Annotated in this window: 44 protein-coding genes, 25 tRNA genes, 3 rRNA genes, 1 riboswitch and 1 other annotated feature (2 of these 74 cut by a window edge); of the genes, 60 read left to right on the top strand and 12 right to left on the bottom strand. The window is 39.7% G+C overall.

From position 1 onward, the window contains the following. The 38 genes from hpt to AC6R0T_RS01630 all read left to right on the top strand — a co-directional run. Positions 1–403, top strand: the 3' portion of a protein-coding gene (gene hpt, locus AC6R0T_RS01445) for a hypoxanthine phosphoribosyltransferase (protein WP_206902535.1). 143 nt of this gene lie to the left of the window's left edge; the window shows 403 of its 546 coding nt (coding positions 144–546); its start codon lies off the left edge, out of view; the stop codon is at positions 401–403. Positions 404–558: 155 nt separating this feature from the next. After that, positions 559–2,694, top strand: coding sequence for an ATP-dependent zinc metalloprotease FtsH (ftsH, locus tag AC6R0T_RS01450; protein WP_206902534.1), 2,136 nt, complete (start codon positions 559–561; stop codon positions 2,692–2,694). Between the two features lie 95 nt (positions 2,695–2,789). After that, positions 2,790–3,287: an LURP-one-related/scramblase family protein gene (locus tag AC6R0T_RS01455; protein ID WP_206902533.1), complete on the top strand. Its 498-nt coding sequence runs from the start codon at positions 2,790–2,792 to the stop codon at positions 3,285–3,287. 427 nt (positions 3,288–3,714) lie between these two features. After that, on the top strand, positions 3,715–4,602 hold the full coding sequence (gene hslO / locus AC6R0T_RS01460) for an Hsp33 family molecular chaperone HslO (protein WP_230709533.1): 888 nt from the start codon (positions 3,715–3,717) through the stop codon (positions 4,600–4,602). Next, positions 4,595–5,605, top strand: a complete 1,011-nt coding sequence (gene dusB / locus AC6R0T_RS01465; RefSeq protein WP_303753544.1) for a tRNA dihydrouridine synthase DusB — start codon at positions 4,595–4,597, stop codon at positions 5,603–5,605. Before hslO ends, dusB begins: the two co-directional genes overlap by 8 nt. A 175-nt stretch (positions 5,606–5,780) precedes the next feature. Beyond that, complete coding sequence (gene lysS / locus AC6R0T_RS01470) at positions 5,781–7,280, top strand: lysine--tRNA ligase (protein ID WP_282461732.1); 1,500 nt, start codon at positions 5,781–5,783, stop codon at positions 7,278–7,280. Positions 7,281–7,907: 627 nt separating this feature from the next. Next, positions 7,908–9,467 (top strand): 16S ribosomal RNA (locus AC6R0T_RS01475). Positions 9,468–9,551: 84 nt separating this feature from the next. Then, positions 9,552–9,624: transfer RNA gene (locus tag AC6R0T_RS01480), tRNA-Ala, on the top strand. A gap of 178 nt (positions 9,625–9,802) precedes the next feature. Then, positions 9,803–12,716 (top strand): 23S ribosomal RNA (locus AC6R0T_RS01485). Positions 12,717–12,794: 78 nt separating this feature from the next. Next, positions 12,795–12,910 (top strand): 5S ribosomal RNA (rrf, locus tag AC6R0T_RS01490). The 16S, 23S and 5S rRNA genes sit together here with 25 tRNA genes alongside, the layout of an rRNA operon. An 8-nt stretch (positions 12,911–12,918) precedes the next feature. Then, a tRNA-Val gene (locus AC6R0T_RS01495) sits at positions 12,919–12,991 on the top strand. A gap of 3 nt (positions 12,992–12,994) precedes the next feature. Then, positions 12,995–13,067, top strand: a tRNA-Lys gene (locus AC6R0T_RS01500). Positions 13,068–13,077: 10 nt separating this feature from the next. Further along, positions 13,078–13,159: transfer RNA gene (locus AC6R0T_RS01505), tRNA-Leu, on the top strand. A 6-nt stretch (positions 13,160–13,165) separates the two neighbouring features. Beyond that, positions 13,166–13,238: transfer RNA gene (locus AC6R0T_RS01510), tRNA-Thr, on the top strand. Positions 13,239–13,248: 10 nt separating this feature from the next. Next, positions 13,249–13,320: transfer RNA gene (locus AC6R0T_RS01515), tRNA-Gly, on the top strand. A 20-nt stretch (positions 13,321–13,340) separates the two neighbouring features. Then, positions 13,341–13,426, top strand: a tRNA-Leu gene (locus tag AC6R0T_RS01520). Between the two features lie 10 nt (positions 13,427–13,436). Beyond that, a tRNA-Arg gene (locus AC6R0T_RS01525) sits at positions 13,437–13,510 on the top strand. A 14-nt stretch (positions 13,511–13,524) separates the two neighbouring features. Next, positions 13,525–13,598, top strand: a tRNA-Pro gene (locus AC6R0T_RS01530). A gap of 14 nt (positions 13,599–13,612) precedes the next feature. Beyond that, a tRNA-Ala gene (locus AC6R0T_RS01535) sits at positions 13,613–13,685 on the top strand. A 33-nt stretch (positions 13,686–13,718) separates the two neighbouring features. After that, positions 13,719–13,792 (top strand) — tRNA-Met (locus AC6R0T_RS01540). A gap of 13 nt (positions 13,793–13,805) precedes the next feature. Continuing rightward, positions 13,806–13,879, top strand: a tRNA-Ile gene (locus tag AC6R0T_RS01545). 28 nt (positions 13,880–13,907) lie between these two features. Further along, positions 13,908–13,997 (top strand) — tRNA-Ser (locus AC6R0T_RS01550). Positions 13,998–14,045: 48 nt separating this feature from the next. Further along, positions 14,046–14,119, top strand: a tRNA-Met gene (locus tag AC6R0T_RS01555). An 18-nt stretch (positions 14,120–14,137) separates the two neighbouring features. Beyond that, positions 14,138–14,213, top strand: a tRNA-Asp gene (locus tag AC6R0T_RS01560). 1 nt (position 14,214) lies between these two features. Beyond that, positions 14,215–14,285, top strand: a tRNA-Gly gene (locus AC6R0T_RS01565). A 16-nt stretch (positions 14,286–14,301) separates the two neighbouring features. Beyond that, positions 14,302–14,375: transfer RNA gene (locus AC6R0T_RS01570), tRNA-Ile, on the top strand. A gap of 28 nt (positions 14,376–14,403) precedes the next feature. Continuing rightward, a tRNA-Ser gene (locus tag AC6R0T_RS01575) sits at positions 14,404–14,491 on the top strand. A gap of 8 nt (positions 14,492–14,499) precedes the next feature. After that, positions 14,500–14,571 (top strand) — tRNA-Glu (locus tag AC6R0T_RS01580). Positions 14,572–14,587: 16 nt separating this feature from the next. Then, positions 14,588–14,677: transfer RNA gene (locus AC6R0T_RS01585), tRNA-Ser, on the top strand. A 48-nt stretch (positions 14,678–14,725) separates the two neighbouring features. Then, positions 14,726–14,799 (top strand) — tRNA-Met (locus AC6R0T_RS01590). A gap of 17 nt (positions 14,800–14,816) precedes the next feature. Further along, positions 14,817–14,889: transfer RNA gene (locus AC6R0T_RS01595), tRNA-Asp, on the top strand. Between the two features lie 4 nt (positions 14,890–14,893). Beyond that, a tRNA-Phe gene (locus tag AC6R0T_RS01600) sits at positions 14,894–14,966 on the top strand. A 46-nt stretch (positions 14,967–15,012) separates the two neighbouring features. Beyond that, positions 15,013–15,086 (top strand) — tRNA-Ile (locus tag AC6R0T_RS01605). 9 nt (positions 15,087–15,095) lie between these two features. Beyond that, positions 15,096–15,167: transfer RNA gene (locus tag AC6R0T_RS01610), tRNA-Glu, on the top strand. Positions 15,168–15,259: 92 nt separating this feature from the next. Continuing rightward, positions 15,260–15,336: riboswitch (SMK box riboswitch) on the top strand. Beyond that, positions 15,334–16,524 (top strand): methionine adenosyltransferase, encoded by a 1,191-nt coding sequence (gene metK / locus AC6R0T_RS01615; protein WP_206903964.1) that lies wholly within the window; start codon positions 15,334–15,336, stop codon positions 16,522–16,524. (Overlaps the previous riboswitch by 3 nt.) A 159-nt stretch (positions 16,525–16,683) precedes the next feature. Then, complete coding sequence (locus AC6R0T_RS01620; RefSeq protein ID WP_303753235.1) at positions 16,684–18,150, top strand: MDR family MFS transporter; 1,467 nt, start codon at positions 16,684–16,686, stop codon at positions 18,148–18,150. Between the two features lie 147 nt (positions 18,151–18,297). Further along, the gene (locus AC6R0T_RS01625) at positions 18,298–19,068 is read left to right on the top strand and encodes an alpha/beta hydrolase (protein WP_303753234.1); all 771 of its coding nucleotides are present in this window, start codon (positions 18,298–18,300) and stop codon (positions 19,066–19,068) included. A 37-nt stretch (positions 19,069–19,105) separates the two neighbouring features. Beyond that, positions 19,106–19,582: an NUDIX hydrolase gene (locus tag AC6R0T_RS01630; protein ID WP_303753233.1), complete on the top strand. Its 477-nt coding sequence runs from the start codon at positions 19,106–19,108 to the stop codon at positions 19,580–19,582. A gap of 98 nt (positions 19,583–19,680) precedes the next feature. On the opposite strand, the gene mnmM is transcribed toward AC6R0T_RS01630, so the two are convergent. Genes mnmM through AC6R0T_RS01645 form a run of 3 tightly spaced genes read right to left on the bottom strand, consistent with a single transcriptional unit; the run spans position 19,681 to position 21,864 of the window. After that, the gene (gene mnmM, locus AC6R0T_RS01635; protein WP_206903960.1) at positions 19,681–20,241 is read right to left on the bottom strand and encodes a tRNA 5-(aminomethyl)-2-thiouridylate-methyltransferase MnmM; all 561 of its coding nucleotides are present in this window, start codon (positions 20,239–20,241) and stop codon (positions 19,681–19,683) included. Then, positions 20,234–21,199 (bottom strand): tRNA modification radical SAM protein MnmL/YtqA, encoded by a 966-nt coding sequence (gene mnmL, locus AC6R0T_RS01640; protein WP_303753232.1) that lies wholly within the window; start codon positions 21,197–21,199, stop codon positions 20,234–20,236. Before mnmL ends, mnmM begins: the two co-directional genes overlap by 8 nt. 14 nt (positions 21,200–21,213) lie before the next feature. Continuing rightward, positions 21,214–21,864, bottom strand: a complete 651-nt coding sequence (locus AC6R0T_RS01645) for a phosphatase PAP2 family protein (RefSeq protein WP_303753231.1) — start codon at positions 21,862–21,864, stop codon at positions 21,214–21,216. Between the two features lie 411 nt (positions 21,865–22,275). On the opposite strand from AC6R0T_RS01645, the gene AC6R0T_RS01650 reads away from it, so the two are divergent. The 10 genes from AC6R0T_RS01650 (at position 22,276) to AC6R0T_RS01695 (ending at position 35,575) form a co-directional block, all read left to right on the top strand. After that, the gene (locus tag AC6R0T_RS01650) at positions 22,276–24,087 is read left to right on the top strand and encodes a LysM peptidoglycan-binding domain-containing protein (protein WP_303753230.1); all 1,812 of its coding nucleotides are present in this window, start codon (positions 22,276–22,278) and stop codon (positions 24,085–24,087) included. Between the two features lie 47 nt (positions 24,088–24,134). Next, positions 24,135–24,341: a binding site (T-box leader), on the top strand. Between the two features lie 73 nt (positions 24,342–24,414). Beyond that, a complete protein-coding gene (gene leuS, locus AC6R0T_RS01655) occupies positions 24,415–26,826 on the top strand; it encodes a leucine--tRNA ligase (protein ID WP_303753229.1) in 2,412 nt (803 codons plus the stop codon). A gap of 791 nt (positions 26,827–27,617) precedes the next feature. Continuing rightward, positions 27,618–28,391, top strand: a complete 774-nt coding sequence (locus AC6R0T_RS01660) for an ABC transporter ATP-binding protein (RefSeq protein ID WP_303753721.1) — start codon at positions 27,618–27,620, stop codon at positions 28,389–28,391. Next, positions 28,388–30,082 carry an ABC transporter permease subunit gene (locus AC6R0T_RS01665; RefSeq protein WP_303753722.1) on the top strand — a complete coding sequence of 565 codons (1,695 nt, stop codon included), beginning with the start codon at positions 28,388–28,390 and terminating at the stop codon, positions 30,080–30,082. Before AC6R0T_RS01660 ends, AC6R0T_RS01665 begins: the two co-directional genes overlap by 4 nt. 103 nt (positions 30,083–30,185) lie before the next feature. Further along, a complete protein-coding gene (locus tag AC6R0T_RS01670; RefSeq protein WP_303753723.1) occupies positions 30,186–31,181 on the top strand; it encodes an extracellular solute-binding protein in 996 nt (331 codons plus the stop codon). A 1-nt stretch (position 31,182) separates the two neighbouring features. Further along, positions 31,183–32,292, top strand: a complete 1,110-nt coding sequence (phnW, locus tag AC6R0T_RS01675) for a 2-aminoethylphosphonate--pyruvate transaminase (RefSeq protein WP_303753724.1) — start codon at positions 31,183–31,185, stop codon at positions 32,290–32,292. Continuing rightward, positions 32,289–33,086 carry a phosphonoacetaldehyde hydrolase gene (phnX, locus tag AC6R0T_RS01680; RefSeq protein ID WP_303753725.1) on the top strand — a complete coding sequence of 266 codons (798 nt, stop codon included), beginning with the start codon at positions 32,289–32,291 and terminating at the stop codon, positions 33,084–33,086. The genes phnW and phnX overlap by 4 nt, the downstream gene beginning before the upstream one ends. A gap of 124 nt (positions 33,087–33,210) precedes the next feature. Beyond that, positions 33,211–33,423: a helix-turn-helix transcriptional regulator gene (locus AC6R0T_RS01685; protein ID WP_303753726.1), complete on the top strand. Its 213-nt coding sequence runs from the start codon at positions 33,211–33,213 to the stop codon at positions 33,421–33,423. A 12-nt stretch (positions 33,424–33,435) separates the two neighbouring features. Continuing rightward, positions 33,436–33,867, top strand: coding sequence for a hypothetical protein (locus AC6R0T_RS01690; RefSeq protein WP_303753727.1), 432 nt, complete (start codon positions 33,436–33,438; stop codon positions 33,865–33,867). A gap of 169 nt (positions 33,868–34,036) precedes the next feature. Further along, positions 34,037–35,575: a WD40/YVTN/BNR-like repeat-containing protein gene (locus AC6R0T_RS01695; RefSeq protein WP_303753728.1), complete on the top strand. Its 1,539-nt coding sequence runs from the start codon at positions 34,037–34,039 to the stop codon at positions 35,573–35,575. Between the two features lie 139 nt (positions 35,576–35,714). On the opposite strand, the gene AC6R0T_RS01700 is transcribed toward AC6R0T_RS01695, so the two are convergent. The 3 genes from AC6R0T_RS01700 to AC6R0T_RS01710 all read right to left on the bottom strand — a co-directional run bounded on the left by AC6R0T_RS01700 (position 35,715) and on the right by AC6R0T_RS01710 (position 38,507). Continuing rightward, complete coding sequence (locus AC6R0T_RS01700; protein ID WP_303753729.1) at positions 35,715–35,954, bottom strand: hypothetical protein; 240 nt, start codon at positions 35,952–35,954, stop codon at positions 35,715–35,717. A 14-nt stretch (positions 35,955–35,968) separates the two neighbouring features. Then, the gene (locus AC6R0T_RS01705; protein WP_526159597.1) at positions 35,969–36,874 is read right to left on the bottom strand and encodes a sialate O-acetylesterase; all 906 of its coding nucleotides are present in this window, start codon (positions 36,872–36,874) and stop codon (positions 35,969–35,971) included. A 121-nt stretch (positions 36,875–36,995) separates the two neighbouring features. Next, positions 36,996–38,507 (bottom strand): UDP-N-acetylmuramoyl-L-alanyl-D-glutamate--L-lysine ligase, encoded by a 1,512-nt coding sequence (locus AC6R0T_RS01710; protein ID WP_303753731.1) that lies wholly within the window; start codon positions 38,505–38,507, stop codon positions 36,996–36,998. Positions 38,508–38,716: 209 nt separating this feature from the next. On the opposite strand from AC6R0T_RS01710, the gene AC6R0T_RS01715 reads away from it, so the two are divergent. Then, positions 38,717–40,357 carry a putative polysaccharide biosynthesis protein gene (locus AC6R0T_RS01715; protein WP_206903945.1) on the top strand — a complete coding sequence of 547 codons (1,641 nt, stop codon included), beginning with the start codon at positions 38,717–38,719 and terminating at the stop codon, positions 40,355–40,357. A gap of 127 nt (positions 40,358–40,484) precedes the next feature. Here the strand turns inward: AC6R0T_RS01715 and AC6R0T_RS01720 are convergent, their stop codons facing one another. Both AC6R0T_RS01720 and AC6R0T_RS01725 read right to left on the bottom strand, forming a co-directional pair. Next, positions 40,485–41,672 carry an amidohydrolase gene (locus AC6R0T_RS01720; protein ID WP_303753732.1) on the bottom strand — a complete coding sequence of 396 codons (1,188 nt, stop codon included), beginning with the start codon at positions 41,670–41,672 and terminating at the stop codon, positions 40,485–40,487. A 19-nt stretch (positions 41,673–41,691) separates the two neighbouring features. Then, the gene (locus tag AC6R0T_RS01725; RefSeq protein ID WP_303753733.1) at positions 41,692–43,173 is read right to left on the bottom strand and encodes a YfcC family protein; all 1,482 of its coding nucleotides are present in this window, start codon (positions 43,171–43,173) and stop codon (positions 41,692–41,694) included. A gap of 260 nt (positions 43,174–43,433) precedes the next feature. Here AC6R0T_RS01725 and AC6R0T_RS01730 point away from each other — a divergent pair, with 260 nt between their 5' ends. The 4 genes from AC6R0T_RS01730 to AC6R0T_RS01745 all read left to right on the top strand — a co-directional run bounded on the left by AC6R0T_RS01730 (position 43,434) and on the right by AC6R0T_RS01745 (position 46,519). After that, positions 43,434–44,303, top strand: coding sequence for a LysR family transcriptional regulator (locus tag AC6R0T_RS01730; protein WP_303753734.1), 870 nt, complete (start codon positions 43,434–43,436; stop codon positions 44,301–44,303). A 263-nt stretch (positions 44,304–44,566) separates the two neighbouring features. After that, positions 44,567–44,935 (top strand): GntR family transcriptional regulator, encoded by a 369-nt coding sequence (locus AC6R0T_RS01735; protein WP_282461715.1) that lies wholly within the window; start codon positions 44,567–44,569, stop codon positions 44,933–44,935. After that, entirely contained in the window at positions 44,932–45,786 is an 855-nt protein-coding gene (locus AC6R0T_RS01740; protein ID WP_303753735.1) for an ATP-binding cassette domain-containing protein, read from the top strand. Before AC6R0T_RS01735 ends, AC6R0T_RS01740 begins: the two co-directional genes overlap by 4 nt. Before the next feature lies 1 nt (position 45,787). Further along, positions 45,788–46,519, top strand: a complete 732-nt coding sequence (locus AC6R0T_RS01745) for a hypothetical protein (RefSeq protein ID WP_282461713.1) — start codon at positions 45,788–45,790, stop codon at positions 46,517–46,519. Positions 46,520–46,610: 91 nt separating this feature from the next. On the opposite strand, the gene AC6R0T_RS01750 is transcribed toward AC6R0T_RS01745, so the two are convergent. After that, on the bottom strand, positions 46,611–47,042 hold the full coding sequence (locus AC6R0T_RS01750; protein WP_206903938.1) for an 8-oxo-dGTP diphosphatase: 432 nt from the start codon (positions 47,040–47,042) through the stop codon (positions 46,611–46,613). 145 nt (positions 47,043–47,187) lie between these two features. Here AC6R0T_RS01750 and AC6R0T_RS01755 point away from each other — a divergent pair, with 145 nt between their 5' ends. After that, the gene (locus AC6R0T_RS01755) at positions 47,188–47,907 is read left to right on the top strand and encodes a pseudouridine synthase (protein WP_303753736.1); all 720 of its coding nucleotides are present in this window, start codon (positions 47,188–47,190) and stop codon (positions 47,905–47,907) included. Between the two features lie 269 nt (positions 47,908–48,176). Next, positions 48,177–49,166, top strand: coding sequence for a M23 family metallopeptidase (locus AC6R0T_RS01760; protein WP_303753737.1), 990 nt, complete (start codon positions 48,177–48,179; stop codon positions 49,164–49,166). Between the two features lie 107 nt (positions 49,167–49,273). On the opposite strand, the gene AC6R0T_RS01765 is transcribed toward AC6R0T_RS01760, so the two are convergent. Continuing rightward, entirely contained in the window at positions 49,274–50,128 is an 855-nt protein-coding gene (locus AC6R0T_RS01765) for an RluA family pseudouridine synthase (RefSeq protein WP_206903935.1), read from the bottom strand. Between the two features lie 193 nt (positions 50,129–50,321). Here AC6R0T_RS01765 and AC6R0T_RS01770 point away from each other — a divergent pair, with 193 nt between their 5' ends. Together AC6R0T_RS01770 and AC6R0T_RS01775 are read left to right on the top strand one after the other, a co-directional pair. Beyond that, positions 50,322–52,475 (top strand): PBP1A family penicillin-binding protein, encoded by a 2,154-nt coding sequence (locus AC6R0T_RS01770; protein WP_206903966.1) that lies wholly within the window; start codon positions 50,322–50,324, stop codon positions 52,473–52,475. A 50-nt stretch (positions 52,476–52,525) separates the two neighbouring features. Beyond that, positions 52,526–52,864, top strand: a complete 339-nt coding sequence (locus tag AC6R0T_RS01775) for a YlbF/YmcA family competence regulator (protein WP_206903934.1) — start codon at positions 52,526–52,528, stop codon at positions 52,862–52,864. 66 nt (positions 52,865–52,930) lie between these two features. Here AC6R0T_RS01775 and AC6R0T_RS01780 read toward each other — a convergent pair whose 3' ends face one another. Together AC6R0T_RS01780 and AC6R0T_RS01785 are read right to left on the bottom strand one after the other, a co-directional pair. Beyond that, positions 52,931–53,554, bottom strand: coding sequence for a GyrI-like domain-containing protein (locus AC6R0T_RS01780; RefSeq protein WP_303753738.1), 624 nt, complete (start codon positions 53,552–53,554; stop codon positions 52,931–52,933). Beyond that, entirely contained in the window at positions 53,544–54,599 is a 1,056-nt protein-coding gene (locus AC6R0T_RS01785) for a GntR family transcriptional regulator (RefSeq protein ID WP_303753739.1), read from the bottom strand. The genes AC6R0T_RS01780 and AC6R0T_RS01785 overlap by 11 nt, the downstream gene beginning before the upstream one ends. A gap of 254 nt (positions 54,600–54,853) precedes the next feature. Here AC6R0T_RS01785 and AC6R0T_RS01790 point away from each other — a divergent pair, with 254 nt between their 5' ends. The 3 genes from AC6R0T_RS01790 to AC6R0T_RS01800 all read left to right on the top strand — a co-directional run. Then, entirely contained in the window at positions 54,854–55,720 is an 867-nt protein-coding gene (locus tag AC6R0T_RS01790; RefSeq protein ID WP_230710411.1) for an ROK family protein, read from the top strand. Positions 55,721–56,126: 406 nt separating this feature from the next. Then, positions 56,127–57,311: a metallophosphoesterase family protein gene (locus AC6R0T_RS01795; protein ID WP_303753740.1), complete on the top strand. Its 1,185-nt coding sequence runs from the start codon at positions 56,127–56,129 to the stop codon at positions 57,309–57,311. Continuing rightward, positions 57,311–57,671 carry the 5' end (the start) of an AAA family ATPase gene (locus AC6R0T_RS01800; RefSeq protein ID WP_526159603.1) on the top strand. The gene runs 2,249 nt beyond the window's last position, so the window shows 361 of its 2,610 coding nt (coding positions 1–361); it begins with the start codon at positions 57,311–57,313; the stop codon falls past the right edge of the window. The genes AC6R0T_RS01795 and AC6R0T_RS01800 overlap by 1 nt, the downstream gene beginning before the upstream one ends.

Consider the following 57,671-nt stretch of genomic DNA (forward strand, 5'->3'; position numbering starts at 1 on the left):
TATGGCGGATATTTGCCGTGAAATGGACTGCTATTTGGAATTAGACTTTATGGATGTTTCAAGTTATGGCAACGCTACTGTATCTTCTGGTGAGGTTAAAATTTTAAAAGATTTAGATACAAATGTTGAAGGCCGGGATCTATTAATAGTAGAAGATATTATTGATAGTGGCCGGACGTTAGCTTATTTAGTCGATTTATTTAAATACCGCAAAGCCAATTCAGTCAAAATCGTAACATTATTAGATAAACCTGAAGGCCGCGTAGTAGATATTGAAGCGGATTATGTTGGTTTTGATGTGCCAAATGAATTCGTCGTAGGCTATGGCTTAGACTATATCGAACAATACCGCAACCTACCCTATGTAGGCGTTTTAAAACCTAGCGTTTACGAATCAAATTAATCCGCTAAATGAAATGACTTGTGATACAATAAAATGGTCAGGATTGATAAAAATCACACAAACAATATTTGAAGGACCTTTTTTAAACGGAAAAGAGTTGTTTTAAAATAACGATTTTTCAAAAAAAGACTTTCGATTAATTAAGGAGGGCAAGCATGAACAAAAAAGGTAATAATGGTATGTTAAAAAATACCTTATACTATGTACTCGTGCTTTTGGCCATGATTACGGTGGTTTATTTCTTATTTGGAAATAACAGCCAACAATCGCCAGATATCGAGTACTCTACTTTCCGCCAACAACTATCTGACGGTAAAGTGAAGTCATTTAGTGTACAGCCGGTGAATGGTGTTTATAAAATTACCGGGGAATACAAGGACAAACAAAAAGTAGAAAACAATAATGGGTTAACCGTTTGGGGCGAAACAAGCAGCGAGTCAACGCACTTTGCCACAACGATTTTACCAAACGATAATACATTGAAAGAAGTTACTGCACTAGCGGATCAAGAAGACGTGAAAACAGTAATTAAAGAAGAGTCCAATAGTGGTCTTTGGATTTCTCTTCTAATGACCTTCTTACCACTTGTGATCATCATTTTCTTCTTTTACATGATGATGGGACAACAAGGTGGCGGCGGTGGCGGTGGCGGCCGTGTTATGAACTTTGGCAAATCAAAAGCCAAAGAAGCTGACAAAAAAGCCAATCGGGTTCGTTTCTCTGACGTTGCCGGTGCCGAAGAAGAAAAACAAGAACTAGTCGAAGTAGTTGAATTCTTAAAAGATCCACGCCGCTTTGTTGAATTAGGCGCAAGAATTCCTGCTGGTGTGTTATTAGAAGGACCTCCCGGAACTGGTAAAACATTACTTGCTAAAGCCGTAGCAGGCGAAGCTGGCGTACCGTTTTATTCCATTTCAGGTTCTGACTTCGTTGAAATGTTCGTCGGTGTCGGAGCATCTCGGGTAAGAGACTTGTTTGAAACTGCGAAGAAAAATGCACCTGCGATTATCTTTATTGATGAAATCGATGCTGTTGGTCGCCAACGTGGCGCGGGTATGGGGGGCGGTCACGATGAACGTGAACAAACCTTGAACCAATTACTCGTTGAAATGGATGGTTTTGATGGCAACGAAGGCGTTATCGTTATCGCTGCAACAAACCGTTCTGACGTATTAGACCCAGCGTTATTACGTCCAGGTCGTTTTGACCGTCAAATTTTAGTTGGTCGTCCTGACGTTAAAGGTCGTGAAGCAATTTTACGTGTTCATGCCCGGAACAAGCCGTTAGCTGACGATGTTGATTTGAAAGTTATTGCCCAACAAACGCCTGGTTTTGCGGGGGCAGATTTAGAAAACGTCTTGAACGAAGCTGCTTTAGTAGCTGCTCGTCGGAATAAGAAGAAAATCGATGCTTCTGATATCGATGAAGCAGAAGATCGCGTTATTGCCGGTCCTGCGAAAAAAGACAAAGTAATCAGCAAACGGGAAAGAGAAATGGTGGCTTACCACGAAGCCGGACATACGATTGTTGGTTTAGTTCTATCTCGTGCTCGTATTGTTCATAAAGTAACGATTATCCCACGGGGTCGTGCTGGCGGTTATATGATTGCTTTACCAAAAGAAGATCAAATGTTAATGACCAAAGACGACATGTTTGAACAAATCGTTGGGCTTTTAGGTGGACGGACTGCTGAAGAAATAATTTTTGGTGTGAAATCCACAGGAGCATCTAATGACTTTGAACAAGCGACAGGTCTTGCCCGCAGTATGGTAACTGAATACGGAATGAGTGATAAATTAGGTCCGGTTCAATATGAAGGCAATCACCAAGTCTTTGTCGGTCGTGATTATGGTCAAACAAAAGCTTACTCTGAACAAGTAGCCTATGAAATTGACCAAGAAGTACGTCGTATCCTAAATGAAGCGCACCAAAAAGCGCATGAAATTATTGAAGCGCACCGGGCACAGCATAAGTTGATTGCTGAAAAATTATTAGAGCATGAAACATTGGATGCTAAAGCCATTAAATCCTTGTTTGAAGAAGGTAAAATGCCAGCAGGAACAGAAACAGAAGAGTATCCTTCTGAAAAAGCACAAACCTTTGAAGAAGCTAAACGCGCATTAGAAGAAAAAGACGCGCAAAAACAAGCCGAAGAAAAACAAGATTTTGAAGAAGCAAAAGACTACTTCGATGCTGAAGCAAAAGAAGCAGAGTTCCATCCAGAACAAGAAACAAAAGAAGTTCAAGATGAATTGAAACAAGAAAAAGATGAAACAGACAAAGATGCATAATCTTATGTTTCATAAGACGTGATAGTTTTTACTATTGCGTCTTTTTTTCATATAATGAAGCGAATTTATATTAAATAAAGAAATGAGGAGTCTGTGTGAGAAAGCTTTATATCAAACAAAAAGTGTTTAGTATTGGTGAGAAATTTAACGTGACCGATGCCGACCAAGAACCTTTATATCATGTTCAAGGTAGTTTTTTGAAAATTCCAAAGCAGTTCACGATTTTTGATCGCAATGATCACGTTATCGGTGAAATTACCAAAAAAGTTTTAGCGCTTTTGCCTCAGTTTACAGTTATGATTGATGATGAGGCGGCCATTGTGATTAAAAAGGAATTGACTTTATTTAAAGCGCGCTACCATATTGAAGCAGACGGAATTAGTGTGCAGGGAAATTGGTGGGATATGGACTTTGAAGTTGTAAAAGACGGTCTGCAAATTGCAGTTATCAATAAACGCTGGGTTTCATGGGGAGATACGTATGAAGTGACAGTTTTTGATGAACGTTATGAAAAACTAATCGTTGCTTTAGTCGTAGCAATTGATTGTGTCAAAGCAGACGACAATGCAGCGGCATCTTCTGCAAGTAGTTAAGCTAGTGGCGAAAGAGGCTTCTTATGGCAAGAGGTCTCTTTTTTGCCAGATAAGAAAATATAAGTTTTTTTCACCAGTAAAAACATTACAGCAGACATTATAACGATGTCTGGTTTTGCAAACTCGCTTAATCGCCAATAAGCAAAAATTTTATTGCGTCTAAGCAGCGATGTATCGAAATTTTAGTTTTATGGCTTAGTCTTGAAGGATTCCTTCAGGTGTTTTTTGCAAGGGGATGACAAGAGTGGAAAAGTATAGGGAGTTTTTTCATACTTTTTCTTAATTCAATCTGATAAAGTTGAAAAAAATGCAACTTCCTTGTATGATTCAGAAATGAATGCCAAGTCAGTTGCAGGTTGGACTGTCAGCAAGTGAAATTTATCTTTTAACTTACCACGCAATTATTAAACGACAAAGGAGCAAAATCATGAGTGATTATTTAATTAAAGCATTGGCTTATGGCGGTTTAGTCCGAGCATATGCAGTAGATGCTACAAAAACAGTGACAGAAGCCCAAAAACGTCACGATACATGGAACACGTCTTCGGCTGCATTAGGTCGTACCTTAGTAGGAAGTTTATTATTAGGGGCTACTTTAAAAGGTGACGATAAATTAACGGTTAAAGTAGAAGGAGATGGTCCTGCTGGGGCGATTGTGGTGGATAGTAATGGTTATGGCGATGTAAAAGGCTACATTAAAAATCCTCACTTAAGTTTACCCCTTAACGAAGCTGGCAAAATTGATGTACGGGGAGCAGTCGGGACAAAAGGGATGTTCACCGTTATTAAAGACTTGGGATTAAAAGAACCATTTTCTGGTCAAACACCGCTTGTTTCTGGTGAATTGGGAGAAGACTTCACCTATTACTTAGCTGTTTCAGAGCAAATTCCTTCTGCTGTCGGTTTGAGTGTCTTAGTGGATACGGACGATAGTATTAAAACTGCTGGCGGTTTTATGCTGCAAATGATGCCGGGAGCTACAGATGAAATCATTACAGCTATTGAAACCAACTTAGCCAATATGCCACGGGTTTCTGATTTATTAGATGCTGGGAAAAAACCAGAAGAAATTTTAGATGCGTTATTACCTGACACTGATTTAATGATCCTAGAAGAAAAATCCGTCCAATTTAAGTGTGATTGTTCTAAAGACAAGTTTGCTGAAGCGATTATTGCTTTAGGACCTGATGAAATTAAAGCGATGATTGATGAAGACCATGGCGCTGAAGCAGTTTGTGCGTTTTGTGGTAATAAATATGAATACACGGAAAAAGACTTGGAAGCTTTAATGCAGGAGGCAGTAAAAAATGACTAATCAAACATGGAAAATCGGCAACGTGGAAATTCCTAATCGGGTTGTCGTGGCGCCAATGGCGGGGATTACCAATGCCGCATTTCGAGTAACGGTCAAAGAATTTGGCGCAGGCTTAGTAGTCTGTGAAATGATTAGTGACCAAGGAATTCATTTTCGTAACAAAAAGACATTAGAAATGCTTTACATTGATGAAAACGAACATCCTTTAAGCGTTCAAATTTTTGGTGGCAATAAAGATTCTTTAGTTGAAGCTGCGAAGTTTGTTGCTGAAAACACCCAAGCAGATATCATTGACATCAACATGGGGTGTCCGGTTAACAAAGTTATTAAAGCCGAAGCTGGTGCGAAGTGGTTACTAGATCCCAACAAGGTCCATGAAATGGTAGCAGCAGTAACAAGCGCAGTGAATATCCCAGTTACCGTTAAAATGCGAATTGGCTGGGACGATCAACACGTTTTTGCTGTTGAAAATGCGAAAGCTGCCGAAGCTGGCGGGGCGTCAGCAATCGCAATGCACGGTCGCACGCGGGTACAAATGTATGAAGGAAAAGCTAACTGGGATATTTTAAAAGAAGTTAAAAAGAACATTAGTATTCCTTTTATGGGTAATGGTGACGTGAAAACACCGCAAGATGCTAAAAGAATGCTAGATGAAGTCGGTGTTGATGGTGTGATGATTGGTAGAGCAGCATTGGGTAATCCGTGGATGATTCACCGTACCGAACGCTATTTAGCTACAGGTGAGCTCATTGACGAACCAACTCCAGCTGAAAAAATTCAAACTGCTAAAGTTCATTTGCAACGTTTAGTTGACTTAAAAGGTGAGATGGTAGCGGCAAGAGAATTTCGCCAACATGCATCCTATTACTTAAAAGGGATTCCGCGAGCAGCTAAAACAAAAGTAGCTGTTAATCAAGCAGAAGATCAAGCAACAATTGTCGCAATTTTAGATGATTTTGTCGCCAAAATACAAGGTGCGCAATTGGCCCACAGCGCACATTAATCTAAGCTTTTTTTCAAGCCGAAGCTGATTTTCGGCTTGCTTTTTTTTGGTTTCATTGGCATTATAAGGAAGAATAGACTAGAGAGTTATAGTAGTTGGCAATTTTTTTGGGTTACAAAATTTAACTTGTAATGGATAAACCACTACTTCAACTAAAAAACAAGGAGGAAAACGCGTGACTGAGGAACAACAGCAACAGACACAAGAAGAATTGAACGATCAAATGCTGGTGCGTCGCCAGAAGATGGAAGCACTGCAAGAAAATGGAATCGATCCTTTCGGAAAACGTTTCGAACGCACTCACAATTCCGCAGAATTACATGAAATGTTTGATCAACGGACTAAAGAAGAATTAAGTGAAATGAACCTATCTGCTAGCGTAGCAGGTCGTATGATGACAAAGCGCGGTAAAGGTAAAGCAGGCTTTGCCCATTTACAAGACCGTGAAGGCCAAGTCCAAATCTATGTGCGTAAAGATGAAGTAGGAGAAGAAGCCTACGAATTATTTAAACATGCAGATCTTGGCGATTTTTATGGTGTCGTAGGTCAAATTATGAAAACTAACACGGGTGAAGTTTCAATCAAAGCGCGTGAGTTTATTTTATTATCAAAAGCATTGCGCCCGTTACCAGACAAATATCATGGCTTGACCAACGTAGAGCAACGTTACCGTCAGCGCTATTTGGATTTGGTAGCAAACAGGGAAAGTTTTGAACGTTTTACAAAACGTAGTCAAATCATCAGTGAAATTCGTCGTTACTTAGATGGTTTGGGTTATTTGGAAGTGGAAACTCCAGTCTTGCATAACCAAGCTGGTGGTGCTGCTGCACGTCCTTTTATCACACATCACAATGCATTAGATATGGACTTGTATTTGCGTATCGCATTGGAATTACACTTAAAACGTTTGATCGTTGGTGGAATGGAAAAAGTTTATGAAATCGGTCGTGTCTTCCGTAATGAAGGGATTGATACAACCCATAACCCTGAATTTACTATGATTGAAGTGTACACGGCCTACACCGATTATCGTGACGTAATGGATTTAACAGAAGGTATCATTCGGAATGCTGCACAAAAAGTTTTAGGTACAGGTAAACTTACTTATGACGGTAAAGCAGTTGACTTAGACACTGAGTTCAAACGCGTCCATATGTTAGATGCTATTAAAGAACAAACCGGTGTTGATTTCTGGCAAAAAATGTCTTTAGAAGATGCACGTGCTTTAGCTAAAGAACACAATGTTGAAATTACAGATGCTATGGAAGTTGGACATATCATTAATGAATTCTTTGAAACGTTTGTAGAAGATACCTTGATTCAACCTACTTTCATTTATGGCCATCCAGTAGAAGTTTCACCATTAGCGAAGAAAAATCCAGAAGACGGCCGCTTTACAGATCGGTTTGAATTGTTCATCGTTGGCCGTGAGTTTGCGAATGCTTTTACTGAATTAAATGATCCAATCGACCAACGCGCTCGCTTTGAAGATCAAGAAAAACAACGTGAAGCTGGTGATGATGAAGCTCATGGCGTTGACGAAGACTTCCTAGAAGCTTTGGAATATGGTATGCCGCCAACCGGTGGTTTAGGTATCGGGATTGATCGTTTAGTTATGCTTTTAACAGACGCACAATCAATTCGTGACGTATTATTATTCCCAACAATGCGCTAGAATTTCTAAGAGTTCTTGAAAACCAGTTTCAAATTGGTTTTCAAGAACTCTTTTTTTATGATTTACCAGCGAAAAACAAGTGAATAATAAAACTGAAAAAGCTTTATTCACGAATGATTATGATGTAGCAACTTTATATTAATCGGGTATACAAAAAAACAAAAAAATATAGATAAAATCGTTGACCTGATACGATTTAGTTGGTATATTATTACTTGTCCGTTAGCGACTTGGCTATTTTCAAAAATCACAAGAAAAAAGTTTTGAAAAAAACAAAAAAACTTGTTGACAGCAAGCTAACTACTTGCTAAACTAACGGAGTTGCTTGATGAGCGGCGAACTTCTGAAATATCATTTCAAAAAGTTTTTAAAACTTTTTGAAAAAACAGTTGACAGGAATTAAGTCAGCTGATAAGATATAAGAGTTGCTGAAACATTTCAAAAAGCAACCAATTGCAAGTTAGATAAATACATTTAACTTCGCAAGTAGACCTTTGAAAACTGAACAAAGCAAGCAAACGAACCAATGTGTAGGGCGCTTCTTTTATAGAAGCAAACAACATGCAAGCAATAGCTAGCAAAGTTAATTTTTATTTGAGCTTAACAGTCTATGACTGTTCAAACACTTTTTATGAGAGTTTGATCCTGGCTCAGGACGAACGCTGGCGGCGTGCCTAATACATGCAAGTCGAACGCTTCTTTTTCCACCGGAGCTTGCTCCACCGGAAAAAGAGGAGTGGCGAACGGGTGAGTAACACGTGGGTAACCTACCCTCAAGCGGGGGATAACACTTGGAAACAGGTGCTAATACCGCATAACAATACCAAACACATGTTTAGTATTTGAAAGGCGCTTTTGCGTCACTTGAGGATGGACCCGCGGTGCATTAGCTAGTTGGTGAGGTAACGGCTCACCAAGGCCACGATGCATAGCCGACCTGAGAGGGTGATCGGCCACACTGGGACTGAGACACGGCCCAGACTCCTACGGGAGGCAGCAGTAGGGAATCTTCGGCAATGGACGAAAGTCTGACCGAGCAACGCCGCGTGAGTGAAGAAGGTTTTCGGATCGTAAAACTCTGTTGTTAGAGAAGAACAAGGATGAGAGTAAAATGTTCATCCCTTGACGGTATCTAACCAGAAAGCCACGGCTAACTACGTGCCAGCAGCCGCGGTAATACGTAGGTGGCAAGCGTTGTCCGGATTTATTGGGCGTAAAGCGAGCGCAGGCGGTTTCTTAAGTCTGATGTGAAAGCCCCCGGCTCAACCGGGGAGGGTCATTGGAAACTGGGAGACTTGAGTGCAGAAGAGGAGAGTGGAATTCCATGTGTAGCGGTGAAATGCGTAGATATATGGAGGAACACCAGTGGCGAAGGCGGCTCTCTGGTCTGTAACTGACGCTGAGGCTCGAAAGCGTGGGGAGCAAACAGGATTAGATACCCTGGTAGTCCACGCCGTAAACGATGAGTGCTAAGTGTTGGAGGGTTTCCGCCCTTCAGTGCTGCAGCAAACGCATTAAGCACTCCGCCTGGGGAGTACGACCGCAAGGTTGAAACTCAAAGGAATTGACGGGGGCCCGCACAAGCGGTGGAGCATGTGGTTTAATTCGAAGCAACGCGAAGAACCTTACCAGGTCTTGACATCCTTTGACCACTCTAGAGATAGAGCTTCCCCTTCGGGGGCAAAGTGACAGGTGGTGCATGGTTGTCGTCAGCTCGTGTCGTGAGATGTTGGGTTAAGTCCCGCAACGAGCGCAACCCTTATTGTTAGTTGCCATCATTTAGTTGGGCACTCTAGCGAGACTGCCGGTGACAAACCGGAGGAAGGTGGGGATGACGTCAAATCATCATGCCCCTTATGACCTGGGCTACACACGTGCTACAATGGGAAGTACAACGAGTTGCGAAGTCGCGAGGCTAAGCTAATCTCTTAAAGCTTCTCTCAGTTCGGATTGTAGGCTGCAACTCGCCTACATGAAGCCGGAATCGCTAGTAATCGCGGATCAGCACGCCGCGGTGAATACGTTCCCGGGCCTTGTACACACCGCCCGTCACACCACGAGAGTTTGTAACACCCGAAGTCGGTGAGGTAACCTTTATGGAGCCAGCCGCCTAAGGTGGGATAGATGATTGGGGTGAAGTCGTAACAAGGTAGCCGTATCGGAAGGTGCGGCTGGATCACCTCCTTTCTAAGGAATATTACGGAAACTACACAGTTTGTAACTTGTCTTTGTTCAGTTTTGAGGGGTTTACTCTCAATTTAAAAGCACTATGGGGCCTTAGCTCAGCTGGGAGAGCGCCTGCTTTGCACGCAGGAGGTCAGCGGTTCGATCCCGCTAGGCTCCATTGACAACATTGGTTGTCATGATTTTGTTCATTGAAAACTGGATACTTGAAGAAAAAATCAAAACAAACCGAGAACACCGCGTTGAATGAGTTTTTTAATAAGTTCAATTGCTTATTTTCTTGAGTAAGCTTCTATCGCTAGAAGAACTGCTCAAAACCAGACCGTAAGGTCTTATAAGGTTAAGTGAATAAGGGCGCACGGTGGATGCCTTGGCACTAGGAGCCGATGAAGGACGGGACTAACACCGATATGCTTTGGGGAGCTGTAAGTAAGCTATGATCCAGAGATTTCCGAATGGGGGAACCCAACATCTTTTATAGGATGTTACGTATACGTGAATACATAGCGTATACGAGGTAGACGCAGAGAACTGAAACATCTAAGTACCTGCAGGAAGAGAAAGAAAAATCGATTCCCCAAGTAGCGGCGAGCGAAAAGGGAACAGCCCAAACCAAGATGCTTGCATCTTGGGGTTGTAGGACTCCAATATGGTAGTTCTTTCAGATAGTCGAATGACTTGGAAAAGTCAGTCAAAGAGGGTAAAAACCCCGTAGGCGAAATTTGGAAGGCACCTAGGAGGATCCTGAGTACGGCGGAACACGAGGAATTCCGTCGGAATCCGGGAGGACCATCTCCCAAGGCTAAATACTCCCTAGTGACCGATAGTGAACCAGTACCGTGAGGGAAAGGTGAAAAGCACCCCGGAAGGGGAGTGAAATAGATCCTGAAACCGTGTGCCTACAACAAGTTAGAGCCCGTTAATGGGTGATAGCGTGCCTTTTGTAGAATGAACCGGCGAGTTACGATTGCATGCGAGGTTAAGTTGAAGAGACGGAGCCGCAGCGAAAGCGAGTCTGAATAGGGCGAATGAGTATGTAGTCGTAGACCCGAAACCATGTGATCTACCCATGTCCAGGTTGAAGGTGCGGTAAAACGCACTGGAGGACCGAACCCACGTACGTTGAAAAGTGCGGGGATGAGGTGTGGGTAGCGGAGAAATTCCAAACGAACTTGGAGATAGCTGGTTCTCTCCGAAATAGCTTTAGGGCTAGCGTCGAAGTTAAGAATGATGGAGGTAGAGCACTGTTTGGACTAGGGGCCCATCTCGGGTTACCGAATTCAGATAAACTCCGAATGCCATTCATTTATATTCGGCAGTCAGACTGTGAGTGATAAGATCCATAGTCGAAAGGGAAACAGCCCAGACCACCAGCTAAGGTCCCAAAATGTATGTTAAGTGGAAAAGGATGTGGGGTTGCACAGACAACTAGGATGTTGGCTCAGAAGCAGCCACCATTTAAAGAGTGCGTAATAGCTCACTAGTCGAGTGACCCTGCGCCGAAAATGTACCGGGGCTAAACATACTACCGAAGCTGTGGAGTACACCGAAGGTGTATTGGTAGGAGAGCGTTCTAAGGGCGTTGAAGGTAGATCGTGAGGACTGCTGGAGCGCTTAGAAGTGAGAATGCCGGTATGAGTAGCGAAAGACAGGTGAGAATCCTGTCCACCGAATGACTAAGGTTTCCTGGGGAAGGCTCGTCCGCCCAGGGTTAGTCGGGACCTAAGCCGAGGCCGATAGGCGTAGGCGATGGACAACAGGTTGATATTCCTGTACCCGTTGTATTTGTTTGAGCAATGGAGGGACGCAGGAGGCTAAGAAGTGCAGACTGATGGATATGTCTGTTCAAGCAGTAAGTCTTGAGATGAGTCAAATGCTTATTTCTATAAGGACAAGCTGTGATGAGGAGGGAAATAATAGTACCGAAGCTTCTGATGTCACACTGCCGAGAAAAGCTTCTAGTGAGAAGACAACGGCCCGTACCGCAAACCGACACAGGTAGTCGAGGAGAGAATCCTAAGGTGAGCGAGAGAACTCTCGTTAAGGAACTCGGCAAAATGACCCCGTAACTTCGGGAGAAGGGGTGCTGACCGCAAGGTCAGCCGCAGTGAATAGGCCCAAGCGACTGTTTATCAAAAACACAGGTCTCTGCAAAATCGAAAGATGAAGTATAGGGGCTGACGCCTGCCCGGTGCTGGAAGGTTAAGAGGAGTGCTTAGCGTAAGCGAAGGTACGAATTGAAGCCCCAGTAAACGGCGGCCGTAACTATAACGGTCCTAAGGTAGCGAAATTCCTTGTCGGGTAAGTTCCGACCCGCACGAAAGGCGTAACGATTTGGGCACTGTCTCAACGAGAGACTCGGTGAAATTTTAGTACCTGTGAAGATGCAGGTTACCCGCGACAGGACGGAAAGACCCCATGGAGCTTTACTGTAGTTTGATATTGAGTGTCTGTACCACATGTACAGGATAGGTAGGAGCCGTAGAGATCGGGACGCTAGTTTCGAAGGAGGCAATGGTGGGATACTACCCTTGTGTTATGGCCACTCTAACCCGCACCACTAATCGTGGTGGGAGACAGTGTCAGATGGGCAGTTTGACTGGGGCGGTCGCCTCCTAAAAGGTAACGGAGGCGCCCAAAGGTTCCCTCAGAATGGTTGGAAATCATTCGCAGAGTGTAAAGGCAGAAGGGAGCTTGACTGCGAGACTTACAAGTCGAGCAGGGACGAAAGTCGGGCTTAGTGATCCGGTGGTTCCGCATGGAAGGGCCATCGCTCAACGGATAAAAGCTACCCTGGGGATAACAGGCTTATCTCCCCCAAGAGTCCACATCGACGGGGAGGTTTGGCACCTCGATGTCGGCTCGTCGCATCCTGGGGCTGTAGTCGGTCCCAAGGGTTGGGCTGTTCGCCCATTAAAGCGGCACGCGAGCTGGGTTCAGAACGTCGTGAGACAGTTCGGTCCCTATCCGTCGCGGGCGTTGGAAATTTGAGAGGAGCTGTCCTTAGTACGAGAGGACCGGGATGGACTTACCGCTGGTGTACCAGTTGTCTCGCCAGAGGCATCGCTGGGTAGCTATGTAGGGAAGGGATAAACGCTGAAAGCATCTAAGTGTGAAGCCCACCTCAAGATGAGATTTCCCATTTCTTAAAGAAAGTAAGATCCCTGAGAGAAGATCAGGTAGATAGGTCAGGAGTGGAAGTACAGTGATGTATGGAGCGGACTGATACTAATCGATCGAGGGCTTAACCAAAGTAAAAGAAAACTCGGAAGAGTTTTGAAAAACTTCAAGATCCAGTTTTGAGTGAATGAAATTCACTTAATTAAATAGTGTGGTGGCGATAGCGAGAAGGATACACCTGTAACCATGCCGAACACAGAAGTTAAGCTTCTTAGCGCCGATTGTAGTGAAGGGTTTCCCTTTGTGAGAGTAGGACGTCGCCACGCGAACTTATGGGGGTTTAGCTCAGCTGGGAGAGCATCTGCCTTACAAGCAGAGGGTCAGCGGTTCGAACCCGTTAACCCCCATATGAGCCGTTAGCTCAGTTGGTAGAGCATCTGACTTTTAATCAGAGGGTCACAGGTTCGAGCCCTGTACGGCTCATAAGAAATATGCGGGTGTGGCGGAATTGGCAGACGCACCAGATTTAGGATCTGGCGCCTTACGGCGTGGGGGTTCAAGTCCCTTCACCCGCATAAAAGGCCGGCTTAGCTCAGTTGGTAGAGCATCTGATTTGTAATCAGAGGGTCGAGGGTTCAAGTCCTTTAGCCGGCATCAAAACCATGCGGAAATAGCTCAGTGGTAGAGCACCACCTTGCCAAGGTGGGGGTCGCGGGTTCGAACCCCGTTTTCCGCTTTACTTTAAAAAGTAAAAAAGCCGGGGTGGCGGAACTGGCAGACGCACAGGACTTAAAATCCTGCGGTGAGTGATCACCGTACCGGTTCGATTCCGGTCCTCGGCATTAGAAAGATGCGCCCATAGCTCAACTGGATAGAGTGTTTGACTACGGATCAAAAGGTTAGGGGTTCGACTCCTCTTGGGCGCGTAGTAATAATTTAACGGGAAGTAGCTCAGCTTGGTAGAGCACTTGGTTTGGGACCAAGGGGTCGCAGGTTCGAATCCTGTCTTCCCGATTTAAAAGAAATAAGGGGCCTTAGCTCAGCTGGGAGAGCGCCTGCTTTGCACGCAGGAGGTCAGCGGTTCGATCCCGCTAGGCTCCATATCATTTTAATAGTAATAATAAAGTGATTATTCGCGGTGTAGCTCAGCTGGCTAGAGCGTCCGGTTCATACCCGGGAGGTCGGGGGTTCGATCCCCTCCGCCGCGATTTTTTAGAGCCTGGACCTTTAGCTCAGTTGGTTAGAGCAGACGGCTCATAACCGTCCGGTCGTAGGTTCGAGTCCTACAAGGTCCATCCGTGGCATTGTAGATTTGATTTTTTTGGAGGATTACCCAAGTCCGGCTGAAGGGAACGGTCTTGAAAACCGTCAGGCGGGTAAAACCGTGCAAGGGTTCGAATCCCTTATCCTCCTTTGCTACAATTCTATATTTATGTAGAGAGTTAGTAAAACTTATATTATCGCGGGATGGAGCAGTCTGGTAGCTCGTCGGGCTCATAACCCGAAGGTCGTAGGTTCAAATCCTGCTCCCGCAATTTTAAAAACTAAATCCTGGTCCCGTAGTGTAGTGGTTATCACGCCTGCCTGTCACGCAGGAGATCGCGGGTTCGAGTCCCGTCGGGACCGCCATGCGGGTGTAGTTTAGTGGTAAAACCACAGCCTTCCAAGCTGTTGTCGCGAGTTCGATTCTCGTCACCCGCTTTTAGTTTTTAAATATGGGCCTATAGCTCAGCTGGTTAGAGCGCACGCCTGATAAGCGTGAGGTCGATGGTTCGAGTCCATTTAGGCCCATTACAAAATCAAAACATTTTTGGTTTTTGGGGAAGTACTCAAGTGGCTGAAGAGGCGCCCCTGCTAAGGGTGTAGGTCGGGAAACCGGCGCGAGGGTTCAAATCCCTCCTTCTCCGTTCTAGCTGGCCCGTTGGTCAAGTGGTTAAGACACCGCCCTTTCACGGCGGTAACACGGGTTCGAATCCCGTACGGGTCATTTTTTTTTTTTTTTTGGAGGATTACCCAAGTCCGGCTGAAGGGAACGGTCTTGAAAACCGTCAGGCGGGTAAAACCGTGCAAGGGTTCGAATCCCTTATCCTCCTTTGCTACAATTCTATATTTATGTAGAGAGTTAGTAAAACTTATATTATCGCGGGATGGAGCAGTCTGGTAGCTCGTCGGGCTCATAACCCGAAGGTCGTAGGTTCAAATCCTGCTCCCGCAATTATAAAACTAAACCCTGGTCCCGTAGTGTAGTGGTTATCACGCCTGCCTGTCACGCAGGAGATCGCGGGTTCGAGTCCCGTCGGGACCGTTTTGGCTCGGTAGCTCAGTTGGTAGAGCAATGGATTGAAGCTCCATGTGTCGGCAGTTCGATTCTGTCCCGCGCCATCTCTTTTTTAATGTATTTCATTGAAAAAGTTGTTTAGTTTTATATGGGCCTATAGCTCAGCTGGTTAGAGCGCACGCCTGATAAGCGTGAGGTCGATGGTTCGAGTCCATTTAGGCCCATTAATGATTGGTCCGTTGGTCAAGCGGTTAAGACACCGCCCTTTCACGGCGGTAACACGGGTTCGAATCCCGTACGGATCATGAGAAGATACGTCGTGTATCTTCTTTTTTTTGTTTTATTAGGAAATATAATAAAATAAGCGAGCTTTATCTGATTAAATCTGCTATACTACAAACGTTGCAAGTTCCCGAGAGGATTCGCACTGCGAAGATGCCTTGTAACCGAATATTATTAGGGGGAATCATCATGACAGAAAGACATTTATTTACTTCAGAATCTGTTTCTGAAGGACATCCAGATAAGGTGGCTGATCAAATCAGTGATGCAATCTTGGATGCAATTTTAGCGAAGGATCCAACTGCTCGTGTAGCATGTGAAACTTCAGTAACAACGGGTTTAGTTTTAGTGTTTGGTGAAATTTCGACATCGGCTTATGTAGATATTCAAAAAATCGTTCGAAATACGATTAAAGATATCGGTTATACACGCGCTAAATTTGGCTTTGATGGGGATACAGTTGCTGTTTTAGTAGCAATTGATGAACAATCACCTGATATTGCACAAGGCGTAGATGCCGCTTTGGAAAGTCGCGATAATAAAGATGCGATGATTGATGAGATTGGAGCAGGCGACCAAGGTTTAATGTTTGGTTTTGCTTGTGATGAAACACCAGAATTAATGCCATTGCCAATTTCTTTAAGTCATAAATTAGTTCGTCGTTTAGCAGAGCTACGTAAAAATGGTGAACTTAAATATTTACGTCCTGATGCAAAGTCGCAAGTGACGGTAGAATATGATGAAGCTGGTAAAGCTAAACGAATCGATACAGTCGTAATTAGCACACAGCACGATGATGCTGCTGACAACGCGACAATCCGTAAAGATGTGATTAAAAAAGTTATTGAACCAGTTATCCCAAGTGAATTATTAGATGAAGATACAAAATACTTTATCAATCCTACGGGACGCTTTGTAATTGGTGGGCCACAAGGAGATGCCGGGTTAACAGGTCGTAAAATTATTGTAGATACTTACGGGGGATATGCCCGTCATGGTGGCGGTGCTTTTTCTGGTAAAGATGCTACTAAAGTTGACCGTTCGGCTAGTTATGCTGCTCGTTATATTGCAAAAAATATTGTGGCGGCTAAACTTGCTAGCAAAGTTGAAGTACAATTGGCTTACGCAATCGGTGTAGCACAACCTGTTTCGATTTCAATTAATACTTTTGGAACTGGTACTGTCAGTGATGAAAAATTAATTGAAGCAATTCGTGAAAACTTTGATTTACGTCCAGCTGGCATTATTGAGATGTTGGACTTGCGTCGTCCGATTTATCGTCAGACAGCAGCTTATGGCCATTTTGGTCGGACTGATGTTGATTTACCATGGGAACACACGGATAAAGTAGACGCATTGCTAGCTAGTGTGAACGCATAATACTGATTGTTTACTTGATTTTTTTGGCCGCTATTGCTTAGGTGATAGCGGCTTTTCTTTGAGGAAAATAGCTTTTAAAAAAGAGATACGAAAATTTAAATGCAATTTTTTGCCAGTTGTTGTAAAAAGAGAGTTTAAGTTTAGTTGAGGAGGTTAAAAATGAAAAAAGAAACAAATGTTACGCTAGTTACGGTTGCTGTTTTTGTGGCAACATTTATGACAGCGGTGGAAGGAACAATCGTAACGACGGCTATGCCAACAATCGTCGGCTCATTACACGGCATTGAAATTATGAACTGGGTCTTTTCAATCTATTTATTAACCAATGCCATGTTAACACCGATTTATGGGAAATTAGCTGATAAAATCGGTCGTAAACCAATTTTCATTTTAGGAACCGTACTATTTATTATTGGTTCGGCGCTTTGTGGTCTATCTAATACGATGCTGACGTTGATTATTTCCAGAGCCATTCAAGGAATGGGAGCTGGCGCGATGATGCCAGTAGCATTGACGATTATTGGTGATTTGTATGATAAAGAAAAACGTGCGAAGGTGCTGGGGTTAAACAGTACTGCCTGGGGAATTGCCTCGGTAGTCGGTCCATTAGCTGGTGGCATTATCGTAGATACCATCGGTTGGCACTGGATTTTCTTTATTAATGTACCAATTGGAATTATTTTGATTATTTTAATTTGGCTTTATTTGGTAGAAGAAAAAGTAAGGCATCAGCAAAAGAAGATGGATATTTTTGGTAGTCTATCTTTAATGGGTCTGTTATTAGCACTATTGTTAGCTTTCCAGTTTTTAGGTGATGAAGGTTTATCTGTTAAAGTTATTGTTTTAGCAATTGTAGCAGTTGCAGCAGGGATTTTGTTTGTTTATGCAGAAAAGCGCGCAGAAGATCCCGTTATCTCGTTACACTTATTCACACAGCCTTTATTTGTGGTGGTGAACTTAGTAGCAGCGCTAGCTAGTGGCTTTTTAATTGGGGTAGATGTTTATATTCCGATGTGGATGCAAGGTGTGCTGGGACTTTCGGCTGGAATTGGCGGACTTGTTTTGGCACCATTGTCGTTATTGTGGTTAGTGGGTTCGTTTTTGGCAGGACGTTGGATGGCAACGATTGCGGTTAAACGGGTGTTGCTTCGAGGAATAATCATAACGCTTTTTGGGGCGGTTTGTTTGGTCGTGGTGCCCCAACACACAAATTGGCTTTGGTTTTTTGCTATCTCAACCATTCTCGGTATTGGTTTGGGGGCGGTGACGGTGACCTGTACGGTTAGTGCGCAAAGTAGCGTTTTGCCGGAACAGATGGGGGTAGCCACTTCTTTTAATACGTTAGCGCGGACGATTGGCCAAACGATTATGGTCTCTGTTTTTGGTATCTTATTAAATGGGATTACTGCAGCTAAGTTGCAAAGTGTGACAGTGGCAAATAAAAATGATGTCATGAATCAATTGGTAAATCCTCAGACAGCAAAACTTTTGGCATCGGGTTTACGGGAAACATTGCGGGGGATTCTTTTTGCTAGTTTACATGGTGTCTATTTGGCGGGGGCTATTTTAATTGTTGCGGCTTTGGTTTTGACCCTATTTTTGAAAAAGTCTGATACAATGGAATGAAGAAGAATTTTAGCGGGGCGTTTGTCTGCCAGATAAGAGGATGTAATTTTATTAAATTGCTTTAGAAATTTATCCCAAGCCTCTCCAAGGACAGCCAGGCGTTATCATTTTGGAAAACGAGACATTGAAAAGTCGAGGTGGCAAAAGTTGGCATTTATACAAGCAAATATTTATTCAAATGTTTTAAATTTAGACGTAGGATTGAATTTAATCTTACCGCAAAGTAGCGCACGGTTAACGCGAGACAAAAAAGACGATGTGCCGGTTTTATATCTGTTACACGGTATGGGCGGGAATGAGACAGCGTGGATGCGCCGCAGCAGTATCGAACGCTATGTACGGGAAAGTGAGATCGCAGTGGTGATGCCTACGACGGAACTAGGATTTTATACAGATACCCGTTATGACATGCAGTATTGGACTTTTATTTCAGAAGAATTACCAGATATTTTACATGAATTATTTCCACAACTAACAACCAAGAAAGAAAAAACATTTGCGGCCGGTCTTTCAATGGGAGGCTATGGTGCGATTAAATTAGGGTTGCGTTGTCCGGATAAATTTGCCGCTGTTGCTAGCCTTTCTGGTGCTTTAGCTTTGGCTAGCGATCCTGAAGTGTTATTACAATCAGGTAGCCAAGCCTATTGGGAAGGCGTTTTTGGTCCCGTTGAAAAAATGAAGGGCTCTGAAAACGATCCGATTCACCTTTTAACTACAGTAGCACCAGAAGTAGCACCTAAACTATTTGTTTGCTGCGGGACAGAGGACTTTTTGTATCAAAGTAACCAATACTTTGTTCAAAAAGCGCAAGCAGCTGGTTTTTTCATTACCTATGAAGAAGGACCAGGAGCGCATACGTGGGATTTTTGGGATGAATGGATTCAAAAAGTTTTGCAATGGTTACCTGTTGAGATTTAACTAGTAAAAAGCTGTTTGTTTTATAAAGGAGAACAACATGTATACCAAGACAGATATCAGAACCAAAATTGCCACAGATCGTTTTGATGTACGGTCAAGCGGCATTTTAATTCAAAAAGGCCATATTTTAGTTTCAACAGAGGACGATGGGACACAAACCTTACCAGGTGGAGCAGTAAAAACGGGGGAATCTTCCCAAGCAGCTGTTATTCGTGAGTTGAAAGAAGAAAGTGGTTTAGACGTAAAAACAAAAGATCTCATGGCAGTCATTGAAAACTTTTTTGTCTATGAAGGCGATGATTATCATCAAGTGCTTTTTTTATATCACTTGCAAACTGTTACGGATAGTCAAACATTGCCAGTTATCAGTGGTATAGAAAAGACTATTACACTTTCTTGGCTAGATTTGGCCTCTAAAAAATTGGATTTACGACCACCTGTTTTAAATGAAGTGGTGAAAAATCTTTTGGCAAACCAAGCTACTTCATTTCAGCATTTGATTTATCATGACTAAAATTACCTTTTAATTAAAAAACACGCGGATTTGGATGATTGTGCTCTTTATGAGAACCATCCAAATCCGCGTGTTTTTATTCGAGCTAGTGTTCACTATTACTTGGCTTCAATGCAAAATAATAATGGTGGCTGATTTTTTTGATTGATAAATTGATAGGCTAAGACGTTGTATTGTTTTTGTGGCAAATCACTGCAATAGGCTTGAATTGTTTCTAATTCTTCTCTACCACCAGGATGACCGTAATAACAGACAATGATAATACGTCCTTTTGGCTGTAAATGGGCTAAAAGCGCATCTAATGATTTTTTTGTTGTCTGAGGTAAAGTGATAATCTGTTTATCACTTTGTGGCAAATAGCCCAGATTAAAAATAGCGGCTTTAATTTTTTCACCTTGCAAGTAATCGGCAACATTCTCGTGACCGGTTAAATGTAAATTGACAGCCACTCCCTCAGGATGGGCAGCTAATTTTTCTTTTGTGGCTAAAAGGGCAGCCTTTTGAATATCAAAAGCATCAACTCTGCCACCTACGCCTACTAATTTAGCTAAAAAAAGCGTGTCGTGACCATTGCCCATAGTGGCGTCGACGACATGATCACCAATAGTTACAACTTCACTTAAAAGTTCGTGGCTATAATGCATGGCCGTTTTAAGCATGAATTTTTGCCTCCAGCAAGACATTTTTACTTCCTTGATACGTATTGCGCCGACGCATTTCTTCGTCAATGGCATTTAAGACTTCCCATTTTTTTAAACTCCACATCGGCCCAATCAAAGAATCCCACGGGGCATCGCCGGTTAAGCGGTGGATAATCACCTCAGGAGGAATTAATTCCAATTGATCACAAATAACCGTGACATAGCTTTTGCGGCCCATCAGTTGCAAGCGGCCTTCATGGTAATCTCGTAACATGCGGGTGTTGCGCATCAGATGCAATAAATGTAATTTAATACCTTGAATATCACTGTCTAGTAAGGTGCGCCGAACATTTTCCACCATCATTTCCGGTGTTTCCCCAGGTAAGCCATTAATTAAATGTGTACAGACATTTATGTTGTGTTTGCGCAAGCGAGCCACAGCGTCCACATAAGTTGGATAATCGTGAGCGCGATTAATAATTTTACTTGTTTGTTCATAAGTCGTCTGTAAACCTAATTCAACCCATAGATACAAACGTTCGTTTAGTTCAGCTAAATATTCTACCACGTCTTCAGGCAAGCAATCTGGGCGAGTCCCCACAGAAAGTCCGACTACCCCGGGTAAATTAACCACTTGTTCAAAACGCTCTTTAATGACCGCTAAAGGGGCATGGGTATTCGTAAAATTTTGAAAATAAACAATATATTGGTCGACATGGGGCCATTTTTGGTGCATCATATCAATTTCTTTATGAAACTGAAGGGGTAGGGGATCTTCTGGTGCAACGATCATGTCTCCAGAGCCAGAAACACTGCAAAAAGTGCAGCCGCCTCGCGCAACGGTACCATCGCGATTCGGACAATCAAAACCACCATCGACAGGTACTTTGAAAATTTTACCACCAAATTCTTGACGTAAAGCATAATTCCATGAATGATAACGTTTGTTGGTATCTTCACTATATAAAAAAGTCATTTGCTATTCCCTCATTATTTCTGTTGGTTTTTAAAACGCCAGACAAAGCGTTTTTCGCTAAAGTAAGGATATGTTAGGCAGAGCCAGCCCAGAGCAAGACTATAGCCACCAATAATATCACTTGGAAAATGAACACCGAGATAAATACGGCTAGTACCAATAAGAACAATTAAAATGCCAAGCAGAATTTGTAGTCCGAGTAAAATTTGCTTGTTTTTCAGTAAACCTGGCAAAATGAAAATCAAAGTACCATATAAAATCATGCTGGCACAAGCATGTCCACTGGGAAAACTAAAACTATGTTCAGACACTAAATGCTCTAATGTAGGACGTTCACGTTGGAAGACAAGCTTAATCAGCGGATTTACAATCCCTGACACTAAGCCGACATTTATAAAGAGCCACAGTGCTTCTGCGTAATACTTTCCGCGATAAAATAAAAATAAAAAGGCCAGTGCCAAAATGACAATCGTGGCAGGGTTAGCAAATTTTGTAATCCAAATAAAAAAAATATTCCAAGTGGGATATCCACTACGAAGGATGCTGGTAACAAAATTATCAAAGCCTGTTAACCATTGGCGGTAAAATTTCACCACATAACCTAAAAAGACAAACAGTAATAAGGAACAACTACCAGCAAATTGGTAATAAAGTTTATGTTTCATAAATTCTCCTTTAGTAAATGTAAGTAATTATTTGACAATGGAATTATTATAGCATGAGAAGTTGTCCCTTTCTTTTATTGGTACAAATTTTTTCTGATATTAAGATAAGGTTAAAAAAAGTCGAAAATATCACTTTTTCACATTTTTATTAAATAATATAAAAATATTTTACAAAGCAGAACTTATGTAATCGTTTTGCAATATTTTGTTGTTTTTTTAATAACTTAATTTCTGAATAACTAAGCAGATAAAACTTGATAAAATAAATAATGTTAGTAATAAAAATAACTAAATAAAGATAATGTTACAGCAATTTAACAAATTGCCGAAATAATCGTTTAAAACTTTTAATAAAAAACATTAGCCTGTATACTTAAAGTTAAGAAAAGCTTAAAAAAGGAGGCGAGCAACTTGACCCAACTTGTTTCTCGTAAAGAACGACGTAAAGAAGAAAAACAAATTAAGTTTTACCGCGATGCTAAAAAAAGTGCGGCAATCGTGGGCACAACTTTAACTGCTTGCTCTGTAGTGGCACCTTTGGCAAAACCGGTGACAGCAGAAGCAACAAGCAACAACCAAGCACAAATTTCAAGAGACTTAAGCCAAACTTCTAGTCGTAGTAATTCCACTGCATTGATTACAGAATTGGCAGCTCATGCACAACCTGTAGCGGCAGCAAACGACTTATATGCTTCTGTCATGATTGCCCAAGCAATTGTTGAAAGTGGTTGGGGAACAAGTAGTTTATCCCGCGCACCTTACTATAACTTATTTGGTATTAAAGGCAGTTACAATGGTAAAACTGTCTATATGAACACCTTAGAATATTTAAATGGGAAATGGGTGACCATGAAAGAACCTTTCCGGGATTATCCTTCCTATAAAGAATCTTTTGCTGATAATGCTGCAACATTACGCAATGTTTATATCGGCGGTCAATATTATTATCGTGGTGCTTGGAAGAGTAATACCAGCTCTTACAGAGATGCAACGGCTTGGTTAACTGGACGTTACGCTACTGCACCAAACTATGCTTCAGCATTAAATAGTGTAATTGAAAGTTACGGACTGACTCGCTATGATACACCAGCTAGCGGTAATGCTGGCGGAGGGGCTTGGAGTGGTGGTTCTGGTTCGACTAATAACAACAGTTCCAGTGGTTCTTCTTCAAGCGTAAGCCAGTATTATACGGTACAAAGTGGCGACTCTGTGTGGGGCATCGCGAACAAATATGGCATTAGTATGAATAATTTGATTAGCTGGAATAATATCAAAAACAATTTTATTTATCCTGGCCAACGCCTAGTGGTGAAAAAAGGTACTAGCGGTTCTACTACAACAAATGAAACACCAAGTAAACCGACACAAAACAATAATAAACCAAGTGGAAATACAACAAGTAGTGCTACACAATACTATACTGTTCAAAGCGGAGATTCAGTTTGGGGCATCTCAAATAAGTACAATATTAGTATGAGCAGTTTAGTCAGCTGGAATAATATCAAAAACAATTTTATTTATCCTGGCCAACGTCTAGTGGTGAAAAAAGGTACTAGCGGTTCTACTACGACAAATAACACACCAAGTAAGCCAGCACAAAATACCAATAAGCCAAGTACCAATAAACCAGCCAATACAAATAATAGTAGCGGGAAAACCTATTACACTGTGCAAAGCGGAGATTCAGTTTGGGGTATCTCAAATAAATATGGTATTAGTATGAATACATTAGTGAGCTGGAATAATATCAAGAATAACTTTATTTACCCGGGGCAACGCCTAGTGGTGAAAAATGGTTCTGCTAGTACAACAAATAATAAACCCGCCCAAAATACGACCGCAGCTAAGCCAAGTAACAATACAAATACAAGTAATACGGGCAATAGCGGTCAAAATCAATACTACACCATTCAAAGTGGAGATTCGGTTTGGGCTGTAGCGAACAAATATAAAATTTCAATGGATCAATTCCGTCAATGGAATAATATCAAAAATGATTTTATTTACCCAGGCCAAAAAGTTATTGTGAAAAAAGGCAGCGTACAAGGCGTTCAAGTACAAAATTCTAGCAGCCAAAACAACAGCAAAACCTATCAAGTACAAAGTGGTGACTCTGTTTGGGGAATTGCCGATAAGTTTGGTATTACGATGGATAAATTAATTCAGTTAAACAAAATTCAAAACAATTTCATTTATCCTGGTCAAACGTTAAAAGTAAAATAATAATTGAATTTTGGTATATTCTTTGTTAGTATAACTAACAAGTAGAAAACTTCGCTGTGAGAAGGAATAGTAAAAAGCAAATCGTTTTAGAGAGCACATGGTTGGTGGAAATGTGTACGAACTCTTTTGAACTCGCCTTTTAGCGTTAGCAGTTGAAATAAGTAGGCTGTTACGGTGACGATCGTTACAACGTTTGAGGCTTATCTTTTTTGATGAGCAAAATTAGGTGGTACCACGTAGATTACGTCCTATAAAAAGCATAGCTTTTTATAGGACTTTTTTTATACGACTGATTGCCAGTCAATTAATTTTTAGGAGGATTTAGCAGTGTACGATCATAAGCAAATCGAAAAAAAATGGCAAAAATATTGGGCTAAAAACAATACGTTTAATACCCATGACAAGACAGAACAACCCAAATTTTATGCCTTGGATATGTTTCCATACCCATCTGGTCAAGGGCTACATGTAGGCCATCCAGAAGGTTATACAGCAACGGATATTTTATCACGAATGAAACGTTCACAAGGGTTTAGCGTATTACATCCAATGGGGTGGGATGCTTTTGGTTTGCCGGCGGAACAATATGCTTTAGACACAGGCAATGACCCAGCTGAATTTACAAAGAAAAATATTGAAACTTTCAAACGTCAGATTAATTCATTAGGTTTTAGTTATGACTGGAATCGTGAAATTAATACGACTGATCCAGAATACTACAAATGGACGCAATGGATTTTTACCAAATTATATGAAAAAGGCTTGGCCTATGAAGCTGAAGTTGCGGTTAACTGGGTTCCAGAATTAGGGACAGTAATTTCCAATGAAGAAGTTATTGATGGGAAGAGTGAACGTGGCGGCTACGATGTCATCAGACGTCCAATGCGTCAATGGATGTTGAAAATTACCGCCTATGCCGATCGTCTCTTAGACGACCTTGACTTGGTTGACTGGCCAGAAAGTATTAAAGAAATGCAACGCAACTGGATTGGTCGCTCAGTGGGAGCAAATGTTACCTTTAAAGTCGCTGATAGCAATGAAGATTTCACTGTGTTCACTACCAGATCAGATACATTGTTTGGTGCGACCTACGCTGTTTTAGCACCAGAACTTGATTTAGTTGAAAAAATCACTACGCCAGAACAAAAAGAAGCAGTAGCAGCTTACATTGAGCAAGCAGCAAAAAAATCAGAATTAGCGCGCACAGACTTAGCAAAAGAAAAAACAGGGGTCTTCACAGGAGCTTACGCCATTAATCCAGTTAACGGCAAAAAAATTCCAATTTGGATCGCAGATTATGTGCTGGCGACTTATGGGACAGGCGCCATTATGGCAGTACCTGCTCACGACGAACGGGACTATGAATTTGCACAAACATTTGGCCTAGATATTATTCCAGTTTTAGCTGGCGGCGATGTAAAAAAAGAAGCCTATACAGGTGACGGCAAACATATCAACTCTGACTTTTTAGACGGTTTAAACAAAGAAGAAGCCATTGAAAAAATGAACGCGTGGCTTGAAGAAAACGGCGTTGGTAAAAAAGAAGTCAGCTACCGTTTGCGGGACTGGTTATTCTCTCGTCAACGTTATTGGGGTGAACCAATTCCAATTATCCACTGGGAAGATGGAACAACAACAGCTCTTTCAGAAGAAGAATTACCGTTGCGTTTACCTGTTACAGATAATATTAAACCAAGTGGTACCGGTGAATCACCACTAGCCAATATCGAAGATTGGATTAATGTCGTTGATGAGAAAACGGGTAAAAAAGGTCGCCGTGAAACCAATACAATGCCACAATGGGCAGGTAGTTCTTGGTATCATTTGCGTTATATCGATCCTCACAACAAAACAGCTTTAGCAGACTATGATAAATTGGAACGCTGGTTACCAGTAGATATTTATATCGGTGGAGCTGAACACGCGGTCTTGCACTTATTGTATGCTCGCTTCTGGCATAAATTCTTGTATGATATCGGTGTGGTGCCAACAAAAGAACCGTATCAAAAACTATTTAACCAAGGTATGATTCTTGGGGGCAATAATGAAAAAATGTCCAAATCTCGTGGTAATGTGGTGAACCCAGATGACGTGGTGGAAAAATACGGTGCAGATACATTGCGGATGTATGAAATGTTTATGGGGCCACTTGATGCGTCGATTGCCTGGAGTGAAAATGGGCTAGAAGGTAGCCGCAAATTCTTAGAACGCGTTTGGCGTTTAATCGTAGACGAAGAAGGAAAAATGCGCGATCGCATTACGACCTTTAACGATGGTAAATTGACTAAAGTTTACCATCAAACGGTAAAAAAAGTAACCGAAGATTACGAACAGATGCACTTTAACACCGCAATTTCACAATTGATGGTCTTTATCAATGAAGCATACAAAACAGAAGCACTTTCCTATGCGTATATTGAAGGCTTTGTGCAATTATTAGCACCAATCGCCCCCCATATCGCAGAAGAACTTTGGGCGATTTTAGGCAATGAAGGCGGTATTTCTTATGTAGCTTGGCCAACTTATGATGAAGCGCAATTGGTTGAAGATGAAATTGAAGTTGTCTTCCAAGTGAATGGTAAAGTTCGCAGCAAAGTCCAAGTTGCCCGCGATCTTTCAAAAGATGAATTAGAAAAAACTGCACTGGCAGATAATGCGATTAAAGAACATATTGCCGGCAAAACAGTTCGCAAAGTGATTGTCGTACCAAATAAATTAGTGAATATTGTTGCCAATTAAAAAAATGAAAAAACACAGGTAGAAGCAATTTTTCTGCTTATTGTTTAAAAAAGGATTCAGTGGATAGCCGTTAGGGCTTTTACACTGAATCCTTTTTTATCTGGAAGGAAAGGATAAGTTTTTCGCAAGAAAAATTAGCGTAGCCGATATAACAATTCCTAGCTTCACGAACTAGCTTTATCGGCCTTAAGTCAAAATATCAAGAAATTTGTAGGGCAATTTATTGAAATTCTGTCTTAATGCTCAAAAGCTAAACGAGTTCGAAACGCTTTTCTAACTGTCTAGCTTCACGAATCACCCCTTCGGCCCTAAGCCTAAATTTGTGAAAAAGAAGGAGCCATTTTAACAAATTTAGATCTTATGGCTCAGGGCTACCCGATTCCTTCAGCTTTTCTAACTGTCTAGCTTCACGAACTAGCTTTATCGGCCTTAAGTCAAAATTTCAAGAAATTTGCAGGGCAATTTATTGAAATTCTGTCTTAATGCTCAAAAGCTAAACGAGTTCGAAACGCTTTTCTAACTGTCTAGCTTCACGAATCACCCCTTCGGCCCTAAGACTAAATTTGTGAAAAAGAAGGAGCCATTTTAACAAATTTAGATCTTATGGCTCAGGGCTACCCGATTCCTTCAGCTTTTCTTATCCTAGTGATTATTTACATAAAATATACAGGCTTTACCAATCTTTTACTTAAAGGTGTCAAGTCATTAACATTTTGCCTCTATACTGAAGTCAGTGAAGCGGAATTGATAGTTTTTTCGAAAATTTCAGTCAAAAGAAAAGGGGCAGAAAAATGTTAGAAATTCAACAAGTAAATAAAAGTTTTGGTGCACAGACGATTTTGACCGATATTGATTTAGTGATTAAACCGGGGGAAATTGTTTCCATTCTCGGTCACTCTGGTTCTGGCAAAACTACTTTATTAAATATGATTTTAGGTTTAGAAAAACCCAACAGTGGGCGTTTGGTATACAAAGGGCAAGATATCACCAACGTGCCAATGGAAAAACGCGGCTTTAATATTGTCTTTCAAGATTATGGTCTGTTTCCTCATTTAACTGCAAGAGAAAATCTACTTTATGGTTTGAAAAGAAAACCTAGTCTTTCTACAAAAGAAGAAGTAGCGGAATTAATTCAACTACTCGATTTAGAAAAACATTTGGATAAACCAATCAGTGCTTTATCTGGTGGGCAAAAACAACGCGTAGCCTTGGGAAGAACATTGGTAATGAAACCAGAAATTTTATTGCTAGATGAGCCTTTAAGTGCATTAGATGGTGTCATCAAAGAATCGATTAAAGAAAAAATTCAAATGATCGCTAAAACATTGCAGCTAACTACTATCATCGTGACCCATGATCCAGAAGAGGCTTTGACATTGTCAGATAAAGTGATGGTCTTAGAAAATGGTCGGGTCGCAAAATTTGCTGCGCCGGCAGAAATTATCGCTGAAGCGGGCAGTCCGTTTATTCAGGATTTTGTAGTGGCGCAATTGGAAACGAAATATCGTAATATTCAAAATATCTTTGCTCTATTTCAAGGTACCCACCAGGTGGCACAGCTATGAAAGCAATAAAAATTACAGATCTGGTACAGTGGCTACTAATTGGCGGAATTATCATCTTCTTTATTATCCCAGTTATTACTTTAATTACAGCTGGACTTTTTGAAGGTCAACCACTTCAAGGGGCAGCTCGTATTTTATGGCAAAGTGGTTGGCTAGCAGGCTTTTTAAACAGTGTGATACACGCTGGCATTGCTGCGGCGCTTGCAACAATTACCGCATGGCTTTTGGCTTATGGGATGCATTTTTCACGACTTTTTCAACCTATACGTCAGTTTAGCGATTTGCTCTTTCGTTTGCCAATGTTATTACCAACGATTACTTATGGCTTTGTCTTACTTTATTGTTTTGGTAAACAAGGGCTTTGGACTAGAATCTTAGGCTTTGAACTTTTTGATTTATATGGTTCTAGTGGCGTTATTTTAGGCTATTTTATTTATACGTTGCCAACTGCCTATTTGCTCCTTTATAACGGCATGGATTATTTGGACCAACAATATTTAGTCGTTTCGCGCTTATTGGGGGATAGTCCAATAACCAGTGTATTACAAAATGTTTTACGCCCGATGCAAAAATTAATTGGGATCAGTTTTTGTCAAACATTTTTCATGGCGTTTACCGACTTTGGGATTCCAACGGCGGTAGGTGGACGCAAAGTGTTTATTACGACGTTACTCTATGAAGGGTTTACCGGTTCTATTCCAGATTTTCAAAAAGGCTCACTTGTCGCATTATCCATGTTGATACCATCATTATTCAGTGTTTTACTGATTCGTCAGTTACAAAAATTACAGCAGTCCTTTAAACAACGCCGTAAGGTACCAGTGGTAGCCAATCTAGCCCGCGACAGCTTTTTGGGTTTGTTGTTTGTCCTAGTCGGCGGCAGTTTGTTGGCCATGTTTTCAGTTATGTTTATTATTCCCTTTGTCGCAGCCTGGCCTTACGAAATGATTTTCACCACAGAGAACTTTCGTGCATTTTTTGCTGATGATTTATTAAGTAATACATTAAGTAATTCGTTAATCGTCAGTCTGATTTCAGCGGTGGTGGGGATGAGTATTGCCTATTTAGCTGGAATTGTTACTTCCTTTAGCCGTCAAAATAGTATTGCAGCTAAAGGCATTGATTTATTTGCAACCTTAACCAATAGTTTTCCGGGGATGGTTTTAGGGGTCATGTTCTTGTTGGCTTTTAGTGGAACAACGCTACACAATACGCTAAGTATTTTAGTGATCGCCAATATTATTCACTTTTTTGCCACGCCCTATCAAATGGCAAAAGAAAGCTTTCAAAAAATGGATCATAGTTGGGAAAAAACTTCGCAAATTATGGGAGATCGTTGGATTGATTTAGTATGGCGCATTATAATTCCTAATTCTCGGGGGACGATTTTAGAGATGATGAGCTATTATTTCACCAATAGTATGGTAACAATTAGCGGTTTGATTTTCTTAGTTTCTGCGCGAACCAGTGTGATGACTACAAAAATTAAAGAGTTACAGCACTTTGGGCGTTTTGTAGATATTTTCATTTTATCCTTATTGATTTTAGCAATTAATTGTGTCGCGTTATTTGCAATTAAGTTAACTAAAAAATATTGGGGGAAGAAAAAAGAGGTTACTCTTAATCAAAAACAGTTTCACTTTCCTCAAATTTTATTTAAAAGAGAAATGCAAAAATTTTCTTCTAAATAGCACATAGTAATTGCGATTCACTACTAGCTAAAAGTGAGTTGTAAAGGCAGCATGTTTTTAGCCGGTAGCCTATAAAATAAAAATTATTGCAAGGAGCAAATGAATGAAAAAAGTAATGAAGTTTATGGTGGTTGGAATGTTAAGTTTAGGGTTGATTTCTTTAGCCGGTTGCAAAAGCGGTTCCGGTGCGGAAAAGACAAAAGATGACAAAGCAATTATTTATACCAATGCCGATGAAGAACCGGTAAAAGCAATGGAAAAAGCTTTGGATGAAAATGGGTTTAAAGGTAAATACCTTGTCCAAAGTTTAGGGACTTCTGAATTAGGGGGCAAACTCTTAGCCGAAGGGAAAAATTTAGAGGCCGATATTGTTACCATGAGTACCTTTTATTTGGATAGTGCGGAGGAAAAAAACAAGTTTTTAGAAAAATTAGATGTCAGTGTTAAACCGCTCCAAGTTACAACAGGTTACACATTACCTCTAACAGTTCAAGAAGGAGTCGTTTTTTATAATACAAAAGCGTTGAAAGAAGCGGGGATTAATCCACCGAAAAGCTTGAAAGATTTAGCGAAACCAGAGTATGCGGGGCAGCTATCGATTTCTGACATTAAGCAATCTTCAACAGCGTGGTTGTTATTCCAAGGTTTAATTGATACGTATGGTGAAGATGAAGCCAAAGCTATTTTAGCCAAGATTTATGAAAATGCTGGAGATCATATCGAAGCTTCTGGCTCTGGCCCATTAAAGAAAGTTAAAGTAGGAGAAGTGGCAATTGGGTACGGTCTACGTCACCAAGCAGTAGCAGCTAAAAAAGCTGGGGACCCAATCGAATATGTTGAACCTAGTGAAGGTACATACAATTTGACTGAATCAATTGGTATTTTAAACAAAGGACAAAGTAAAGAAAAAATGGCAGATCTACAAAAAATGGTGGCTATCATTTTAACAACAGGACGCAAAGAAATCATCACCTATTACCCGAGTGCTTTGTATGAAGAAGAGAAAACTGATGGATTGGAAATTGCAAAAGATCAAAAAGTTTACAGCGAAAAATTAACACCAGAATTATTAGCAAAACATCAAGGGATGGTGGAATAAAATGGAATATAAATTATTAACACCTGGACCGTTAACGACAACGGCAACCGTTAAAGAGGCAATGTTAGTAGATCATTGTACCTGGGATGATGATTATAAAATCATCACCCAGCACATTCGCCAGCAATTACTGGCATTAGCCCATGTTTCAGAAACAGAATATACGACGATTTTAATGCAGGGATCAGGTAGCTTTGCAGTTGAAGCCGTTTTAAGCTCAATTGTAGGGGAAAAAGACAAAATTTTAATCTGTGGCAATGGTGCATATGGCGCGCGGATGCAACAAACTGCTGCTCGTTATGGCCTGAACTATCTGTATTACGAAGTAGCAGAGACCAAAATACCCGATGCAACAGAAATTGCGACTATTTTAGAAGCTGATTCTGCCATTAATTTTGTAGCAATGGTACATTCTGAAACAACTTCAGGTATTGTAAATGATATTGAAAGTGTCGCAAAAGTGGTAAAAGCACATCAAGCTACCTTTATTGTGGATGCGATGTCTAGTTTTGGTGGTATTGAAATTCCAATGGCAGAAATTGGCATTGATTTTCTCGTTTCAAGTGCGAACAAATGTATTCAAGGCGTCCCAGGTTTTGGCTTTATTATTTGTCGTCGGGATCATTTGGCATTAAGTTGTGGTAAAGCGCGTACTTTAAGTTTGGATATTTTTGATCAGCACCAAGTCATGGATCGTGATGGAAAATGGCGTTTTACTTCCCCAACCCATACGGTTTTAGCCTTTCAACAGGCGCTAAAAGAGCTGGTACAAGAAGGCGGTATTGCAGCCCGCTATAACCGTTATGCCCAAAATAATCACATTATTAGAACTGGGATGGAAAAATTAGGCTTTGCGCCATTGATTGCAATAGAAAATCAAGGACCCTTTATCACGACATTTCACTATCCTTTTCCAGAATTTTCTTTTGCAGATTTTTACGAATATTTAAAGGAAAACGGCTATGCGATTTATCCTGGTAAGATTAGTGAGATTGATTGCTTTAGGATCGGCAATATTGGCGAGGTTTATCCCTCTGACATGATGAAAGTTCTTCAGCTAGCAGAAGAATACTTAGTAAAAAGCAATGTGAAAGGAGCGATGGCACTATGATTCGCGGTGTAATTTTTGATTGGGCAGGTACGACAGTCGATGATGGCTGTTTGGCACCGGTAGCGGCTTTTGATACAGCTTTTGCCAAGGCGGGAATTCATTTGACTGAAAGAGAAATTCGAGAACCAATGGGCTTATTAAAAATCGACCATATTAAAACTTTACTAGCTTTGCCTCACGTCAAAGTAAAATGGCAAGAACTTTATGAGCGTAAAGCAAACCAAGCAGATGTAAAAAAGCTGTATGCTGATTTTGAAAAAGTATTATTTTCGTCTTTGGCACAATACACGACGCCAAAAGAAGGTTTACTAAAAACGGTTCATTGGTTACGCAAAAATAATATTAAAATTGGCAGTACAACAGGGTATACCAAAGACATGATGAAGATAGTTGCCAAAGGGGCAAAACAAAATGGCTATGAACCTGATTTTTTAGTGACACCAGATGACGTTAACGGGGTGGGGCGGCCTGCGCCAGACATGATTTTTCGCAATGTAAAATTAATGGGAATTAATGATTTAAAACGGGTAATTAAAGTTGGCGACACTACTTCGGATATTAAAGAAGGTAAAAATGCTGGTGTGATTTCCGTTGGTGTTATTGAAGGCAGTTCAGCTTCACAATTAACTGCAGCAGCTTTTTCAAAATTGTCTTTTGAAGAAAAAGAATCACTGCGAGAAGCAGTAACACAAAAATATTACGAAGATGGCGCAGATTACGTCATTGATCGTTTAAGTGATTTACCCTTTTTGGTAAAAGCCTTGAATGAAGAATTGGAATTTGCTGCTTTATAAGTTGAACAAAACAAATAGGAAAATACTAGACTAGGGGCAAGTGAGTTGTCCCTAGTTTTTTTAGCTTGTGAAGCATAATTGTAAGCGCTATACTTGAGAAAATGAGTAAGGAGGAGCAATTATCATGGGTTGGAAATTAGTAAATCGCTTGGCGCAAGTACGAGAAGACGGTGGTCTCACCCAAGTAGAATTGGCGGATAAATTGTTGATTTCTCATCAAACAATAACAGCAATTGAAGCGGGAAGTTATGTTCCCAGCATTGAATTGACGCTACGAATTGCTTATTTTTTTAAGCGACCAGTAGAAGAAATCTTTCGCTTAAATCAAAAAAAGTGAGTAGGTGAAAAAATGAACGTACGACGTTATCAGCGAGATGAAAGAGAAAAATTAGTTTTTTGGCAAAGCTTGGGTATAGCGTTTTGGGTTTTAGCGGTACTAACGGCTATTAGTAGTGTCTTTTTTGAATATCTTTTTTCTGATTCACTCAATATGTTCTATCTCAATTTTTTTCTTAGTTTTACAGTTGCGCTATGGTATCAATTTTTACAAAAAGCCTACTTTTTTGGCGAAGAGCCTAATTTAAAGGGACTTGCAGTGGGGCTATTTTGTAGTTTTTTTATCGTTTATATTCAATTTAGTTTTATCTCACAGCCAAGTTCAACTGACAAAATTGGTGACCGTTTCTCCTATGTCGGCTTGTTAGTATTCGCTGTCTCTCAAATGATTTTTTACATATATTTTTTTAGGCAACAAAAGAAGTCAAAAAAATTACAAAAATAAAAGAATAGTTTGGCAGCGGAAAATAAGATAATTCTAGTATCCGCTGTTTTTTGTTTAAAGAGATGATAATTTTTTTCAATTTGGCCTACTTCTAATTTAAATTTTTTGTAAGGCGCTATTTTTTTTGTTATTTTCTTGCATAATAAAGAAAATTTAATTGGAGTAGAATATGGATCAGGAACTTTTAATTATTGATTTATTAAGCGGCAAAGAAATTATCTTAGCCATTTTACAACAGTCAAAAAAGCAATTTTTTCTTTTTTTTGGTGGTCTAGCATTCCTGGTGACCAGTTTTTTCTTTGGTCTTGGTACGGTGGTGTATCACTATTTGCAAAAGCATGTGATGTCAACTGCAGCAATACAAAAAATAATTTGGTTACATCGTTTTTCTAATTTATGCGGCGGAGTTTTACTCAGCCTATGTCTGATAATGATGTTATTCATTTTGATTAGTTATTTTGTCATCAAAAGCGATTTTCAAAATTGGTTGGAAAAACGTGTTAGAAGATCGGCGGGTTTTCCTGCGGTAATTGAGGATGTGGATGAATACTTTTTAAAGACGAAAAAAGAAATTAGACTAGCAAAAAGTGACTGCGTTCTTTTAACCCAACGTTTCAATGGCGATAAGCTCATGATTGGTGTGGAGGATCTGGGCTGGGGCTTAACTAGAGGAAGAATTTTTCTGCTAGCTGTTGATAGTAGGCAAGGACATGTACGATCAGGAAAACTATCCCATAAAAAACCAGCTGGAAAGTTAGCGATTGCGATAGGAATGGTATTTTTGATAGTGGGGGGACTATGGTTTTATGTCGCGCAGGTAACCAGCAGCCTGCAAAATAATACAGCAGCACCAGCTGATTTAAAGACCGAGGTAGTAGAAGACAGTCCGATAACAGGGCTATTAAAGCAACAAGATGCAGCTCCTGATAAAATTGCGAGTCAAAAAAATGAACTTTATCTCGATGTTAAAACCCATCAGCTGTTTCAAACGACAGATCAAGGAGCACATTGGCAATTCGTACCTTTAAAAGCAGATTGGCTACGAGGCGGGAGTTACTTATTAACCAGTGGTGAAATTCCTTTTGGTTATTTTATGGAGGACACGTATCAAATCGGGAAAGATTTTTCTTGGTATCTTTATACCACTGAAGCTGGGGACTATCTCAATTTATATTTACTAATTTCAAATGATAATGGTAATTCCTGGCAGAAAAGACAGATCGGAGAAAAAGTGAGGGGCTTACGTTATCGGAAAGTACAATTTTTTGAAAATGGCAGCGGAATAGTAGCAATTTCTAAAATTGGCGCCACTTCTGCTGAAGAGGTGACGTGCTTTATTACCCATAACAATGGGGAAGATTGGTATGAGGCAGGCAGTGAAACGGTGAATGCACCGGTTCAAAATGTTAGTTTTATTAATGGGGATATTGGTTTTATTGCTACACGAGAAAATATTTATTACACAAAAAATGCTGGACGTTCGTATCATGAAGCGGTGGTCAATGTACCGGAGCAATATTTATTAGGCGGCTTAGATATTTTTCAGCCACCTAATGAAGTGACAGAACTTACGAGCACGACTTTAGAAGCTAAATTTTATTTAACGAAAAAGACAGGGCATATGTATGACTGTTTGTATCGCTCCGATGATGGCGGGCAAACGTGGCAATTTGTTCGTGAGCTATCCGAGGTCACCCAAGCAGATTAGCCGATTTATGATTTAGGACAGCCGGAAAGTTTAACTTAATTTGTGACAGTAAAAAAGCACAGATAAGTCTGAATTTAATGGCCTAAGTGTTATTGCTTAGGATATTCAGCTTGTTTGTGCTTTTTTTATGGGGAAAATTTTAATTGTGGCCATCAAAGCTGCGTTTGTAATCTTGCATTTCTTTGATCGGTAAATTGATAATCGCATCATCTGGTGCGGTGATGATGATTCGTGTTTTACCGTTAAGGTCTTTTTCTAATGTTACCAAAAGATCGCTGTCAACGGGAAAACCAGCGGCATCCAACATTTTTTCTGGGAGTAAAAGTCCAAAATTTTTATCCCACTGTACAATTTTTGATTTGCATGCATCGATTTTCATTTTTTCACCTCGTCTTAAAGCGTTGGCTTATTTAAAATATATGCGGCTAAATTTAGTCCAGCTTGATCGCCACATAAATTATAGCCAGTCTGAGTGTAATGATAATTGTCTTTCATTAAATCTAGTCTATCCATCCATTCAAAGGCATTGGCGATTAAAACAACTTGTTTTTCTTGGGCAAGTTCTCGTTGGGCGTAAATAATCTGTTGATATTTTTTTGGTTCATCCTTTTTATTGCCAATTTGAATTAGAAAAGTTTCCTCTATCCCCGCTTTAGATAGAGCCTTTTGCAAGGCGGTAAAGAGCATTTTATATTCAGCGCTACTCATGGCGTGATCGCCGTCGGTTTCACCTTGGCACCAAACTAAAAAGCGACTTTTAATTGGGATATTTTGCTGGTGCAAAAAATTTTCACAACGTTGTAAACGTTCTAAAATATCGGTGCAATAAGGACTTTTTGGTTGCCACTCTAAAATACTACTCCCGCCTTTAGACGCAGAAATTCCCACTACAATGCGACGGGTACAGTCGTAATACGCATTTACAAGACTACTAACAAGCGAGCCTGATTTTTTATTTTCATCATTAATCCCAGTCGGGTTGTCTTCGGTTTTTCCAAAGGGTTCTTGCAGATGAAAAAGTTTTTTAGGCGCACTTACCGGACGAAACTCGTAGCCTTCTTTAACATAGGGAGCCAAATGGGCTTTTCCACGCCCCGCCATATTACTTTGACCAGCAAAAAGAATTATATCCACGCCATCTTGTTTAGACTCTAAAGGTTGTGGGTAGTGTTTTTTTAATTCAGCTCTTTCTTTTTCTAACAAACCGCGAAATTCCGTAATGGAGGTAGGGCGATGAACCGTTAAATTTTGCAAGAAAATCACTCCTAATTTATCTGTACTAATTAAATGGTACCTCATCTTGGTAAGCGTGACAAAGTTTAGAGCGTCTTTTTGTAAAAATAAAAAAACTTATTCAAAGTAGACTGTCGTTTGCTGTGAATAAGTTTTTTATTTAAGAAAGTAAGTTACACTTTATGTTTTATACGTGGTTTTCCTTAATTAAGCGCTGGGCAATGAAGTAGTCACCTTCATAAGGCATATCTTCACCGTTGATTTTTTGATATTCATCGACACCTTTACCGGCAATGACCACAGCATCAGCAGAATCACTTAAGGCAAGTGCGGCGGCAATAGCTTTGGTGCGATCCATTTCAAAGTGAACTTCCAATTTTTCATTGGTGATATGAGCGTTAATTTCTTCGGCAATTTTTTGTGGGTCTTCAAAAGCGGGATCATCTGCTGTTAAAATAACGACATCTCCATGTTCTGATAATGCCTTACCAAAGTCGGCCCGGCGGGAAATTGCTTTGCCACCAGTACTACCTAGCACGACAATTACACGACCTGTGGGATGTTCTGCTTGGGCAAATTCCAATAAAGTTTTTAAGCTCAAATAATTATGGGCGTAATCGACATAAACACTGGCGCCGTTTGTATTGAATAAATGATCCATTCGTCCTGGAACGCGGGCAGTAGCTAAGGCATCTTTTGCAGATTTCACATCAGCACCGACAATCGCCGCAGCTAAAAGGGCCGCAGTCGCATTTTCCTGGTTGAAATCTCCGGCTAATTGAATACTGTAATCCGCAGCAATTTGTAATTCGTCATTTTTGCTAGTAACTGTGAAATGCTTGTTCTGGCCACTAGTGACTAGATAGTCTGCATTTTTGCGACCGTAGGAAATATATGGTGTTTGCAATAATTCACAGTTTTCTTTTAACAGTGCAAAATAGTCACTACCAGAATTTAAAATCATTTTTTTCGAGTGACGTAAGAGCTGCCGCTTGCAATAAAAATAATCGTCAAAAGTCGGATGTTCAATCGGACTAATGTGGTCAGGGGAGATATTTAAAAAGATACCCACGTCAAAAGTCAAACCGAAAACCCGCTCTGTTTTATAGGCCTGCGAAGAAACTTCCATCACCAAATGGGTCATTTTATTAGTTACAGCTTGGCGCATCATTTGGTATAAATCTAGGGATTCTGGCGTGGTCAAATGGGATTTAAAATAAGTTTTGCCATCTAAAGATGTATTCATCGTCGACAACAAAGCTGTTTTATTTTCTGTTGCTTTAGCCAAGAGTGCGTGGGTGAAATAAGCCGCTGTTGTTTTACCTTTTGTCCCAGTAAAAGCGACTAATTTTAATTCTTTTTCGGGATGGTCGTAAAAAGCCGCTCCTAACAGTGCCATCGCTTTTTTGATATCTGTGACAATGATGGCACATTTTGCACTGACGTCAAAAGGCGCTTCTGCCACGTAAACTTCTAGACCATTGGCTAGTGCGCTGATTAAATAGTCAACTTTAAAATTAAGTCCCTTACAAAAAAACAAACTGTTCGCATCTGCTTTACGAGAGTCGTAAGTTACGCTACTAAATTCTTTTTTTGGTAAATCCACGCAGGTTAAATGCCAACCAGTCGGCGTAATCATTTCTTTTAGTAAATCATTTTTCAGCAAAATTGCGCTGATTTTTTCTAATGTTAATGTCATGGCACAGGCCTCACTTTACAGTTTACTTCGGTTGTATTATAGCATTAATTAAAGTTGCTACCAACCAACAGGAAATAAAGTCAGTTTTATGACATATTTTGCCAGGTGTTGCAAATCAATTAAATTTACTCAAAAAAGATTGCCGGAGGGAACTTTTGTAAGTAAAATAGAACATATGTCTTGAAACCAATAGAAAGTAGAGAAAATAAATGAGTGAAAAATTCGTGGCGCAACAGGAACTATCCACTGAAGAAAAAATGGCCAAAGGTTCCACGTGGCTAACGATTGGCAATATCGGTTCTCGTCTTTTAGGGGCGATTTATATCATGCCTTGGTATTACTGGATGGGAGAGCATGCTAACCAAGCCAACGCGTTGTTTAACATGGGGTATAATTTTTATGCCTTGTTCATGATGCTTTCTACTGCCGGCATTCCAGCCGCAATCGGAAAACAAACAGCCTATTACAATTCATTAAATGAATACGCGACCAGTCGCAAATTGTTACATCGCGCCTTGCAGGTTATGGCCGTCTTTGGTCTAATTGCAGCAGGGGCCATGTATTTGATGTCACCTTGGCTAGCAGATATTTCCGGTGGTGGCGCAGAGCTGATCCCAACAATTCGTTCTTTAAGTGTTGCGATTTTAGTTATTCCTTGTATGAGCGTTATTCGTGGCTACTTCCAAGGTCAAAATGAGATGAAACCTTTTGCCATCTCCCAAGTCTTAGAGCAAGTCGCCCGCGTATTTTACATGCTACTTGCAACTTTCATCATTATGAAAGTTGCCAAAGGGGAATACACGACTGCCGTAACGCAATCAACTTTTGCTGCTTTTATCGGAGCTATTATTAGTATTTTAGTCTTAGTCTATTATCTTAGAAAAGATAAAGTGCGGATGGATTACTTAATTGAACACAGTGCCAACAATGTCAATTTGGATGCCAAAGATTTACTGATTGAAACAGTTAAAGAAGCCATTCCTTTTATTATTATCGGATCAGGAATTACGATTTTTAAACTTGTCGACCAAGTTACTTTTGTGCGGGTGATGTCCTCTTTTACTGCATACTCACAAAATCAACTGACTTCTTTGTTCTCCATTTTTAGTGCCAATCCAGATAAATTAACGATGGTGGTAATTGGTCTGGCAACTTCTATGGCACTAGCTGGCTTGCCTTTAATTACCGAGGCGAAAACCCGTGGGGATCACAAAGGACTAGCCAAATTAATTAGTAACAATTTGCAATTATTTGCATTTGTTATGTTTCCTGCAACATTTGGGATGATTGTTTTGGCCTATCCGTTGAATACTTTGTTTTATGCCCCAAGTCATTTAGGTGCGAGTGTTTTAGTTGAAGCAAGTATTTCTGGTCTTTTCTTAGGGCTTTACATGATGACTTCAAATATGTTGCAGGGAATGTATGAGAACTTAGCGGCGATTGGCTATTTTGTCATTGGCTTGGTTATTAAAATTATCATACAGATTCCACTAATCATGGTTTTTGAAGTTTATGGTCCACTCTTAGCTACTATGATTGGTTTTGGGGTAACCTGTGGTTTGAATTTATATAAATTGCACAAAATTTCTCGCTTCAATCGTATTTTAACTTTCCGGCGGACAGTTTTGATTTTTATCATGACAGTGATTATGACAGTGATTGCATTTATCATGCGCCAATTAATGGGGCTGGTTTTAGATACCGATAGCAAATTACAATCATTTGTAATGATTTTAGGGGTTGCTGCTGTTGGTGGGGCCAGCTATGTCTTTATGGTCTTGCGGGTGCGCTTAGCCGATAAATTATTAGGGACGACAGCGGAAAAAATCAGACGACGCCTGCATATGTAAGAAATAGACAAATAAGAAAAAGGGACTGTGATATTTTTTTCACAGTCCCTTTTTGCAAGTAGAGCAGTTTTTTTAGTAGCTTGAAGCATCATGAAGCATCTTTAAAAGGCATTCAGTAAAGGCAAGCTTAGTCTTTTAGAGAAGCTTGAAAAGCTGCTTGGATAGATTCCATCAATTTTTGATCGCTTAATGTTTTGAGAATAAATAATCCGATAACTTTTGCTCCGGCTAAAATTACAGGATGAATTTTAGATGGAGTTTGCATGATAGTGGCAACTTCTTTGGTGTGTAAAGAAAACCAGTGATCAGAGATTGCCATCATAGGATGAAAAGCCGGACAAATATAGCTGACATTCCCAATATCAGAACTGCCAGTAGCATTTCCTGCGGGTTCATCACAATGAGGTAGCTCAATGGCCGTCATGATTTCATCAATAGCTGCAATTCCAGGGGCATTTAAATTCATATCATCAAAATCTTCACCTGTTTTTTCGTAGGTGACAGAAGTTTCCGTAGCCTGTGCAGCACCTTCCAAACAGTTTATGACTTTGCTAAAATTCTCGGCTAAATCATATTTATTGGCATGGCGCATATTGATGATTAATTCCGCTTTGTCGACAATGACGTTTGAAGCAGTGCCACCTTGGGGCAAGATATAAGAGACGCGACTGCCATCTTTCATTTGCTGTCTGGCCATATCAATTGCGTGACAGGCTAGCATCGCGCCATTTAAGGCGTTTTTTCCTTGCCAAGGTGCAGCTGCCGCGTGGGCTGTTTGACCGGTAAAAGTCGCTTTGATTTCACTTAAAGCTAAGAAACGACACGCAGGCCAGGTTTGGTCACTGTTCATATGGATCATCATCACAAAAGCATAGTCATCAAAAACACCGGCATTTGCCATCGTGATTTTATCACCAGTCGCTTCTTCATTTGGTGTACCAATTAAATCAATAGTAGCAGAAACAGTAGGTGCCATTTCTTTTAATGTTAATGCGGCTAAGAGACTCAAGCTACCGCTAGCACAATGACCGCAGGCGTGACCAATGTCGGGTAGGGCGTCATATTCCATTAAAATCCCAATTTTGGGTTGTGTTTTTTCACCAGGAATAACATGGGCTACAAAAGCCGTAGGTAAACCGGCAACATTTTCAGTAACGGCAATTTCTTTAGCCTTTAAAATTTCAATAATTTTTTTGACCGAGCGGAATTCTTGTCCCGATATTTCGGGATGTGCTGCTAAATCATCATTTAAATCGTAGGCAGTTTGTTCATTAAGGGAGATTTTTTCTAAAAATAATTTTTGTAATTGGTCCATAAAAAGGACTCCTTTCTTTTTAACTAAATAAGGTAGCAATGGTTAAAACAAAGCAGACAACAACAAAAATGATACTTAAAAGTTTTGCGGTAAATTTTAACCAAGTAGCGTATTCAATATGAGCAATGCCCAATACACCCAACATAATAGCCGATGCCGGGCTAACTAAGTTCATGGTACCAGAGCCAGCCTGAAAAGCTGTAATTATCAAATCTTTTGGTACGTGAACAAAGTCTGCTAAGTTGCTCATAATCCCCATTGTGGCAGAGGCTAAACCAGAAGTAGAATAAATTAAAAAGCTCATTGGAATATAAAAAATATAAGTCAAGATTGTAAATAAAACAGGCGGCAGGCTGCTTAATGTCGTTTCACCAAAATGTAAAATCGTAGCCGTAATCATTCCGTCATTCATCACGACTTGAATCCCGCGGGCAACTGCGACAATTAAAGCAACTTGAATCATGTCTTTGGCCCCAGTGACAAAATGCTGCACAATTGTACTTTCATTCATCTTGTATAAGTAGCCAATTACAATTGCCATAAAAATAAATAAAATCGTGATTTCAGTAAAATACCAGTCGCCAAAAGCAGGGAAGTCTGAGCCAATCATTTTACCTAAAATAGGAATTTTGATTATGCTGTCTCGCAAGTTGGCAAAGAAAGTAAAGTTTTGATTGATTGTCTGCCAAGGAATCAAGCCTAATATCATGACAAGAAAGGTTGCGATAAATGCGACAATCACATGTTTTTGATTTTGATTCATCGTGTCGATCTCTTGGAGTTTAAAACTAGCCAAATCCGTTTTGCGCTGATTATAGACGAGGGATTTTTTTGGATCTTTTTCAATTTTTTGCGCATAACGATAGACGTAAATAATGGCGATGGTAGTTAAGATTACCCACAAAACAAGCCGCCAGATAATGCCTTGACCAGGGGAAATACCCGCAGCTTGAGAAGCAACCCCTGTAGCAAAAGGGTTAACGGTAGATGCTAAGACACCTACTGTTGTGCCAATTAAAATGACACCTACTGCGACTAAACTATCTAAGCCAATGCTGTACATAACAGGCAAGAGTAAAGGGTAAAAAGCTAATGTTTCTTCTGACATGCCAAAAGTCGTACCCCCGAGTGAAAAAAGAATCATGAGGACAATAATTAAGCGTTTTTCTTTACCGTGATATTTCTTTACAATGGAACTAATTCCGGCATCTAGGGAACCAGTCGCATTCACCACGCCTAAAAAACCACCAATTACTAAAATAAATAATGACACTGGCATCGCAGCAGAGGTCTTGTCGTCACCTAGCATACCCACGACCGGTGCTTTTAAAATATCCCAAAAGCCTTGTTCGTTTTGTGTAACATGATGATAAGTACCCGGAATCAGCTGTTTGGCTTCGTTTAAATTGTATTGACCTGCTGGTATAATCCACGTTAAAACAACCATCAGAAAGATAATTCCAAATAAAATGGCGTAAGATGATGGCATTTTTCTTTTCATAAAAAAACGACTCCTTTTAATAGTTTTTGTAAAAGTAAGCGTAAGAATTCATCAGCTTGAAATTTTTAGCACTTCAAATGAATACAGCCGAAGGATAACTAAAGGGAAAAGTACTAAAAAAATTTCGTAACGGTTAACCAAGAATTGCCAGAATTGTCTTTTCATAGAGCGCTTACTTTCTGCTATAATAATAACGAGAAAAAAAGGCGGCCAACTTTCCATTTTGGAATGTTGACTTGCCTTTTTAGGAGGTTTAAAGGATGTTGAATTTGAAAATTTTACGCTCATATAAATATGCAGTCGATTATTCTTCATTTAAAGCGGCTGCTGAAAAATTAATGTACAGTCAATCGACAATCAGTAAGCATGTAACCGAGCTGGAACAAGCTGTGGGTTTTCCATTATTTAACGAAGGAAAGGTTCAATATGGCTTAACTGAAATCGGGGAGTTGACATATAATTATGCCCAGCATGCCTTAATTGCGTATGGCCATTTCAAAGAGCAAGTAAAAGCGACGGCATCTCGGCAAACAGTCATAAAAATTGGTGGTTTGGAACGTTATTTAGCAGAAATGGTAGTCACCAAAGTGGTAAATTATCAAATTGATCATCCCCAAGTTCGTTTTGATTTAATTCACGGTACAAGTGATGAAACATTAGAACGTCTAAGGGCAGGCAAATTAGACATGGGGATTATTGCCGATCGAATGGTACCAGCAGATTTTACCAGTTTAGCAATCAAACGCGAAAGCCTGGTGTTAATAGCGTCTTGTCAAACGTATGAGAAAATATTGCAAGATGCTTCTTTAATGAAAAAATTGCCGGTCCTAATTGACCGTAAAGCCAGTGTGATCTTTGAATACGTCTTAAAGGACACCAACGAATTTGCACAAGTAATTCACGTTGAAGGTGATTTGATGGTTGTAACGGGAGTAGAAAGTCAAATGTGCCTGGGCGTGGTAAGTGATGGCTGTTTTAATCCAAATGATTATCACGTATTAAAAATATACAATGAAGCAGCACCCATTCGGCTAATTTATCCTGAAAAATGGGAAGAAAAAAATAAGAAACTATTTGCAGAATCCCTCATTCGCCAGTTACAGCAAGATTTTTTAACTCCACCGCGATAAGGTGGTGTTCTTTTTAGAACATTTTTTCATTCTGGTACTAAAAATTTGCTGTTTTACTAAAGGTTCTAACTTTGGTGGAAACAATCCCTTTTGTAAACTTTTCATTTGATTGTTGCCAATATCTTCTGTCATTTTCTAAGTTATTTAAAAAGCATCCTCCAGTGGAGATGCTTTTTTTAGTTGACTTTTTTTATCACTGGATATATAGTTAGTTACACAAGTAACTAACTAGTTAAGTTTAATGTGAAGTTGAGGTGAAAGGAATGGAATTTGACTATTCCGGTACAACGCCCTTGTTTCAACAAATTGCGGAACAAATTGAAGAAGGAATTTTAAACGGTTCATTTAAAGAAGGTGAACAAATTCCCTCTACAACAGAAATATCAAAAAGTTTCGCTATTAATCCTGCGACTGTTTTAAAAGGGATGAATTTGTTAGTTGAACGGGGGTTGATTGAAAAGAAAAGAGGAATTGGCATGTTTGTTTTAGTAGGTGCACAACAAAAAGTTAGAGAGTATCGGCGGGAACTTTTTTTAACAAACGAAGTATTACAAATCGTTACAGAAGCAAAGAAATTAGGTATTACAGTAGAGCAGCTGAAAGACCTAATTGAAAGAGGGTATGAATCATGAGTTTAGTTATTCAAGAAGTTAGTAAAACCTATAAAGATAAAAAAGCGCTGCAACAGATTAATTGGAATATTCAATCTGAAAAAATATATGGTTTACTTGGGCGTAATGGTGCAGGTAAGAGTACATTACTAAATATTATCGCTAATCGTAGTTTTGCTAGCGAGGGAACAATCACGTTAGATGGTGCTCCCCTTGTAGATAATGAGGCAGCTTTAAATCAAATTTATTTAATGTCAGAAGATAATTTATATCCGGGAAATTTGAAAGTGAAAAAATGTTTTCAATTAACTGCTGACTTTTATGGGGATTTTGATTGGGCTTTGGCAGAAGAAATGATAGCTGGATTTGGCTTGGAACAAAAAAGTATCCTGCGAAAATTATCGACGGGTTATCGCAGCATTGCCAAATTAATTATGGCGCTTTGTGTGCCAGCAGATTACATCTTTTTAGATGAACCAGTCTTGGGCTTAGATGCAAACCATCGTGATTTATTTTATCATTATTTATTAACAGCTTATGCTAAGCGTCCCCGTACATTTGTTATTTCTACTCATTTAATTGAAGAAGTCGCAAATTTGTTAGAAGAGGTCATTATTATCGATGAAGGAAAAGTACTAAGAGAAGCTACAACAGAAGCTATTCAAGCTGCCGGTAAAGTAATCACAGGGCCAAAAGAAGTCGTGGCACAGGTGGTAAGTGATCTGAAGGTTATTGGTGAAGATGAGCTAGGTGGGATGCTTAGTGTTTATATTGAAGGTGCGGCACCAAAAGATATTCCACAAGGGGTATCCGTTGCTCCCCTTAATTTACAAGCATATTTTGTCCAATTAACAAAAAAGGGTGTGGCGTAAAATGAAATTAAAAACAGCAATTCAATACAAGTTATCCGTACAATGGCGCTCGGTGTTGATTTACCTTGGTTTCTTTCTTTTATTTGCGGTTATTTTTCCATTAATGCCGATGTTACTGATAGATGGGGTTACAAATGTTCACGTAGACTTATTAGCTCCAGCCATGATTTATATCATGATTTTATCTATTACGAGTGTGGGCAATGATTTTAAACTCTTTATTCAATGTGGAACTTCACGACTGCATATTTTTGTCGCAAATTTTGTTTCGAGTCTGATTTTGACGTTTGGTCTAAGCATCGTTTTGAAAATGTTGTTTGAGTTATTTAATGGAGGCTTGATTCCAAATTTCTTCCTACAATATCAACTGATTACGTTGATTACCGGTGGTAATTTTTGGCCATCAATGTTTTTATTGTGGGTGTTTCTTATTTTAGCCGCCAGTATTGGAATGATGATTGGGGCACTTTTAAATCGCTTTGATGGTTATCTGCGCTTAGCAATTGGTGCACTTTCTTTGGGCATCGTCATTTTAGGCTCCATTTTATTTCAGTTATTATCACCTGCTGCCAAAATGGCAGTGATAGATTTTATTAAATTGGTAATTGGATTAGGGGCAAACGGTTTAAATAGCTGGCAATTTATTGGCTTCATTTTTGTAGTAAGCTTGATTTTATTAGTAATAGTTTACCTGTTAAATCGCCGCCAAGAAGTAAAGCGGATCAATGCGTAATTGTAATGAAATAGCATGGCTAAGACAGCCGTCTGAACAATTAGTTCAGATAGGCTGTCTTATTTTTTACAACGTACTACAATCACGCTGTTTATTTTTCTGGGGTATTATCTTTAAAATATTGCGTTTGTGTACCATAAAAAATAGGCAATAAATCAGCTAGCGTACCTGCAAGTTTCTTTGTGGGAAGCTCATTTTCTGGCAGCCAAAAAAGTTTCCCTTCTCCCATAATGGTGGGTTCAAAAGAAGTCTTAGCGGTAAAAAGTCCAGCTAATTCGCGACTGCCATCGGCTTTGTTGAGCCACTCTGCAACGCCCATTAACTGCGGTGTGATGACAAGGCCGGTTTCTTCTTTGACTTCGCGGATGATAGCAGTAGTCAGCGATTCGTCAGCTTCAACATGACCACCGGGAAATGTCCAACCAGGCCAATCTGGTTTCTTACGGTCTTGTATTAAAATCTCATTGCGATTATTGAAAATCATACACATACATGTTAGTTGTACGGAAAAGCTTCTTTTCATTTTCTCACCTCGTATTTACTGTATAATAAATTGGTAGAATTGTTAATCAGAAGGCAGTGTGGATATTTCTATTTTTAGAGGTGTGTTGCAAGTTTGCAAGTGCAGATAATAAAAATATCGTCAGATAGGATAACAAGGAGGAGCCATGCGTTTAGATAAATTTTTGGCAGATATGCAGTTAGGCAGCCGCAAAGAAGTGAAAAGCTACATAAAAAAAGGCTTAGTGCAGGTTAACCAAGTAACCGTAAAACAAGACAAATTTCAAGTGCAACCTGAGACAGACGAAATTTTTTTTGACGGTGAAAAAATTAGTTATCAACAATTTTTCTATTATATGTTAAATAAACCAGCCGGGGTTATTTCTGCTACAAGAGATACGCAACATAAAACGGTCATGGATTTTTTGCAAAAGCCGGATTTTAGACCGGATTTATTTCCAGTTGGGCGTCTGGATAAAGATACAGAGGGATTTGTTTTATTAAGCAATGACGGCAATTTGGCTCACCGTCTCCTCGCACCTAAAAAGCATGTGGAAAAAGAATATTTTGCTAAAGTTGAAGGTATCGTAAGTCAAGCAGATGTGACAGCTTTTGCCAAAGGCTTATTGTTAGACAAAGGAGAGTTGGCTTTACCAGGAGAACTGACGATTTTAAAAGTAGATGAAGAAAACGAGACTTCAGAAATCTCTCTAATTATTCACGAAGGAAAGTTTCATCAAGTAAAAAGAATGGTCCAAGCAGTTGGTAAAAAAGTTGTGTATTTAAGACGAGATCGTATCGGCAGTGTTCGTTTGGATAAAGCTTTGTCCTTGGGAGAATATCGACCGTTGACGGATGAAGAGTTAGCGGTCTTAAGTAAAAGTTAAAAAGTAAGCAATGAAATTTTTGTGTCACTTCTTGAAGTGGCACTTTTTTTGTTGTCAAAAAAAGGAATAATTTGCAAATCGATAATCTTTTTATGAAAAAATTATACTTTGTGTAATTTAGCTGAAATCTAGAAATCTCGTTGTAAATTAAAACGTATTCATTACAAATACGTGTGCCCATTGCAATAAAACTGTAAGTTGGCTGTTATCCTTTTCATGAAAAATCATGCTAAATTAAGCAAGTCAAAAAAACGAAAAGGGGTCATTAATTGAAACTCAAAAAAACAATTTTAACAATTTCACTTCTAGGAAGTTTATTCTTTTCTTCAACAGCATTCGCTTCTGAAAACAGCGACAAATTAGCAACAGTAAAAGAAGATGTGACGCAAAGTGAAACAAAAATAAATGATTTTAAATCACAAATAGAAGATGCACAATCTCAAATTAAAATAAACGAAGAAACAAAAACGACACTGACAGGGCAGCTGGATAAAGAAATTGAAAAACTGGCAGGTGTCAAAGAACAGTTAACGAAAAAAGAAGCGCAACAAGCAGAAGTGGCGGCATCATTTTTAGGCTCTTCTCTTGATTTATTAAATGGATTACAGGGAAAAGAACAAATTGAAGCACAAGTAACAAAATTGAAAGAAGAACAAAGTAGTCAACGAATTGAAGTTGCTGCTTTACAAGGAAAATTGGCACAACTAGAGCAGACGAACCAAGAATTAGCGACCAAAGCAACAAAATTAGCACAAGAACAGGCCAATTTTGAAAAAGAGATTGCAACAAAGAAGGCAACAATTGAAAAACTTGCGGCAAAAGTTAAAGCTGAGGAAGAACAAGCTGAAAAAGTAGCGCAAACTGGTTTTGCTTCGCCGTTAGAAGGAAGTTTAAATGTCAGCAGTCCTTTTGGCTGGCGCCAGATGCCTTTAGGTGGAGGGAATGAACATCACGATGGTATTGATTTAACAGGTTCCACTGGTCAAACAGTTATGGCAGCGCGAGATGGTGTTGTTGTAGAAGCAGGCTTTGATGCTAGCTGTGGCAATCACGTAATTGTCAAACACGATAATGGCTATTACACCTATTATTTTCATTTAACGACTATTGAAGTAAGTAATGGGGCTAATGTAAGTGTCGGCCAACGAGTTGGCGGCATGGGTACTACGGGTAATTCAACCGGCGTCCATTTACACTTTGGTGTTGCAACAGGTATGTGGGATGGTTTTGTTGATCCTGCGCCATTAATTGGTGCCTAATAATAAAGTGAAAATTTAAATAGCCCTCAAACTTTAACGGGAAATACTCCTGGAGTTTGAGGGCTGTTTTGTTTTTCTAAAGAGCTGCCCAGTGCCTTCCGCTTTTCTTATTCCCATAGGCCGGGGGTGGCGGTGACAACTATTTTTTCTTTCGAAAAAGGATGTTCTAGATGCATTTGGCTGGCATGTAGCATTAGGCGAGGGGCTTTTTGGGTACCATACAGAGGGTCACCAACAATAGGGTGGCCGATGCTTTTTAAATGGACCCGAATTTGATGGGTGCGCCCGGTTTCTAATTGACAATAGACTTGGCTTTTTCTGCCTGCGTGGTGAACTGTCACGTGGGTAATGGCAGTTTGCCCGTTTCTTTCATCGATAATTCGTTTGCGCCGATCATGACGATCACGTCCGATTTTTTTTGTAATGGTTACAGCGTGGGCCAAATGGCCACTAACGACGGCCTGATACTGGCGATAAATATTTTTTTGTTCCAATAGGCGACCTAAAATTGGTAATACTAAAGGGTTTTTAGCAAATAAAATTGCACCGCTAGTTTCTTTGTCCAAGCGATGGACAACATAAGGACGTTGCTTTTTAGGTGCTAAGTAGGCTGCAAGATCATTTAAGAGTGTATCTGTTTCTTGCGCCTGATTGGGATGTGTTTTAACGCCATAAGCTTTATTCACTACAATCAAGTGCTCATCTTCGTATAAAACCACAATCTTATTTTTATCCCCCAATGCAACCTCTTGATAGGTATAATCGTCTTCTTCAATCGTTAGGGTAATGGTATCGCCGGCTTGGCAGTGTTCATGGAACATTACCGGCGCACCGTTTTTACGAACATTTTTGCGCACTCGCAAAAAATGGCGTACCTTTCTAGGAACCAGCCATTCTTTTTCCAATAGCTCACGAATGGTCATCTCTTTTTGATTTACCGGTAGTGTTATTGCATATTCCATGGTAGTCCTCTTTTCATATTTCTTAAGCTCTGCTTTATTTTAAAAGATATTTAAGAAAAATGTAACGAATTACTGCATTTTCTTTGCTAAAATGTGCTAGATTTAGTTAAATATGCTATTTTCAGTCTAAAGACGCAGGTCAGGTGGAACCTTTCCTGTTAAACTGACACAAATTAAATGAGTGGAGATTGTTATGGACGCAAAAGAAATTTGGACAAAAATCAAAGGGGCGTTATTGTCTTTTTGGCAATGGCTTAAGCCTTATTTACAGCAATTTCATCAATGGCGCAAACGGGTATGGAAGAAATATCACGTGAATAAAATTATCATCTTATTAGGTTTGGTGGCGGTATTGGTTACCAGCAGTTATTTATTTTACTTATCCAAACAAGTAGATGTTGATCGCCTACAATCGGATTTAAAGAATACAACGGTCATTTACGATAAAGATGGGGATACTGCTGGAAAATTGAGTTCTGGCAAGGGCTCCTATGTCGAAATCGATAAAATTTCTCCCAATATTATTAATGCGGTGGTTTCAACAGAAGACCGTAATTTTTACCACCACCACGGTTTTGATATTAAAGGGATTGCCCGGGCTGCAGTTAGAGCCGTGATTAATCGTAATACTTCGGGTGGTGGCGGGAGCACGATTACCCAACAGTTAGCTAAAAATGCGTATCTAACGTTGGATCAAACCTTTAGTCGAAAAGCAAAAGAGCTATTTTTAGCGATTGAGATTGAAAAGAAATATACCAAAGATCAAATTATAACCATGTATTTAAACAATGCTTATTTTGGTAATGGTGTCTGGGGTGTACAGGATGCTTCTAAAAAATACTTTGGGGTAAATGCAAGTGAAGTTGAGTTAAGCGAAGCGGCAACACTAGCAGGAATGTTAAAAGGTCCCAATATTTATAATCCAATTGACCACCCCGATTTAGCTAATCAGCGCCGCAACGTTGTTTTAGGTGTGATGGTGGATAATGGTAAGATTACCAAAGAACAAGAAAAACAAGTCGAACAAACCAACATTGCCGATTCTTTATATGATGCGTATGATAACGAAGATGGTGGCAATAAATATCCTTACTTTATCGACGCTGTTTTAGATGAAGCAGAAGCCGAGTATGATATTGATGATTCTGATATTTTAACCAAAGGCTATAAAGTTTATACAACATTAGACCAACAACAACAAATTCAAATGCAAAATGTGTATGATAATGCCAATAATTTCCCAGAAAATGCCGCCGATGGTGCGATGCCCCAATCTGGATCAGTTTCAATGGATCCAAATACGGGTGGCATTCGTGCATTAGTTGGGCGTCGTGGCGAGCATACTTTCCGCGGCTTTAGTTTTGCCACGCAAATGAGACGTTCACCAGGTTCGACGATTAAGCCGATCAGTGTTTACACACCGGCGCTAGAAGCGGGATATAAACCAGATAGTATCTTAAAAGATGAGAAATTAAAGTTCTACGATGTAAAAAATTATGACGGTACGTATTCTGGCGAAGTACCAATGTATCAATCTGTTGCTTGGAGTTTAAATGCACCTGCAGTCTGGTTGCTCCACGAAATCGGGATTGATAAAGGCTATAAAAAGGCACAAGAATTTGGTCTTTCTTTATCAGAAAAAGACAAGTACTGGGGCGGAGTGGCCTTAGGTGGATTAGAAAAAGGCGAATCGCCAATGACAATGGCCGCAGCTTATGGTGTTTTTGCAAATGGTGGGCAGCTTTACACACCACATGTCATCACGAAGATTGTTGATTCCAAGGGGACAGTTATCGTTGATAACACGAAGCCAAAAGGTAAACGTGTTATCTCTGAAGAGACGGCCAATCAAATGACCAGTATGTTATTGGGCACATTTTCTAATGGGACCGCAGCACAAGCCAATCCGGGTTACACAATGGCCGGTAAAACGGGAACAACAGAAACCAACTTTGACTCAAGTAAAGCCAATGACCAATGGATTGTAGGGTATACGCCCAATGTTGTAATTGCTACATGGTTGGGATTTGAACAAAGCAGTAAGGAACATTACTTATCAGGAACCAGCGGCGATGTTGTCGGTAAGATTTTTCAAGCCGAAGCCGCCAATATCTTACCTCACGTTAAAGAATCTGGTTTTGCCGTAGCAGATGCCTATCAAACAAAAGGCAAAGTTGTGGCAGCTGATGAGGTAAATCGCGATCAAAGTGGTGATAGCGATTGGAGCAAGACCGTGGATGACTTCGCAGAAAAAGCCAAAGATGGCTTGAGCGAAATTGGCGGGAAGGTAAAAGAAGGTGCAAAACGTGTCTTTCAAGATATTTGGGGCAAACTAAATGGCAACTAAATTTTTTATGTTACAATAAAACATATCAAATAAAAGCGAGGTTACAAATCATGGCGAACATTTATGACACAGCAAATCAATTGGAACGAGAAATTCGCGAATCAGAACAATTTGGCGACTTAAAAGCATCTTTTGACCGCTTGAAAGAAAACCAAGAAGCTCATGCGTTATTCCAAGAATTTCAACAGTTACAACAAGGCTTGCATGAAAAAATGATGTCTGGTGAAGAAATTTCAGAAGACGATGCTAAAAAAGCGCAAGAATTAGCTGAAAAAGTACAAAAAGAAGATTTAATTAACGAATTAATGCAAAAAGAACAAGCTTTTAGTGCCGTAGTTAATGACTTAAACCGCATTATCATGGGCCCTGTTCATGAATTATATAACTAAAAAATAAAAAAAGGATGTGGTTTAATAAACTACATCCGTTTTTTTTTTTTGCGATTGAATTAAAAATTAATTTCTAATTTTGTAACGCAACAATGTTTGCAGTTTTTCCGGTTGAGTACGGCGAAAATCTTTTAAATAGATTTCTCGATGCCAATAATCTTCCATCAGAACAGTTTTGGCCAAATCATTTTCAGCCATAAAAGTCTCCATTTGATTGAAGGTGTTAATTTCGGTATCAAAAGGACCAACATGGACCATTTGTAAGGCGGAACCTTCCTCGTAGACTTCCCATTTCACATCACTAAAATAAGGATTACTATTTTTTGCCACTAGATCTGCTTTTATTTCATTGAAAAACGTTTTGGTTACGAGCTCTGGCTGACGCAGCATAATTTTGTATTTCAAAGCATCCTTATTCAAATTATTTCCTTGTGAGCCATCCGTAGTTGTCCAGACACCTTCTAAAGGATAAACGCGATAGTCGATTGCCGTTTTTAGCGCTCCTTTTTTTATTGCCATTTTAATTTTGTAGGCAATGGGAAAAAGAGCGCCAATTTTTTCAGCAAATAGGGCGTCGTTGGGATTGCCTTCTCCGCTTATCGTAATGAATTGTTGTGAGGGGATAGTGACTAACGTTGGCTTTTTGGCAAAGTACAGTGATTTTTCTTGCTTGCTCCAATCAACTTTCATAATTTCCTCCTATTAGCGCTGTTGTTGAATTCCGCTGAATTAATTTTACAGAAATCTTCCTGTCTGTTGGTTGTTTGCCAGCTTGCAACCAGCTTAATAACAATTTAGCCGCAGTGTTTCCAATTTTCTTAAAATCTTGCAAAATAGTCGTTAATGCTGGATCAAAAAAACGAGCAGCAGGAGTATCATCAAAGCCTGTGACAGAAAGTTCAGCGGGAATTTGCCAATTTTGCTGGCGCAATTGTTGTATCGCTCTTAAGGCAAAAAGATCATTTTCACACACGAGAGCTGTCACATTATTTTGGCGTAAGTAATCACTTAAAGATTCCCCGCTTAGGTAAGTATCCTCTAAATGACTATGAAAAGTCTGTTTCTCTTCTGATAATGCCCGCAAATAACCAAAGTAACGTTGTCGTGTTGACTGAGGATGGTTTTTCGTACCAAAGTAATACGCGATGTTTTTATGTCCTAATTGTTGCAAATGCTTAGTTGCTAGATAACCCCCCACTTCATTATCAGCAGTAACAGCAGGAAAAGGTAAGTCGTGTATTTTTTTATCTAAAATAATGACAGGAAAATTTTGCAAAGCTAGTGCAACAAGTAGATCCAGATGAGCCTCTTCATTACGCGCATAGTAAATTAAACCATCAAACTCGCTTGTAATATCACGTGTGTTGCGATGTGTTAAAAAATCGAAATTGGTCAGTAGAACATCGATTTTTTCCGCCTGTAAAATAGACATCACACCTTCACTCAAGGGTGCAATGGAGAGCTCTGTGCTTTCTTCTAAAGGTAAAACCAATAAAATTCTGCGGGGAGCATTTTTAGGGATAAATTCTTTGACAAAACTGCCGCTGCCTTGAACGCGGGTAATGAAACCGTCTTGTTCCAAATCAGTTAAGGCGCGTTTTGCTGTAATCCGACTGACGTGATAACTATCTGAAAGCTCTTTTTCAGTAGGTAATTTACTACCAGAAAGGCGCTGGCCACTAATAATTTGATTTTTTAAGTCTGTTTTTATTTTTTGATATAACGGTTGCGTCACGATCGATACCTCATGTCTTAGCTGATTTTTGATATATCTATTTGCTATGATAGCATATTCTTTTTTGTTCATACATAAATAAAAAATATTTCTGAAAGCGTAGACATGTTGGGTATATCCAAGTATAATCATTTTATAAATTGATATATCAAATTTTACAGAAAAATTTTTAGCAAAATAAGATAGCACAGATGAAAAGAATCATTTGGTACAACAAGATAGATTTGTGCCATCCAAAATTAGGAGGATGTAAAATGTATTACGGCGGTATTGAAGCAGGCGGGACAAAATTTATTTGTGCGGTCAGCGATGAAAAACAAAATATTATAGCAAAAACGAGTATTCCTACAACTACGCCAGAAGAAACATTACAAGGGACTTTTGCCTTTTTTGATCAGTATGAAATTAGTGCTATGGGAATTGGTTCTTTTGGACCAATCGGTATTAACGAAAGTAAAGATAATTACGGCTATATTTTAGCAACGCCAAAACCTGGCTGGTCTGAATTTGATTTCTTGGGTCAAATGAAAGCAAAATATGATATTCCCTTTGTTTGGACGACCGATGTAAACGCAGCAGCCTATGGGGAGTTAAAAAAAGGGGCGGCCCAAGGTAAAAATAGCTGTATTTATTTAACAGTGGGAACAGGAATTGGCGGAGGCGTCGTAATTGACGGCAAAATCTTCTCAGGAATTAATCACCCTGAAATGGGACACATCCATGTAAAACGTCATCCTGATGATGATTATGAAGGAAAATGTCCGTATCACAAAGATTGCTTAGAAGGTTTGGCTGCAGGCCCAAGTCTAGAAGCAAGAACAGGGATTAAAGGACAAGATCTACCAGAAGATCATCCAATTTGGGAAATTCAAGCGTATTATATTGCCCAAGCACTAATGAGCTATGTTCTAACCTTAGCACCAGAACGGATTATTCTAGGTGGGGGCGTAATGAATCAAGATCACTTGTTGATGAAAATTCGCCAAAGTTTTGTAGAGCAAGTAGCGGGATATGTGGAAACACCACCGGTTAGTGAATATATCGTGCGTTGGGGTTTACCAAATGAAAGTGGCATTACGGGCTGTTTATTGTTAGCAGAAGATGCTGTGAAAACGAAATAAAAAAAATAACCAAACAATCTTAAAAAGCGTAACCTAGCTGTTACGCTTTTTGATTGTTTGTTTTTTGTTGACGAGGATAAAATTTTAGAAGACTGAAGGAGTAATTTTCTAAAATTCCACTTTTATTTTTGTGCTGCAGGCAGTTTGCAAAACAGCGCGTATTGTTTTAGTCAATTTTTTTTTGGCGGCATTTTCCTTTTAAAAAAGGCGAACAAATTTTCGTATTTGTGATGACGAAATAGGTGATAAATGGTATGATATAAAGGAATTTAGCGTCTTTTTTTACCACTGAATTTTATTGATGTAAAACTTTTTTGAATTTAATTTCAAACCGTTAAGCTCAAAATCGTTTCTTACTTTTTATGATAAAGCTAAAGTGAAATTATTGAATTAAGGAGGCGTTATTATGCGCTTTATCCATGTCGCTGATTTACATTTTGATCGCACTTTTGAAGGCTTAACAAAAGAGCTGCCTGCAGATTTTTCAAAAAAGTTAAATCAAGCCAACGAAAAAACACTGAAAAATATCGTCACCACAGCAATTGAGCAAAATGTCGACTTCGTCATTTTTGCTGGCGATACTTTTCACCAAATGAATCCTTCTTTGAAAAATCAGCAGTTGTTGATGCAACAATTTGAAAAATTAGCACAAGCAGAGATTCCAGTATATTTGATTTTTGGTAATCATGATTATTATGAAGAAAATCGCTACTGGTTTGCTTTTCCAGATAATGTTGTCTTATTTGAAACAGAAACAGTCAAAACTATTACTGCTACTACCAAAAATGGTGAAAAATATGCGTTATCTGGTTTTAGCTACCGTCAGCAATATTTGACAAAAAAAATGGCCCAAGAATTTCCGCTACGGAATTTAGAAGTAGACTATCACATTGGAATTTATCACGGAGATGTTCAGGATGCTAATTTTGCGCCCTTTAGTGTGAGTGAGTTGAAGAGTAAAAATTATGATTATTGGGCCTTGGGGCATATCCATCAACCAACACAATTAAGTGCTGAAATGATTTATCCAGGTACTCCCCAAGGACATACAAAAAAAGAACTTGATTTAGGCAATGTTCTTTTGCTGGAGTTAACTGGAAGTAACATTAACGTAAGTAAACGATCAGTAGCTGCATTACGGTGGCAAAAAAGAACAATTTCATTAGCCAGTTGTGAAAATAATGCGACCGTTTTAAATTATTTGAGCAAACAATTGGCACCAGTATCAGCCAAAACAGCGTTATTGTTAGAATTAGTCCTGACTGACAGTGAACATTTACAAAATTTCGCTGAAATGATTACAAATGGGCAATTACAAGACTTATTAAATCAACAATGGCCGGCACAAATTTTTGTCCATACTTTAAAATTACAAGAAACAAAACATAAGATTTCACTACCAGCTAGTGATTTACTAAAAACACAATTACTGCAAGAGTTTAGTCATGATGAGATTTTTAAAGAAGTATTAACCGAACTTACTATCAATAAAAATACCACTTTACTGCTGGAAGATCCTGAATTTCGCCAAGAAGTTTTAAAACAAGTAGCCGCCGAATTAAACGAGCAATTTGAATGGGGGCAAGATTGATGCAACTTCTAAGAGCGGAGATTACCGGTTTTGGTAAATATCGTAATAAAACCATTGATTTTACAGCGGGCAATCAGTTGTTTTATGGTGCTAATGAAGCAGGCAAGTCAACCTTATATCAATTTATTATGGCAATGTTGTTTGGCTTCCCTCTTAAAAGAGGACGGAAACGAGATTTTGAACCGTTAGATGGTACGAGTTATGGCGGACGGTTAGTTATTGTACTACCTATTCATGGACAAGTGACAATCGAACGCTTTAAACAAGTCAACCGTGGGAAAACAAAAGTTTATTTTGGCCAGCAAACAGGTAGCGATGACCTGTTAAATCAGTTGATTGCACCTTTAAATCGTGAATTAT

It is taken from the genome of Enterococcus sp. S86.2 (assembly GCF_059834485.2).

Excerpts from the sequence above, each read along its gene's own strand:
- ftsH (WP_206902534.1), top strand. The coding sequence starts at position 559 with ATGAACAAAAAAGGTAATAATGGTATGTTAAAAAATACCTTATACTAT.
- hslO (WP_230709533.1), top strand. The coding sequence starts at position 3,715 with ATGAGTGATTATTTAATTAAAGCATTGGCTTATGGCGGTTTAGTCCGA.
- dusB (WP_303753544.1), top strand. The coding sequence starts at position 4,595 with ATGACTAATCAAACATGGAAAATCGGCAACGTGGAAATTCCTAATCGG.
- metK (WP_206903964.1), top strand. The coding sequence starts at position 15,334 with ATGACAGAAAGACATTTATTTACTTCAGAATCTGTTTCTGAAGGACAT.
- AC6R0T_RS01620 (WP_303753235.1), top strand. The coding sequence starts at position 16,684 with ATGAAAAAAGAAACAAATGTTACGCTAGTTACGGTTGCTGTTTTTGTG.
- AC6R0T_RS01630 (WP_303753233.1), top strand. The coding sequence starts at position 19,106 with ATGTATACCAAGACAGATATCAGAACCAAAATTGCCACAGATCGTTTT.
- mnmM (WP_206903960.1), bottom strand. The coding sequence starts at position 20,241 with ATGCTTAAAACGGCCATGCATTATAGCCACGAACTTTTAAGTGAAGTT.
- mnmL (WP_303753232.1), bottom strand. The coding sequence starts at position 21,199 with ATGACTTTTTTATATAGTGAAGATACCAACAAACGTTATCATTCATGG.
- AC6R0T_RS01645 (WP_303753231.1), bottom strand. The coding sequence starts at position 21,864 with ATGAAACATAAACTTTATTACCAATTTGCTGGTAGTTGTTCCTTATTA.
- AC6R0T_RS01660 (WP_303753721.1), top strand. The coding sequence starts at position 27,618 with ATGTTAGAAATTCAACAAGTAAATAAAAGTTTTGGTGCACAGACGATT.
- AC6R0T_RS01665 (WP_303753722.1), top strand. The coding sequence starts at position 28,388 with ATGAAAGCAATAAAAATTACAGATCTGGTACAGTGGCTACTAATTGGC.
- AC6R0T_RS01670 (WP_303753723.1), top strand. The coding sequence starts at position 30,186 with ATGAAAAAAGTAATGAAGTTTATGGTGGTTGGAATGTTAAGTTTAGGG.
- phnW (WP_303753724.1), top strand. The coding sequence starts at position 31,183 with ATGGAATATAAATTATTAACACCTGGACCGTTAACGACAACGGCAACC.
- phnX (WP_303753725.1), top strand. The coding sequence starts at position 32,289 with ATGATTCGCGGTGTAATTTTTGATTGGGCAGGTACGACAGTCGATGAT.
- AC6R0T_RS01685 (WP_303753726.1), top strand. The coding sequence starts at position 33,211 with ATGGGTTGGAAATTAGTAAATCGCTTGGCGCAAGTACGAGAAGACGGT.
- AC6R0T_RS01690 (WP_303753727.1), top strand. The coding sequence starts at position 33,436 with ATGAACGTACGACGTTATCAGCGAGATGAAAGAGAAAAATTAGTTTTT.
- AC6R0T_RS01695 (WP_303753728.1), top strand. The coding sequence starts at position 34,037 with ATGGATCAGGAACTTTTAATTATTGATTTATTAAGCGGCAAAGAAATT.
- AC6R0T_RS01700 (WP_303753729.1), bottom strand. The coding sequence starts at position 35,954 with ATGAAAATCGATGCATGCAAATCAAAAATTGTACAGTGGGATAAAAAT.
- AC6R0T_RS01705 (WP_526159597.1), bottom strand. The coding sequence starts at position 36,874 with ATGAGGTACCATTTAATTAGTACAGATAAATTAGGAGTGATTTTCTTG.
- AC6R0T_RS01710 (WP_303753731.1), bottom strand. The coding sequence starts at position 38,507 with ATGACATTAACATTAGAAAAAATCAGCGCAATTTTGCTGAAAAATGAT.
- AC6R0T_RS01715 (WP_206903945.1), top strand. The coding sequence starts at position 38,717 with ATGAGTGAAAAATTCGTGGCGCAACAGGAACTATCCACTGAAGAAAAA.
- AC6R0T_RS01720 (WP_303753732.1), bottom strand. The coding sequence starts at position 41,672 with ATGGACCAATTACAAAAATTATTTTTAGAAAAAATCTCCCTTAATGAA.
- AC6R0T_RS01725 (WP_303753733.1), bottom strand. The coding sequence starts at position 43,173 with ATGAAAAGAAAAATGCCATCATCTTACGCCATTTTATTTGGAATTATC.
- AC6R0T_RS01730 (WP_303753734.1), top strand. The coding sequence starts at position 43,434 with ATGTTGAATTTGAAAATTTTACGCTCATATAAATATGCAGTCGATTAT.
- AC6R0T_RS01735 (WP_282461715.1), top strand. The coding sequence starts at position 44,567 with ATGGAATTTGACTATTCCGGTACAACGCCCTTGTTTCAACAAATTGCG.
- AC6R0T_RS01740 (WP_303753735.1), top strand. The coding sequence starts at position 44,932 with ATGAGTTTAGTTATTCAAGAAGTTAGTAAAACCTATAAAGATAAAAAA.
- AC6R0T_RS01745 (WP_282461713.1), top strand. The coding sequence starts at position 45,788 with ATGAAATTAAAAACAGCAATTCAATACAAGTTATCCGTACAATGGCGC.
- AC6R0T_RS01750 (WP_206903938.1), bottom strand. The coding sequence starts at position 47,042 with ATGAAAAGAAGCTTTTCCGTACAACTAACATGTATGTGTATGATTTTC.
- AC6R0T_RS01755 (WP_303753736.1), top strand. The coding sequence starts at position 47,188 with ATGCGTTTAGATAAATTTTTGGCAGATATGCAGTTAGGCAGCCGCAAA.
- AC6R0T_RS01765 (WP_206903935.1), bottom strand. The coding sequence starts at position 50,128 with ATGGAATATGCAATAACACTACCGGTAAATCAAAAAGAGATGACCATT.
- AC6R0T_RS01770 (WP_206903966.1), top strand. The coding sequence starts at position 50,322 with ATGGACGCAAAAGAAATTTGGACAAAAATCAAAGGGGCGTTATTGTCT.
- AC6R0T_RS01775 (WP_206903934.1), top strand. The coding sequence starts at position 52,526 with ATGGCGAACATTTATGACACAGCAAATCAATTGGAACGAGAAATTCGC.
- AC6R0T_RS01780 (WP_303753738.1), bottom strand. The coding sequence starts at position 53,554 with ATGAAAGTTGATTGGAGCAAGCAAGAAAAATCACTGTACTTTGCCAAA.
- AC6R0T_RS01790 (WP_230710411.1), top strand. The coding sequence starts at position 54,854 with ATGTATTACGGCGGTATTGAAGCAGGCGGGACAAAATTTATTTGTGCG.
- AC6R0T_RS01795 (WP_303753740.1), top strand. The coding sequence starts at position 56,127 with ATGCGCTTTATCCATGTCGCTGATTTACATTTTGATCGCACTTTTGAA.